This window comes from Acinetobacter calcoaceticus ANC 3811 (assembly GCF_000399665.1).
GTDB lineage: Bacteria > Pseudomonadota > Gammaproteobacteria > Pseudomonadales > Moraxellaceae > Acinetobacter > Acinetobacter calcoaceticus_B.
Genome location: NZ_KB976986.1, coordinates 3,032,733 through 3,090,403 on the forward strand (window position 1 = coordinate 3,032,733; position 57,671 = coordinate 3,090,403).

Below are 57,671 nucleotides of genomic sequence, written 5' to 3' on the forward strand. Positions count from 1 at the left end.
GAATCTTTGGAATCTTTGGAATCTTTGGAATCTTTGGAATCTTTGGAATCTTTGGAATCTTTGGAATCTTTGGAATCTTTGGAATCTTTGGAATCGAGAATGCTATATATGCCTATAACTTCTATAAGAAGACATCAAAAATCTAAGATGAACGTATTTTTCCAAAATAAAAATTAATAAAAGTAGTGAAAATGTCTAAAAAGAAGGCATATATATGACTTTTTTCATAAAATAGAAGAAAAAAGCGGCACTCGATAGAAAAAGGCAGAAATACCCCTTGCCAAGGGGTAATAATGCTCTATAATGCACATCCATCGGCGGTGATGCAGATAAGAACTTGTTGAAAAACAGTTACTTGGAATTGAGTTGATTACTTTAGGTAGTGAATTTGATAAGAAGTTGGTTTTGAGAATAAGTTTTAAAAATATCGAAATTACCTGTTGACTTTTAAGAGATTAAGAGTAACATAGCCGACCTAGCTTGCTGGTGACGAACCAGGAAGAAGATCATTAAGAGATTATGAAGAACAACTTGTGTGGATTTTTACTGATTGATTGATCGAAATATTATCATTGATTGATTGGTTTAAATTACTCGAAGTTTATTTGAGCGAAATTTAAGTCAGAAAATTGATGAGCCAGAATTGGCACCTTGTCTTTAATAAGGTGCAAAATGATTTTTAACTGAAGAGTTTGATCATGGCTCAGATTGAACGCTGGCGGCAGGCTTAACACATGCAAGTCGAGCGGAGTGATGGTGCTTGCACTATCACTTAGCGGCGGACGGGTGAGTAATGCTTAGGAATCTGCCTATTAGTGGGGGACAACATTTCGAAAGGAATGCTAATACCGCATACGTCCTACGGGAGAAAGCAGGGGATCTTCGGACCTTGCGCTAATAGATGAGCCTAAGTCGGATTAGCTAGTTGGTGGGGTAAAGGCCTACCAAGGCGACGATCTGTAGCGGGTCTGAGAGGATGATCCGCCACACTGGGACTGAGACACGGCCCAGACTCCTACGGGAGGCAGCAGTGGGGAATATTGGACAATGGGCGCAACCCTGATCCAGCCATGCCGCGTGTGTGAAGAAGGCCTTATGGTTGTAAAGCACTTTAAGCGAGGAGGAGGCTACTGAAGTTAATACCTTCAGATAGTGGACGTTACTCGCAGAATAAGCACCGGCTAACTCTGTGCCAGCAGCCGCGGTAATACAGAGGGTGCAAGCGTTAATCGGATTTACTGGGCGTAAAGCGCGCGTAGGCGGCTAATTAAGTCAAATGTGAAATCCCCGAGCTTAACTTGGGAATTGCATTCGATACTGGTTAGCTAGAGTGTGGGAGAGGATGGTAGAATTCCAGGTGTAGCGGTGAAATGCGTAGAGATCTGGAGGAATACCGATGGCGAAGGCAGCCATCTGGCCTAACACTGACGCTGAGGTGCGAAAGCATGGGGAGCAAACAGGATTAGATACCCTGGTAGTCCATGCCGTAAACGATGTCTACTAGCCGTTGGGGCCTTTGAGGCTTTAGTGGCGCAGCTAACGCGATAAGTAGACCGCCTGGGGAGTACGGTCGCAAGACTAAAACTCAAATGAATTGACGGGGGCCCGCACAAGCGGTGGAGCATGTGGTTTAATTCGATGCAACGCGAAGAACCTTACCTGGCCTTGACATAGTAAGAACTTTCCAGAGATGGATTGGTGCCTTCGGGAACTTACATACAGGTGCTGCATGGCTGTCGTCAGCTCGTGTCGTGAGATGTTGGGTTAAGTCCCGCAACGAGCGCAACCCTTTTCCTTATTTGCCAGCGAGTAATGTCGGGAACTTTAAGGATACTGCCAGTGACAAACTGGAGGAAGGCGGGGACGACGTCAAGTCATCATGGCCCTTACGGCCAGGGCTACACACGTGCTACAATGGTCGGTACAAAGGGTTGCTACCTAGCGATAGGATGCTAATCTCAAAAAGCCGATCGTAGTCCGGATTGGAGTCTGCAACTCGACTCCATGAAGTCGGAATCGCTAGTAATCGCGGATCAGAATGCCGCGGTGAATACGTTCCCGGGCCTTGTACACACCGCCCGTCACACCATGGGAGTTTGTTGCACCAGAAGTAGGTAGTCTAACCGCAAGGAGGACGCTTACCACGGTGTGGCCGATGACTGGGGTGAAGTCGTAACAAGGTAGCCGTAGGGGAACCTGCGGCTGGATCACCTCCTTAACGAAAGATTGACGATTAGTAAGAATCCACAACAAGTTGTTCTTCATAGATGTATCTGAGGGTCTGTAGCTCAGTTGGTTAGAGCACACGCTTGATAAGCGTGGGGTCACAAGTTCAAGTCTTGTCAGACCCACCATGACTTTGACTGGTTGAAGTTATAGAAAAGAAGATACAGAACTGATGATGTAAGCTGGGGACTTAGCTTAGTTGGTAGAGCGCCTGCTTTGCACGCAGGAGGTCAGGAGTTCGACTCTCCTAGTCTCCACCAGAACTTAAGAGAAGTTCAGATTACAGAAATTAGTAAATAGGGATTAGATCTTAGTTTATTAACTTCTGTGATTTAAGTATCACGGTATTAAGCATGACCTGACGAAGGCATGTTTATTCATTAACAGATTGGCAAAATTGAGTCTGAAATAAATTGTTCACTCAAGAGTTTAGATTAAGCAATTGATCTAAATGAATTGAGAACTAGCAAATTAACTGAATCAAGCGTTTTGGTATATGAATTAGATTGAAGCTGTACAGTGTTTAAATACACAGTACTTCAAACTGTAAGAGATTGATGAGAAATCATTGATCATGTCTTATTACTCCTTGTAGGTAATAACGACTGTTTGGGGTTGTATAGTCAAGTAATTAAGTGCATGTGGTGGATGCCTTGGCAGTCAGAGGCGATGAAAGACGTAATAGCCTGCGATAAGCTCCGGGGAGGCGGCAAATATCCTGTGATCCGGAGATTTCTGAATGGGGGAACCCACCTACTTTAAGGTAGGTATTGCAACATGAATACATAGTGTTGCAAGGCGAACGAGGGGAAGTGAAACATCTCAGTACCCTTAGGAAAAGAAATCAATTGAGATTCCCTTAGTAGCGGCGAGCGAACGGGGATCAGCCCATTAAGTTATGTGTGTTTTAGTGGAACGCTCTGGGAAGTGCGAACGTAGAGGGTGATATTCCCGTACACGAAAGGGCACACATAATGATGACGAGTAGGGCGAGGCACGTGAAACCTTGTCTGAATATGGGGGGACCATCCTCCAAGGCTAAATACTCCTGACTGACCGATAGTGAACCAGTACCGTGAGGGAAAGGCGAAAAGAACCCCTGTGAGGGGAGTGAAATAGATCCTGAAACCGCATGCATACAAGCAGTGGGAGCCGACTTGTTCGGTGACTGCGTACCTTTTGTATAATGGGTCAGCGACTTATATTCAGTAGCGAGGTTAACCGTATAGGGGAGCCGTAGAGAAATCGAGTCTTAATAGGGCGTTTAGTTGCTGGGTATAGACCCGAAACCAGGCGATCTATCCATGAGCAGGTTGAAGGTTGGGTAACACTAACTGGAGGACCGAACCCACTGTCGTTGAAAAGCCAGGGGATGACTTGTGGATAGGGGTGAAAGGCTAATCAAGCCTGGTGATAGCTGGTTCTCCCCGAAAGCTATTTAGGTAGCGCCTCGGACGAATACCATAGGGGGTAGAGCACTGTTTCGGCTAGGGGGTCATCCCGACTTACCAAACCGATGCAAACTCCGAATACCTATGAGTACTATCCGGGAGACAGACTGCGGGTGCTAACGTCCGTAGTCAAGAGGAAAACAATCCAGACCGCCAGCTAAGGCCCCAAAATCATAGTTAAGTGGGAAACGATGTGGGAAGGCATAGACAGCTAGGAGGTTGGCTTAGAAGCAGCCACCCTTTAAAGAAAGCGTAATAGCTCACTAGTCGAGTCGGCCTGCGCGGAAGATGTAACGGGGCTAAAACTATGTGCCGAAGCTGCGGATTTGACTTTTAAGTCAAGTGGTAGGGGAGCGTTCTGTAAGCCGATGAAGGTGTATTGAGAAGTATGCTGGAGGTATCAGAAGTGCGAATGCTGACGTGAGTAACGACAAAACGGGTGAAAAACCCGTTCGCCGAAAGACCAAGGGTTCCAGTCCAACGTTAATCGGGGCTGGGTGAGTCGACCCCTAAGGCGAGGCCGAAAGGCGTAGTCGATGGGAAATTGGTTAATATTCCAATACTTCTGTGTAATGCGATGAGAGGACGGAGAAGGTTAAGTCAGCCTGGCGTTGGTTGTCCAGGTGAAAGGAAGTAGGCATGCATCTTAGGCAAATCCGGGGTGCTCTATGCTGAGATCTGATAGCAAGCTGTACTTGTACAGCGAAGTGGCTGATACCATGCTTCCAGGAAAAGTCTCTAAGCTTCAGTTACACAGGAATCGTACCCTAAACCGACACAGGTGGTCAGGTCGAGTAGACCAAGGCGCTTGAGAGAACTCTGCTGAAGGAACTAGGCAAAATGGTACCGTAACTTCGGGAGAAGGTACGCTGTTGTTGGTGATGGAACTTGCTTCCTGAGCTGATGACAGCCACAGAAACCAGGCCGCTGCAACTGTTTATTAAAAACATAGCACTCTGCAAACACGAAAGTGGACGTATAGGGTGTGATGCCTGCCCGGTGCTGGAAGGTTAATTGATGGGGTTAGCGTAAGCGAAGCTCTTGATCGAAGCCCCAGTAAACGGCGGCCGTAACTATAACGGTCCTAAGGTAGCGAAATTCCTTGTCGGGTAAGTTCCGACCTGCACGAATGGCATAATGATGGCGGCGCTGTCTCCAGCAGAGGCTCAGTGAAATCGAAATCGCTGTGAAGATGCAGTGTACCCGCGGCTAGACGGAAAGACCCCGTGAACCTTTACTGCAGCTTGACATTGAACTTTGACCTTACTTGTGTAGGATAGGTGGGAGGCTTTGAAGTTGGAACGCTAGTTCCAATGGAGCCGTCCTTGAAATACCACCCTGGTAATGTTGAGGTTCTAACTCTGCCCCGTAATCCGGGGCGAGGACCATGTCTGGTGGGTAGTTTGACTGGGGCGGTCTCCTCCTAAAGAGTAACGGAGGAGTACGAAGGTGCGCTCAGCGTGGTCGGAAATCACGCGTAGAGTATAAAGGCAAAAGCGCGCTTAACTGCGAGACCCACAAGTCGAGCAGGTACGAAAGTAGGTCTTAGTGATCCGGTGGTTCTGTATGGAAGGGCCATCGCTCAACGGATAAAAGGTACTCTGGGGATAACAGGCTGATACCGCCCAAGAGTTCATATCGACGGCGGTGTTTGGCACCTCGATGTCGGCTCATCTCATCCTGGGGCTGAAGCAGGTCCCAAGGGTATGGCTGTTCGCCATTTAAAGAGGTACGCGAGCTGGGTTTAGAACGTCGTGAGACAGTTCGGTCCCTATCTACCGTGGGCGCTGGAAATTTGAGAGGATCTGCTCCTAGTACGAGAGGACCAGAGTGGACGAACCTCTGGTGTACCGGTTGTGACGCCAGTCGCATCGCCGGGTAGCTATGTTCGGAAGGGATAACCGCTGAAAGCATCTAAGCGGGAAGCCTACCTCAAGATAAGATTTCCCTAGGACTTTATGTCCTCTAAAGAGCCGTTCGAGACTAGGACGTTGATAGGTTGGATGTGGAAGCATAGTGATATGTGAAGCTGACCAATACTAATTGCTCGTGAGGCTTGACTATACAACACCCAAGCAGTTGTATATATAGCATCAATCGATTCATTAATGTACAAATCAACTTGATTTAGTTATACGCTTAGCTAAAATGAACAAAATATCAAGACTCAATCAGCCCATCTGTAAAGATTTGGAAAACGCATCGGCATATTAAGACCAATGCTAGTATCCATACCAGTTGTGCTGGCGACCATAGCAAGAGTGAACCACCTGATCCCTTCCCGAACTCAGAAGTGAAACCTCTTAGCGCTGATGGTAGTGTGGGGTTTCCCATGTGAGAGTAAGTCATCGCCAGCTCATTATTCTAAACACCCCCAACCTAAGTTGGGGGTGTTTTTTTATGCACGGAATTAAGAATTAATACAGCTGACATGGCACACAAAAGTTAAAGCTATAAAAAATAAAGCTATTCTAAAATTATTTACCTCTTTAGAAATTTACATACTTAAATATGAATAATAAGGGAAAAATATCTATGATAATTTATGGTGATGTAGATTCGGGCAATTGTTATAAGATCAAACTATTACTTTCCTTATTAAATATTAAACATAGATGGGTCCACATTGATGTTTTAAAAAAAGACACTCAAACAGCAGATTTTTTATTCTTAAATCCTAATGGAAAAATACCTGTATTGCTCCTAGATGATGGTCGTGTTTTAAGCGAATCTAATGCTATTTTAGGTTATCTGGCTGACGGAACAGAACTTATTGCTACAGATTCCTATACAAAAGCAAAAATGTATCAGTGGATGTTCTTTGAACAATATAGTCATGAACCATTTATTGCAGTTGCTCGTTTTATTAATAAATATTTAGGGTTACCACCAGAAAGAATAGAGGAATATCATAATTTACAACCGAAAGGCCATAAAGCACTATCTATTATGAATAAAGCTTTAGTAGAGCATGACTATCTTGTTGGAAATCAATTAACTATTGCTGATATTGCCCTATATGCCTATACCCATGTAGCTGATGAAGGTGGTTTTGATTTAGCTTTATATCCCAACATTCAGGCATGGTGCCAAAGAATTCAAAAATATTCAGGTTATGTAGGTATGGGTTAATTAAAAAGGACTCTATAAGAGTCCTTTTTTTATATATGAAGCAAATTTCGAGTGCGTTCCGATTTAAAAATGGGCTTCCAAGCCTACATAAGGACCCTTAAATTCAAACTTAAGATCATTATTATCGTAGTCATCTAAATCAATATTGAGTACGCGATATCCTGCTGTTAAACCAAGATCAATGAGTAGATTATCTGCAAACTTATATTTTACTTCTGCCAATGCGTCTGTGATTCGTGCATCATCAAAGTTTGTATAAGTTGCTTCACCTTTAGCACTTAAGCCTGTAAATGGAAGTTTTACTTCACCAGACAAATAAGCAATAGGATATGTTTTATCAATATCCACGCGCTTGCCTGTATACGCAGTGATATCACCATTTAGTACAGTTGCACCAAGTCCAGCATCTACACTCACAATATTGTCTAATAATTCATAATAGAGAATAAAATCGCTATGATCTAAATCAACTTTATAGTTAGCTTGACCTAGAGTTTCTGATTTAGTTTGGGTATCTAAATTTACATAACGAATTTTTGCATTTGGAATAAATGGGATTGGGTGTTCTATTGCCAATGAGAGCTGAGCACTACCTTTTTGATCTAGATCTTGATCGTCAGGGAGTTGAGAAGACATATTAGCTTTACCATCATAAAACCAGTAGCCTACATCTCCTTTTACTCCAACAAAGTCTGCTTGAGCAAATCCACTTAAGCCCATCCCGAGCGTTAATAAAGATATTTTTAATATTTTCACTTTGAACATCCGCATAAAAGAAATCTTTGAGCGCATGATATAGGCATCTTACTACAGATGCATTGATAAAAAACATGAGTCTGAAGCGTATATTGTTAATAATTTTTCTAAGTTAAATAAAATATTAATCATTTCAAATAATTAATATTTACCTCTTAGTTTGGGTGACATTAATCCTCTACAAATTTTAGTATAAATTTTTTCATCTAAATAAATGGGTGTTATCAAATTTTAATTGGAAATTGAAGAATAAATTAATGGATAAGTTGAGTAATTAAATAGCGCTTTTTATGAATTGGAAGAAAATGTCATTGAACAACATTGCCTGCCTATATGATTTAAATGTAAAGATTAGCTGAAAAATAACCAATTGTGAAAAAAACTTGGAAAATTCGTAAAATTTCTGATGGAAATTACAGTAAAAAGAAATAAAAACAGGTATTGTTCAGCTATATAGGGGCAAAAAATGGACAAAAATCTTTAAGGAAGAATTTTCTATATTTGCTTGTTTGAAATGAAAATAAAAATACTCACAAGGTGCCTTTTATTCTCAATCAAACACAAAAGTATTCTTTGGTTCTTTTTTTGCATGCGGAATAACAATCAACAATAGCAGTAAAAATAAGCAATCTTTTAACATTAGGTGTTTTATGACAGATTCTCGTGAAAACTGGACGTCACGATCTGGTTTTATTATTGCAGCCGTTGGTTCGGCTGTAGGCTTAGGTAATATTTGGCGCTTTCCATACGTTGCTTATGAAAATGGTGGTGGGGCGTTTCTTATTCCTTATCTATTAGCACTCATTACTGCTGGTTTACCGTTACTATTTTTAGATTATGCGGTTGGGCATCGTAGTACTGGTTCACCTCCAAAAGCATATCGAGCCTTATTTAAAGGCGGAGAAACACTAGGGTGGTGGCAGGTTTGTGTCTGTATCATCATCGGTTTGTATTATGCAAGTGTGTTGACATGGGCAGGTAGTTACGTTTACTTCTCTATTGGTCAAATGTGGGGAAGTGATCCGGAAGGCTTCTTCTTTAATACCTACTTACAAACCTCAAAAGCGACTGGGTTTGATTTACAGTTCGTAAGTCATTTATTCTGGCCGATTGTTGGAATTTGGGCACTTACTTTAATCATTCTTTATGGTGGGGTGAAAAAGGGTGTGGAATTATCCAATAAAATTTTCATGCCATTATTATTCGTTCTATTCACTATTTTGGTGATTCAGTCATTGCGTTTGCCGGGTGCTGCTCAAGGTTTGAATGCATTCTTTACGCCAAACTGGTCAGCAATGATGGACTATAAAGTATGGTTAGCAGCTTATGGTCATACTTTCTTTTCATTATCTGTTGGTTTCGGGATCATGGTTACCTATGCATCTTATTTAAAACCAAAAACGAATTTAACGGGTTCTGGCTTAATCGTTGGTTTTGCAAATGCATCAACTGAGATTTTGGCCGGCATTGGTATTTTTGCAGCGCTGGGCTTTATGGCACATGCGGCAGGTACTGAAGTTAAAGATGTCGTGAGTGGCGGAATTGGATTAGCATTTATTGCATTCCCGAAAATTATTTCAAGCTTAGGTACAGGGGCTGATTTATTTGGTCTTTTATTCTTCTCTTCACTTTTCGTCGCAGGTATTTCTTCGATGGTCAGTATTTTGGAAGTGCCTATTGCAGCAATGCAAGATAAGTTGAAATGGGGCCGTAAAAAAGCTGTAACGATTATTGGTGGTGGTAGTGCACTTGTATCAATTATTTTATTCTCAAGTGTAAATGCAATTAAGTTGGTTGATATTGTTGACCACTTTATCAACAATATCGGTATTATCGGTGGTGCATTAATATCAATTATTAGTATAGCTTGGTTTAAACGTTCGGCTCTTAAAGAGCTTAGTGACCATATAAATCGTATCTCAACTATTCAAGTTGGTAAGGGATGGGATTTCACTTTAACGGTTATTACATCTTTAATCTTGTTAACTACACTCTGTATGACTGTTTTTAATTTGATCAAAAATGGCTATGATACTTATAGTATGAGCTTACAAGGTGTATTCGGCTGGGGCAGTGTGATTTTCTGTGCGGTCGTTGCAATCGTGTTAAGTAAAATGAAAGATCGCTAGGAGGATAAAATAATGAATACTTCGGCAATCGTGATGATGGTAATTTCGATGGTGTTTTTATGGGGTGGATTGATTTTATCCATTCTACATTTATCGAAACATCCTGAAGAGTTAGATGATGTTTTAGAAGATGTAAAAGATCAGCATACGCTTTGATGCTGATCTAGTAAAAAGCAGGCTTAAAGCCTGCTTTTTTTATGCAATTTTTTGAATTTTACAATAATAAAATCCATCGCCAGATTGTGCTTGCGGTAATAATTGTCGACCATGAATTTGTTCAAGTCCCCAATTCGCTTCTATCTTAATTTCTTTTGCATCAGTATGTTGTGCAAAGAAATTTATCATCTGCTGTTCATTTTCAGCTTTTAAAACTGAACAGGTAATATAGAGCAGTGTGCCTCCAACATTGAGTTGTTGCCACATGTGTTCCAAAATCTGCTTTTGTAGTTCAATCGTTTGAGCTATGTCGCTAGATTGGCGCAATAAACGGATATCAGGATGACGACGAATAACGCCTGTCGCAGAACATGGTGCATCAAGCACAATACAATCTACTGGTTGTGCAGGTACCCATTGAGTTGCATCGGCTGCCAAAATTTCTGTTTGAATTTGATCAAGTGCTAAGCGGTTTAAATTCTCAGTTACACGGATTAAGCGGTTAGAATCTTGGTCAATAGCAATGAGCTGAGCTGGTTTAAACTTTTCGAGTAAATGAGCTGTTTTTCCACCAGGTGCTGCACAGGCATCAATCACTGTTTTATTATTTAAATCTGGCAATAATGTTGCACATAGCTGAGCGTGTTCATCTTGTACAGAAAACCATCCCTCTTCAAAACCGGGTAGCTGGGTAATTTGTACAGATTGTTCAAGAACAATACCTGCTTCAGACAGAGTACATGCACGTGCTTGAATATCTAGACTTTGTAGTTTTGCTAAATAAGCATCACGGTCAATATGACGCTGGTTAACTCGTAAGGTTAAAGGAGCGATTTGTTTTAATGATTGGCAAAGAGATTCCGTTTGTTCCCCCCAATCCTTTTTTAGCTTTTTAAAAAGCCAACTTGGTAAGCCATGTGCTTGTTGTAAACCTTGCTGAAAGTCATCAGTTTCTCGAGTAGCGCGGCGCAAAATAGCATTCACAATACCGCCGAGTGCAGGAAATCCAAGTTGTTTGGTGGCATCTACTGTTTCTGATATGGCAGCGTGTGCTGCAATACGCGTGCATAAAACTTGATAAAGTCCAACATACAAACAGGTTTCAACTGTTTCATTATTTAAAGGTTTGCTGAGCAAAGGTAAGCTAATTGATTTAAGAGCAAACCATTGGCGTAGCGTACCTAGAACAAGTTCATGAAATAGTGCGCGATCACGTTCTGCAACTTGATTCAGCTGTGTATTTAAAATACTAGCAAGTGATTGGCCTTGCTGAACTTTTAATAAGGTCTGGACGACTTGAGCACGTAAGTTAAATCGTGACGAATTTGATGAAACCTGACTCATGGTAGAATTTGTCCTACGTGAAGTTTTTGAGTTTGAGCAATTTGTTGATCATTCATTGCTTTACCGCCCGGCCATTGCACGCTGGTCAGACAAATAAAAGAGTTTTGACCACAAGCAACATGTACGCCTTGTTTATCAATTGCGATAATTTCACCAGCTTGGGCATTTACTCGGTTTTGAGTAGAAGTCGTTGAGTTCCAAACACGCAGAGCATTATTTTCATCTAACTGAATGAAGGCAACTGGCCAAGGGTTAAACGCACGAATATTTCGGTCAAGTTGAACAGCATCATTTGACCAGTCAATACGAGCTTCTGATTTCACTAGCTTGTGTGCATAGACAGTTAGGCTTTCATCTTGAACTTCACGTTCTGCCAAATATTTTTGTAGTGTTTCTTCTGACTCGAGTACGTCACAAATTGCTGTTGCACCTTGAACTGCGAGTTTGTCATGTAAAGTCGCTGATGTATCTTCGGCTGTGATTGTACAGTAGATTTTATACATCATATCGCCTGTGTCTAAACCGGCAGCCATCTGCATAATCGTGATTCCGGTTTCTTCATCACCTGTTGCAATCGCACGCTGAATTGGTGCTGCGCCACGCCAACGTGGTAATAATGAGCCGTGAATATTTAAACAGCCATATTTAGGAGTATCGAGCACAGCTTGTGGAAGAATCAAGCCATAGGCTGCAACGACCATCACATCGGCACCTAAAGCTGCAAGTTCTTGTTGGGCTGCGAGCCCTTCTTCTGTAGATGCTTTAAAGTGAAGTGGTTGGTAAACAGGGATACCATGTTCAAGCGCAAGCTGTTTTACAGGAGATGGTGTTAGTTTTTGTCCACGACCTGCTTTACGATCTGGCTGAGTGTAAACGGCGATAATTTCATGGGAAGTTTTTAATAATGCCGCCAATGCTGTTGCAGCAAATTCGGGGGTGCCAGCAAAAATAATTTTCACAAATGCAATCCAAAAAGAGTTTATGGGTAGTATACGTGAAAAACGTTTGAAGCCCTAAACTCATGGCTATTGAGAGATTTGGTTTTTAAATAGTGAACAAAAAATTATTCAAAAATTTTTATTGATAAAAAAAGGTTATGAAAAAATAAAAAATTATTCATGTAAGTTTTGCTAAATATTGACTGACTATTACTGTTCTTGGCTTTCCGAATATTATTTGCTTCTATAGAATGGAGAATGATCAAATTATGATGATGAGTCAATATTCCGACTGATCTAACGCTATATCAGTATCATTCAGCCAGAGTGGAAGAAATTCCGCTCAAGCACAACTTGTTGGAAACACTAATGCCTGACTATCGTTCAAAAACATCGACACACGGAAGAAATATGGCTGGCGCACGTGGCTTATGGCGTGCAACAGGAATGAAAGATGAGGATTTCGGCAAACCGATTATTGCGGTGGTCAACTCATTTACTCAATTTGTTCCGGGCCATGTACATCTTAAAGATTTAGGGCAACTAGTCGCAGCAGAAATTCAGGCATCAGGTGGTGTTGCTAAAGAGTTTAATACGATTGCAGTAGATGACGGGATCGCAATGGGGCATGACGGCATGCTTTATTCATTACCATCACGTGATTTGATTGCTGACTCAGTCGAATACATGGTGAATGCGCATTGTGCTGATGCCATGGTCTGCATTTCGAACTGTGACAAAATTACTCCGGGAATGCTCATGGCTGCAATGCGCTTGAACATTCCTGTAGTTTTTGTGTCAGGCGGACCAATGGAAGCGGGCAAGGTCAAGTTCCGTGGTAATGAAAAAGCGATTGACCTTGTTGATGCAATGGTTGTTGCGGCTGATGAAAGTTATACAGACGAAGAAGTTGAAGAATTTGAACGTTCAGCATGTCCAACATGTGGTTCATGTTCAGGTATGTTCACTGCAAACTCAATGAACTGTTTAACGGAAGCTTTAGGCTTATCTTTACCAGGTAATGGTTCAATTGTTGCGACACATGCTAATCGTGAAAAATTATTTTTAAGAGCAGGCCAACTTATTGTTGAATTGGCTAAGCGCTATTACGAACAAGAAGATGCAAGCATTTTACCTCGTTCAATTGCAACAAAGGCGGCGTTTAAAAATGCGATGACCCTTGATATTGCAATGGGTGGTTCAACCAATACGGTTCTGCATTTATTAGCTGCAGCAAGTGAAGCGGAAGTTGACTTTACAATGGACGATATTGACGAGTTGTCACGTCGAGTTCCTGTATTGTCTAAAGTAGCGCCTGCGAAACAAGATGTTCACATGGAAGATGTTCACCGTGCTGGCGGTATTATGGCCATTTTGGGTGAGCTTGATCGTGCGAATTTACTTGATGTATCACTACCAACAGTCCATGAGAAAACGTTAAAAGATGCGTTGGACAAGTGGGATATTATTCGTACTGAAGATGCAGACGTGTATGAGTTCTATCGTTCATCTCCAGGTGGTATTCCAACTCAAGTTGCGTTCTCTCAAAATCGCTACTATGCAACTTTAGATGGCGATCGTGAAAAAGGCGTTATTCGTAATGCAGAACATGCATTCTCGAAAGATGGTGGTTTAGCAGTTCTATACGGCAACATCGCGCTTGATGGCTGTATTGTAAAAACTGCAGGTGTAGATGAATCAATCTTGAAATTTACGGGCACAGCGCGTGTATTTGAGAGCCAAGATGCCGCTGTAGATGCAATTTTAGGTCATGATATTAAAGCTGGCGATGTGGTTGTGATTCGTTACGAAGGTCCACGTGGCGGTCCGGGTATGCAAGAAATGCTTTACCCAACCAGCTACCTTAAATCGAAAGGTTTAGGCAAAGACTGTGCATTGGTGACAGATGGTCGTTTCTCTGGTGGTTCATCAGGTCTTTCGATTGGACATGTTTCACCAGAAGCTGCTGAAGGCGGTGCAATTGGTTTGGTAGAAGATGGTGATACGATTGAAATCGATATTCCAAACCGTACCATTCACTTGAACGTTGATGATGCGACTATGGCGCACCGTCGTACAGTTCAAGAAGCGAAAGGCTGGCATCCGAAAGAAGAACGTAAACGTAAGGTATCAAAAGCGTTAAAAGTTTATGCAATGCATACAACGAGTGCAGCGAAAGGAGCTGTACGCGTTCTATAAAATATTCAATTTTATTAATTGAATAGAAACTATGCATCCATTTGCACGATGAATTATTATCATGCCGATGGGTGCATTTTTTACATCTGTTCGAAAAAATAGGCTTGTAGATGAGGGTGTTGCAAGTCATTCTATGGGTTTCTCATAAAATGATGATAAAATCTTCACCGATGCAGGAATACGTGCAATAACATGTTCTTTGTTCTGCGTAAGCAGAGCTCTTCAGCATTTTATATATGAAGTTTCTGCGGCACTTTGTACTGCGATCAAAGCAGTTTTTTGGTCTTGCTTAGGATTTATTTTTTAGAGGCTCTACTCTCATGTCACTGCTACGCCGTTGGTTTGACCCTATCCGATCGAGTTGGTTTTACCAAAAACCTTCTCGTCAAGCGGTGTTACCCACGGAAAATGGTTTAAGTATTTATTTACGACTTGATGATGTGTATAGCTATTTAGCTGTTCAGCAACTGTCTCAGCTCGATGAGATTTTAAGTGATGAGCTTAAACCTTTAAAAATTATTATTTCCCATACTGCTTCTGAACCTCCGAATGGTATGTCGCATGAAGAGTGGCAAAATTATTGTCTGAATGATGCCAAAATATTAGCCAAACAACACCGTTTTGCTTTTGATGAATTTCCAGAAATCCCAAGCCAAGAATCTTTAAAACAAGCCGCTGTCATATTAAAAAGAACCCCATTACAAGGTCAGAATTTCTTACATTTACTTGAAGATATTTTTCACATGCTTTGGCAGCAACAATATGGAAAGCTGCGTACTTTACATGCCATGGCAGTTAAACATCAGCTTCCTCAACATTTTTCAGAACGTATTTTTACGGATGAGCCTGTAACCGCGGCGTACTTTGAGTTTGGTGGACGTAAATATCATGCAGTAGATGATTTATTACGTTTAACCCGTCGTCTAAAACAGCAAAAGTTACTCACTGGTAATCCGATCTTTTTAATTAATCATATCGAATGGCGTGAGCATTTGATTAATGATGCTGAGGCACTTACCGAAATTCAGACACTTCATCCTGAACTCGATATATATATTGCCTTAGAAGATCCAATGAGTTGGCTGTTGCTTGCTTATATTAAGGAAGAACTAGCTGATTATTACGACATTCAATTAAAAGTTTACCCTTTAAGCTACCAAGGCCGAGATTGGTTTGATTGGAGTTTGGCGACCCGTGTTTCTAAACGAACAGATGTCGCTTTTACTCCTTTTTGCCGCCCTACCGAAGAAAGTGCGTTTGAAATGGCAAAGCTTTTCTATAGTGTGCAGGAAAATCAGCAAATCGATACGATTTTTACAATCTTGCAGGCCGTTTGGACAAAAGGCAAAGATTTATCTTTCCAAAAGCATTTCCAAGAATTACAGCAGCAGTTGGGAATTGAGCAGTTAACCGAGCAGGATGTGCCAGCTGTTCTGGCGCAAAATGATGCTTTTTGCAAAGATAAGCATCAGCCTGATTTGCCAGTTTTAGAGTTGCGTATTGATGGTCAAAGTTATGTATTTAATAGTTTGTACCGTGTTTGGATGATTGAAAGTATTTTTAGTAATGTTTTAGAAGAAAAATATAAAACGGCCTCAACTTCTAATTGAGGCCTACTCCTAAAAACAAGAATAGGGCAAAACCTGTTTTTTCCGTAGCATAACCATGTAGGGAATCGGAGATAAACAGTGACTTTTTTAGTAATTATTATGATGGTGTTTGCCTTTGCTGGCATGATTAAAGGCATGATCGGTCTGGGGTTGCCCGCAGTATCGATGGGTTTACTCACCATCGCAATGAGTCCTTTTCAAGCAGCTTCTTTACTCATTGTTCCCTCAATGGTCACCAATGTTTGGCAGCTTTTTGCTGAAGGACATGTCTGGGCTTTTATTCGCCGTTTCTGGACTTTGCTTGTAGGCATTGTGGTGGGTTCAATATGGAGTTTTCTACCGACTTTAAGTCAAAGTCATGGGCATAGTAGTGAAATTTTATTAGGCTGTATGTTGGCCTTATATGGACTTTATGGTCTATGCGTGAAGAAGCTTCCGCACTTAGGGAAGCATGAGCGTTGGCTATCACCCATCATTGGTTATATTGGTGGGGCGGTGACGGTAGCAACAGGTGTCATTATTATTCCTGTTGTACCGTATTTGCAGTCTTTACATTTAAAACGTGATGAGTTGGTACAAGCTCTAGGGCTGACTTTTACGGTGTCTACCATTTGTCTTGCAGTTTTTTTACACCACAACCCGATTTCAGGAATAACACTGGACTATCGTTTATCTTTTGCGGCTTTAGTTGCTGCACTCGTTGGGATGTGGTTAGGTAAAAAAATTCGCTATCGACTCAACGAGCAGTTATTCCGCCGTATCTTTTTTATAGGTTTGGTGTCATTAGGGCTTTACATGATTTTGCACTAAACCAAATTTCTAAGGGCGATGCTGCAATAAAAAGTCTGCAAATTGTTGGTAACTACTAGGCAATTGGCTGAAATCTTGTGCGGCTAAAAGTAGTTTACGATTTGCCCATGCACCTAGCAGTTGGATCGAATGGAAATCATAATCTGATTGCAATCGCTGTGCAGCGCGAGCTGGCATAATCGCAATTCCCACGCCTTTCGCAACGACCTCAGTAATTGCACTAAAGTTCGGTAAGCGCAAACGGTACTGTATGTTAAAGCCTAAGAGCTTAGCTTGAGTTTCAATGGACTGTTGCAAAGAGTGATGGGGTTTAAGACCAATAAAACCATAGCTTAGAGCCTCTACCAAATTCAGCTTTTGATATTGAGCTAACTCATGCGTAGCGGGACAAATCAAAACTAGAGGATCACTCGCAAATTCTTTAGTCTGCAAATGTCTGGTATCAAAAAAACTTGAGACTAGACCTAGACTCGCAACCCCTTGCGTTAATGCATCTACAATTTCTGAGCTTTCAGCTTCATGTAAATCGATATTCATTTCGGGATAAAGTACTAGATATTGAGGTAACAAAGTAGGTAAATATTCACTTTGAGCAGAAGAGTTACACCAAAGCGTTAATGCCTCTGTGGTAGGGTGCCTAAACCTCTGCATTTCTTGTTCGAGTTGATCTTTTTGTACTAAAAGCTGACGAGCATGCTCTACAAAAGCATGTCCAGCTGTGGTGAGTTCGACACCAGTGGTTTGGCGAATAAATAAGGGTGTTTCAAAGTACTGTTCGAGTTTTTTTATACGCTCGCTCGCTGCTTGAAGTGAAATAGCAGAGCGGTCTGCACCTTTAGTTAGACTACCTGTAGAGACAATATGAAGAACCAACTGTAAATCAAAAAAATCAAAACGCATGACAGGGAACGTATTGAAGGCTAAGAGGTCATCATACTAAAAAGTAATCAAGAAATGTGATGAAAGGTAATAATAAAAAGGCAGCTTACGCTGCCTTTTTGAATTTAAATTTTATCTTTTAAACTAAACAGCCAATTTAAAATAATAGCTGCAAAAGTTGCTGTACCAATGCCACCTAAATTGAAATTACCAAACATTAATTCAAAATTTCCCGCACCTAAAATAATTGTTACAGAAGCAACAATCAGGTTTTTATTGTTGGAAAAATCAACTTTGTTTTCAATCCAGATTTTTGCACCAGCAATGGTAATTAAACCAAATACAACAATAGATGCCCCTGTTAAAACTGCATTTGGAATAGTACTAATTACCGCGCCAAATTTTGGAGATAAGCCTAAAAAAATTGCGAAGATGCCTGCAATCACAAAAACAATGGTTGAGTAGACACGAGTGACTGCCATAACACCAATGTTTTCGCCATAAGTCGTCATACCAGGTGCACCAACGCTACCAGAAAGCGTTGTTGCCAAACCATCTGCAACAAATGCTTTACCTAACTGTGGAGTCAGGTTTTCACCCGTCATCGCACCAACAGCTTTAATATGGCCTAGGTTTTCTGCTACTAAAATGAGCGCAACGGGCGCAATAATTAGCATCGCTTTAGTATCAAAAGTAGGATGCGAAAAGCTTGGAATTCCGAACCATGCAGCTGCTGAGATCTGACTAAAATCGATGGGTTTACCAAAACCTAGCCCATTGGTGGTGATGGCGTAAATTACATAAGCCAAAATTAAACCGACTAACAGAAGCAAACGTTGCAATAATCCGCGAGTAAAGACTGCAATACTGCCCATACAAAGTACAGTAATTAAGGCCATCCACATTTCAAATGGTTGTCCTGCAACACCTTTAATCGTAACGGGTGCGAGGTTTAGACCAATAATCATCACAACCGCGCCAGTCACGACAGGTGGCATGAGTTTTTCAATCCAGCGTGTGCCTGTAAGCATCACAATAAAACCGATGAGTGCATAAAATATACCGCACGCAACGATTCCACCTAAAGCCATAGAGAGGTTTGGATTGGCGCCCGAACCCGTAATATGCCCAGTTGCTGCTGCAACCACACCAATAAATGCAAAACTTGAGCCTAAGTAACTCGGAACACGACCACCCGTAATTAAAAAGAACAGGATGGTACAGATACCAGACATTAAAATGGCAAGGTTAGGATTAAAGCCCATGAGTAATGGTGCTAAAACAGTTGCTCCAAACATGGCAAACGCATGTTGAATACCTAAAATAGCACTTTGAACTGGAGGAAGATATTCATTGGTAGAGACTGGCCGATGATCAATATCACCTTGGTAAGGCTGCCATTTTGGAAACCAATTGGACATAAAATAAGCTCATTATTCTTTAATTGGTGCCATGATACTCTTTCTTGAGAATGCATTTAATCTCTAGAGAGAAGTATGTTAGTGAAAAATAATTATTTTTTAACGATTGGTATAATTTTATGAATTCTAAATATAAGGAATTAGTTATTTTTTTCTCATAAAGACTCATTTTTTGATTTTAAAAAAATATTCTAAAAAATAGAAAATCGAGGAAAATTTAAGAAAAATAGAGAATTTTGCAAGTAAAAAGCAGCACATCAAGATGCACTGCTTTGTTAAACAATTGGTAAAATTAGCTTAGCCCGTATTACGTAAACCAGCAGCAATACCCGCAATACTTACCATGAGTGCATGGTCAACAGGAGTATGTTCTGCCTGACGCTCAGCGAGATAATCACGGCGGCGTTTCATGAGTTCAGCCTGTAAAAGATGCAAAGGAAGTAAGTATGGTTTACGAACCTGCATTGATTGATCAAGAACTTCGTTATTGCTAAGAAGCTTTGATTCATCTTTCAATTTAAGTAGTGTTTCAACAGCATCTTTTAAGCGCTGACGTAATTGATTACCGAGCACTTTTAAATCTTCATCTTCAGTCAAATGAGACTCGTAATAGAGTGCAATGTTGGCATCGGATTTAGACAATACCATTTCCAGCATATCAATCAGCGTCTGGAAATAAGGCCACTGCTGGAGCATTTCATCAAGCGTTGCTTTTTGCTGATCGGCAATCACTTCATTAATTGCAGCACCAGTGCCTAGCCATGCAGGTAACATCAAACGGATTTGAGTCCATGCAAATACCCATGGAATCGCACGTAAAGACTCAATACCACCACTCACTTTACGTTTTGCTGGACGTGAGCCTAAAGGCAACATTTGTAATTCAAGTTCCGGCGTAACGGTCCGTAAATACTTCACAAAATGTGGGTTTTCACGCACTGTCTGACGATAAACCTTCACAGAATGATCGGTCATACGGTTCATGATTTCACGCCACTCGGCTTTAGGCTCTGGTGGCGGTAATAAGGTCGCTTCGAGTGTTGCAGCGGTATAGATTTCAAGGTTTTGCATGGCAATTCCTTCTAGACCGAATTTGAAGCGAATCATTTCACCTTGTTCTGTGACTCGGATTGCACCAGAGATAGAACCCGGCGGCTGTGAAAATAGAGCCTGTTGTGTTGGAGCACCACCACGACTAATTGAACCACCACGGCCGTGGAACAGCGTCAACTGTACGCCGTGTTTTTGAGCAATTGCAGTGAGCTCTTCTTGAGCACGATATTGCGCCCAGTTAGCTGACATGAAACCAGCATCTTTTGCTGAGTCGGAGTAACCGATCATCACTTCGTGTTTACCCTGAATGTGCTGTTTATACCAATGCATATTGAACAGCGTATTCATGGTCGTTGCAGCGCCATCTAAGTCTTTTAAAGTTTCAAACAGAGGAACTACACGTAAAGGATGCTGAATACCTGCTTCTTTTTGCAATAACAACACAGCTAAAACATCACTTGGATATTCAGCCATCGAAATAATATAGGCCCCTAAAGATTCAGGCGGTTGGTCTGCCAAGGTACGCATGGTGGCAAATACTTCTTGGACATCTGGGTGCCCAATCAAACTGCCTTCAGGTTCGTTAATATATTTCGGTAAAAGCGGGCGTTTGCTTTGTAATTCCTGAATCAGGAAGTTTTGACGTGCTTGTTCAGTCCAAGACTCAAAATTACCTAAACCTAAATATTCAGTAATTGCTGAAATCGCTTGGCGGTGACGACCTGATTCTTGGCGAATGTCGAGTTTAAGTAGTTCAATACCAAAACAGTTCACACGGTAAATAAAGTCGAGAAGTTGACCATTCGCAATTTCAGGCAAGTTGCTGTCGATTAAAGAGCGATAGCACAGCAACAATGGTTGTAAAAGCTCATCTTTACTTTTAATGACATTGCTGTCGTCTGCTTCTAAGCCTTGTAAGCGTTGAGCTAACCAGTGGCGAGTCGCTTTTAAGCGTTCGCGTGTTGCACGTAAATATTCACGATAAGGTTCTGCATGTTGGTTACCAATAGCCTGAATCATTTCTTCAGAACAGGTTTGAATTGAAAGTTCCCAACGTAAGTTTTCAATATCTCTTAGGTAAAGGTCGGCAGCTTGCCAGCGTGATAACCACAGTACTTCTTGGGTAATTTGATGAGTAACATTTGGGTTGCCGTCACGGTCTCCACCCATCCAAGATGCGAAACGCACTGGTGCAATGCTAAGGGGTAGATCTTGTTGGCAATTTTCTTGGACCAACTCATTTAACTCACGAACAAATTTAGGTACAGCATTCCAGAGTGTTTGTTCAATTGTTGCAAAGCCCCATTTTGCTTCATCAACTGGAGTCGGGCGGTGCTGGCGAATTTCATCTGTTTGCCAAGCTGAACTGATTTGTTGCTTTAAGTTGGCAAGTGCACTTTGACGTTCACGTGGAGTGAGTTTTTGCTGATCAAGCTGAGACAAACATGCATTGATATCATCATATTTTTGAATGAGTGTACGACGGCTGACTTCGGTTGGGTGCGCTGTAAGTACTAACTCAATATTGAGATCGCAAATTTGCTGGAACAGTTTTTCTGTCGAAATACTTTTATCTTTAAATTTTTCAAATAGGTGAACAAGTGGATTTGGAGAATTAGCCTCCGAATCAAATTCTGCCTGTCTGCGGCTACGCACTACATGATATTGCTCGGCAATATTGGCAAAATTTAGGAAGTGAGAAAAAGCGCGGGTAAGAGGTAATAGCTCTTCATCGGGCAATTCTAAAAATAATTGTTCTAATTGCTTTTCGGCTTCAGCTTGACCATCACGTGCACCTTTAGCAAGCGCACGGATTTGCTCGATCTGATTAAACAGTTCTTGTCCTGCATGTTGTTTTAGGGTTTCACCTAACAAATTGCCAAGTAAACGGACATCCTCACGCAGTGGCGCATCGATTTGCTGAACCATGCTATTTTCTCCTGTTCTTATTCTTATCGAATATAGCGCGATTAACAAACATTCCAAGCTGTGAGCGTAAGAAAATGTGAATTTTTGCTTAAAAAATAACATTTAATTCGCTTATTGCGTCTTAAAAGTAGACATGCACTCAGTGCAACTTTTGGCAATCGGACTTTGGTTTAATTCCGATATTTGAGCAAGAATAAATTAATCGCATCTCTAATAATTTGTTCTAGCTCTTGTGCATTAGGCACAGCAATAATTCTAAGTAGAACCTTGTGGTGACGGACACCAAGCAACAAAGTTAAAAGAAGCTCTGTTTGATAAACTGGATCATCTGCTTGGATAAAACCTAATTCAGCTGCTTTTTGGAAGAATGCGGCTAACTGATTTTGAAGTCGCGTATGCGATGCAGTAAAAAATTGTTCAGCTAAAGGGCTTTGTTCTGCTGCGAGTTCAAATAAAACATGCTCGAGTTTAAGTGCTTCAGGTGAGTAAATAATCTGCAAGGCGCGTGCACACACAATAAATAGTGCTTGATAAAAGTCTGCCGATGCATCTAATTCAAATTGTTTAGTGCAAAGCGATTCTTCACAAGTTTCTGTAATCGCACAGATAAATAAGTTCGCTTTGTCTTGAAAGTGATTATAAACCGTGAGTTTAGTGACACCTGCTTCCTGTGCAATCTGGTTCATGCTGGTACCGTGATAGCCAGATTTTAAAAAAATAACTTTTGCGGCTTGTAGGATACGAGCACGTTTTTCCAGATCTTTGGGGCGACCACTTTGATTAATTGTTTGCACAAAATCCTCTGATAAAAATTTAAAAAGATAGCAATTTATAAGCTTTTCTTTAATTAGTGTACCCATGAGTATATTAATTAAAAAATAAACAATTTATGATGCAAACATATTGTGCCTTAAAAAACCAGTTTGAATAAGAGCGATAAAATATGAATCTGTTAAAACCTCTCATCATGAGTATGGTGATTGTTTGCACGGTCACATTAATGGGGTGTAGTAAAGAGGTACCCAAAACAGAAGAAATACCCTACGTGATGGTGACACAGCCTTCGACCACACTAAACGAATTAAAAAGTTATGCAGGAGATGTACAGGCTCGACAACAAACTGCTTTGGCATTTCGGGTGGGTGGACAGGTTACGGCACGTTACGTGGATGTAGGTGATCGAGTTAAAGTCGGACAAGTTTTAGCAAAGCTTGACGTGGCAGATGCTCAGCTACAATTAAATGCCGCTAAAGCCCAACTGGACAATGCACAGGCTTCAGCAAAAACAGCAGCAGATGAACTTAAACGTTTTCAGCAATTATTGCCGATTAATGCGGTGAGTCGTTCGCAATTCGATACGGTAAAAAACCAATATGATGCTGCGCAAGCGGCTCTACAGCAAGCTCATTCTAACTATGAAGTTTCTGCAAACCAAACTGGTTATAACCAACTCGTTTCTAATAAAAACGGAGTAATTACTGCACGAAACATTGAGATTGGACAAGTGGTTGCTGCGGGCCAAGAGGCTTATCAACTGGCCATTGATGGTGAGCGTGATGTGGTTATTGGTGTGCCAGAACAAGCAGTTGCCGAGATTAAAGTTGGTCAACGGGCTTGGATAACCTTGTGGTCTAAACCGAATGAAAAATTTGCTGGATATGTACGTGAAGTCTCTCCTGCGGCTGATCAGTCTCGTACCTTTACAGTGAAAGTTGCACTCAAAGAAGGCCAATCTGCTATTCAGCTTGGACAAAGTGCACGCGTATTTTTTAGCTCGATTCAAACTAATGTGATGAGTGTGCCACTTTCGAGTGTTTCAGCTACAGATAATCAAGCTTACGTATGGGTAGTCAATGCAAACCAGACTTTGCGTAAAGTAACTGTAACAGTTGGAGCATATGGTAGAGATAGTGTACCCGTGTTAACTGGTTTAACACCAAATGATTGGGTTGTGATTGGTGGGATTCATTTGCTACGCGATAAGCAGAAGATCCACCCGATTGACCGTGAAAATCGCGTGGTGAAAATTCAGGGGGCAACGAAGCCATGAAATTCAATCTCTCAGAATGGGCATTAAATAATAAAGGCATTATCCTTTATTTTATGCTGTTGCTTGGCATTATTGGTGCGATCTCTTACTCAAAATTATCACAAAGTGAAGACCCACCATTTACTTTTAAGATAATGGTGGTCAAGACCTACTGGCCTGGGGCAACTGCCAAAGAAGTTTCTACTTTAGTTACGGACCGTATCGAAAAGGAACTCATGACAACAGGACAGTATGACAAGATTACGGCATATTCCCGTTCAGGTGAATCGACAGTGACTTTTTTCGCAAACGGTTCATTGAAATCAGCACAGATTCCTGATGTTTGGTACAACGTTCGTAAAAAGGTAAATGATATACGCCATGAACTACCAAACGGTGTACAAGGTCCATTTTTCAATGATGAATTTGGAGAGACTTTTGGCAATATTTATGTACTGACAGGCAAAGATTTTGACTATGCACTTCTAAAAGAATATGCAGATCGTTTGCAATTACAGTTCCAACGGGTCAAGGATATCAGCAAGGTCGAATTGGTTGGATTGCAAGATCAAAAAATCTGGATTGAAATTTCTAATACCAAAGTAGTAAAGCTTGGTATTCCAGTTACAGTGATTCAAGATGCCTTACAAAAGCAAAATGGTATAGCCAGTGCGGGTTTTTTTGAAACAGGTACAGATCGCATTCAGATTCGTGTAAGTGGTCATTTACAGAACATTGATGAAATAAAAAAAATGCCTTTACTAGTCGGCAATAAAACTATTCAGCTTGGTGATGTCGCTGATGTCTACCGTGGTTTTAGTCAACCTGCTCAGCCACGCATGCGTTTCATGGGGGAAAATGGTATTGGTATTGCCGTATCGATGCGTAAGGACGGTGACATCATTGCCTTAGGTAAAAATCTAGAGACAGAATTTGCCCAACTGCAAAAAAAATTGCCTTTAGGTATGAAGCTCCAAAAAGTTTCTGACCAACCTGTAGCAGTGCAACGCAGTATTCATGAGTTTACACAGGTACTCGCTGAAGCAGTTATTATTGTCTTGTTAGTGAGTTTTTTCTCTTTAGGTTTCCGTACAGGATTGGTTGTCGCTTTTTCTATTCCTTTAGTTTTAGCAATGACTTTTGCGGGTATGAATCTATTCGATGTAGGCCTACATAAGATTTCACTGGGTGCCTTGATTCTGGCGCTGGGTCTGTTAGTCGATGACGCCATTATTGCCGTCGAGATGATGGCAATTAAGATGGAGCAGGGTTATAGCCGGATTAAAGCCGCTGGATTTGCATGGAAAACAACTGCATTTCCGATGCTTACCGGAACACTGATTACTGCGGCTGGTTTCTTACCGATCGCTACCGCTCAGTCTAATACAGGTGAATACACTCGTTCTATCTTTCAGGTGGTGACGATTGCCTTATTAGTCTCTTGGGTCGCGGCAGTTTTATTCGTACCTTATTTAGGTGAAAAACTATTACCCGATTTTACTAAAACAGGCCATCAGGCACCTTGGTATGTCCGTTTATGGGCGAGATTAACCAAAAAACCGCAAACTGTGGCCATTTCACAGGATCATCACTACGACCCTTACCAATCTAGCTTCTATCTACGTTTTAGAAAGATGGTCGAGTTTTGTGTGACTTACCGTAAAACCGTAATTGCGACAACGGTGGGTATTTTTGTGCTATCTGTGCTGATGTTTAAGATCGTTCCTCAGCAGTTTTTTCCACCTTCGAACCGTGCCGAGATTTTAGTCGATTTAAAACTTGAAGAAGGCGCTTCTTTAACAGCGACGGAACAAGCTGTGAAAAAGGTTGAAAAATTTCTGTCTAAACAAAAAGGTATTGATAACTATGTGGCATATGTCGGTACAGGCTCACCACGTTTTTATTTACCGTTAGACCAGCAATTACCGCAAGCCAGCTTTGCTCAGTTTGTTGTACTCGCATCATCGCTTGATGATCGTGATGAAATTCGACGCTCATTAGACACACAAATTAAGCAATTACTTCCGCAAGTTCGTACTCGCGTGTCATTACTAGAAAATGGCCCACCTGTTGGCTATCCATTGCAATATCGTGTGTCGGGCGAAGATCAAAATCTGGTCCGCCAAGAAGCACAGAAGGTCGCTAAACTGGTTAGCGAAAACCCGAATACTACCAATGTGCATTTAGATTGGGGTGAGCCGAGTAAGATTATTTCAATTCAAATTGACCAAGATCGTGCTCGACAAATGGGTGTCTCTAGTGTCGATTTAGCGAACTTCATTAATGCATCAATTACAGGGAGTGCGATTGAGCAATATCGTGAAAAGCGTGAACTCATCGAAATTCGTTTACGCGGTGATCAAAGCGAGCGAGTTGAAGTAGCTTCACTGGCAAGTTTGGCTGTACCAACGACCAATGGAACGACCGTGCCTTTAGCCCAGATTGCTAAAATTGAATATAAGTTTGAAGATGGTTTAATTTGGCATCGTAACCGCTTACCGACCATTACTGTTCGTGCAGATATTCGGACTCAATTACAACCAGCTACGGTGGTTGGAGAGTTAGCTGAATCAATGGATAAATTACGTGCTGAATTACCAAGTGGTTATCTTGTTGAAGTTGGTGGAACTGTAGAAGAGTCTGCACGTGGGCAAAACTCCGTTAATGCGGGTATGCCACTGTTCTTGGCTGTAGTCATGACATTACTGATGATTCAGCTCAAAAGCTTATCTCGAGCGACCATTGTGTTATTAACAGCTCCACTTGGTTTAATTGGTGTGGTTTTATTCTTACTCCTATTTAACAAACCATTTGGCTTTGTGGCGATGTTGGGCACAATTGCGCTCTCTGGGATGATCATGCGTAACTCGCTTATTTTGATTGATCAAATTGAACAAGACAGGCAAGCAGGGCATCCAACATGGGAAGCGATTATTGAAGCGACAGTGCGTCGATTCCGTCCGATTATTTTGACTGCTTTGGCAGCCGTGTTAGCGATGATTCCACTTTCACGAAGTATTTTCTTTGGTCCGATGGCAGTTGCGATCATGGGCGGATTGATTGTGGCCACCTTACTGACATTATTTTTCTTACCTGCGCTCTACGCAGCATGGTTTAAGGTGAAAAAAACCGCATAAAATACATAAATTTTTTGTGAATAAAGGTGCGAAATATTGAAAACTCCAATATAGTAGCACCTGTCTTTACACAAAAAATACAGGATTATTTCACTGCATAAAAAATAGGCTAAGTGCAGTGAATTGAGGTGAAATACAGATGGGGCAAGACCATATCGAACAGCATCGCCGTTATATAGTAATTTCTTATGCGTTCATGTTTCTTGCATTGTTTACGGTTATTTTTGCGGCCTTTGCTTATTTGGTCGCTCGTAAAGTGGCGGTTGTAGATAATGCAGAAGTTTGGATTCATGCGCATGCACTATGGATTATGCGAAACGGGATTCTATTTCTTTGTATGGCAATTTTTGCTGCGGTCTGGTTTATTCCGCTCTTCTTTTTTGCATGGGACAGTAACCTTTGGGTAACCGCCTCTACGGTTGCTGGTGTAGTATTTAGCGCTATTGCGTGGTTATTTCTATTAAATGCATGGTTAAAAGGCTTGTCTAAATATTTAAAAAATAAGGCAGTTTTTTAATATATCTATTTTTTAAACATTTTACCCTTGTAAATTCGGCTAAAGCCCCCCATTTAGTCGGCAATAGAGTATTGATAAAATTCCGTGAGGAGCACCGCCAAAAATGGCTAAACGTGATTATTATGAGGTTTTAGGCGTTTCAAAAACCGCAAGTGATGATGAGATCAAAAAAGCCTACCGTAAATTGGCGATGAAATATCATCCAGATAGAAACCCTGACAATGCCGAAGCTGAAGATAAATTTAAAGAAGCTGCTGAAGCTTATGAAGTTTTATCGGACAGCGAAAAGCGCAGCATGTACGATCGCATGGGTCATAATGCGTTCGAAGGCGGCTTTGGCGGCGGCGGTGGTGGCTTCGGCGGATTTAGTGCAGAAGACATTTTTAGCCAGTTCGGTGATATCTTCGGTGGTGCATTCGGTGGTGGTGGACGTCAACAGCGTCAACGTCGCGGATCAGATTTACGCTATGTAATGGAACTTACCCTTGAAGAAGCTGTAAAAGGGGTGAAAAAAACCATTACCTTTACTGCTCCAGCACCATGTGATGTATGTGATGGTAAAGGCTCTAAAAATCCAAAAGATGTTGAAACCTGTAAAACTTGTCATGGTTCAGGACAAGTTCGTATGCAGCAAGGTTTCTTCTCTGTACAACAAACATGTGGTACTTGTCGTGGCCAAGGTAAAATTATTAAAAACCCTTGTCAGGCATGTCATGGTTCAGGTGTAGCCGATCGCCAGCAAACGTTGGAAGTTACAATTCCAGCGGGTGTGGATAATGGTGACCGCGTTCGCTTGAGTGGCAAAGGCGAAGCAATTCGTGATGGCCAATCAGGTGACTTGTACGTTGAAGTGGTTGTTCGCGAACACGAAATTTTCCAACGTGATGGTGCCGATCTTTATATGGATGTACCAGTAAGCATTGCTGATGCTGCACTTGGTAAAGAGCTTGAAATTCCAACATTGGAAGGTCGCGTTAGCTTGAAGATTCCTGAGGGAACTCAAACAGGCAAATTATTCCGTTTACGTGGCAAAGGCGTTCGTCCAGTACGTAGCAGCATGGTAGGTGATTTACTCTGCCGTATTGTGATCGAAACACCGGTCAACTTAAATTCTCGTCAACGTGAATTACTTAAAGAGTTGCAAGCTTCTTTTGATGGCGAAGACAGTGCTTCTTCACCAAAGAAAAAATCATTCTTTGATCGTTTGTTCGATTAATACTTGATTAGATAAGAAATTAAAAAGAAGGCGGATATTGATAAAATATCCGCCTTTTTATTGCGCTGATTCATCTTATTATTTTTATTCTGCTTAAAAGTAAATTACCTCTGCTTACTCTGTAGGGTGAGCAACATCAATATCATCCACACTTACAGTCGGTTCGCTAGAAGCAAGAGTCGGAGCACTTTCGATAGCTGGTGTAGCTGCTGCTTCTGTCTGTACTGCTACTTTAGGTACTTCTGCTGTTGTTTCGCCAATAATCGGGTCAATATCTTCAACTTTAACGTCAGTATTGGCATCGGTTGCTACGCTCGTTTGAGCTGTAGGCGTTGCTGCTTGAGTATTTACGTTAGTTGTAATACGTGCTTTAGATAAGCTCTCTAATGTGTCTCCCGGCTGGATTGCAGGCTCTGCAAATGCCACTGAACTCATAATCCCCATCATCACTGTGAAGCCAATAATTCTCGAATGCATGCTGAACTCCTTATAGTCATCTTTTTTTCATTCGTGGCTGAGTAGTGTGCCGATCAATTCTTTAACTTTTGTGAAAACAGATTAAATTTCAGCTGATATTAAAAAATAATTTTTACTTTTTATCGTGAGCAAAGAGTTTTGATATAGTAGACAAATTACGTAAAACAGAAGATTGGAAAGGATTATGTCAGCAGCTCCACGCATTGGTGTTTTAGGTGCAGGCGGTCGTATGGGCCGTACGCTTATTCAAGCAGTTCAACAGGCAGGCTATCAATTGGCTGCTGCAGTAGAGCGTCCGGAAAGTAGTTTGGTCGGCACTGACGCAGGTGAGCTTGCTGGTATTGGTTCAGTGGGTGTGAAGGTTTCAGGAAGCTTGTCAGATGTTCTGAAAGACTGCGATGTAATTATTGATTTTACTGCGCCGGTTGCGACTGCTCAGCATTTGAAGCTTTGCCGTGAAGCTGGGGTTGCCATGGTTATTGGCACAACAGGTATGTCAGATGAGCAAAAAGCTGAGTTAGACGAAGTTGCCACTCATACACCTGTGGTTTACGCTGCGAACTATTCGGTAGGCGTAAATGTATCAATCAAGTTACTTGAGCTTGCAGCAAAAGTATTTGGCGATACAGTAGATATTGAAGTGATTGAAGCTCATCACCGTCATAAAGTAGATGCACCATCAGGTACAGCGTTAATGATGGGTGAAGCGATTGCAGATACTTTAGGCCGTAACCTAAAAGAAGTTGCTGTTTATGGACGTGAAGGGCACACAGGCCCACGTGACCGTCAAACGATTGGTTTTGAAACCATTCGTGGTGGTGATATCGTTGGTGAACACACTGTGATGTTCATTGGTGAAGGTGAACGCGTTGAAGTGACTCATAAAGCAACGAACCGTATGAACTTTGCTGCTGGTGCAGTGCGAGCTGCGGCATGGGTTGTCGGCCGTGAAGCGCGTAAATATGACATGAAAGATGTTTTAGGATTGAACGACGTACAGGTTTAAAACCCTGTCCGTATTCCATGTGTAGCGAGAAAAACAAGATAGAGCAGAACATGAATAAAAAACAAATTGCCTTGACCACTCTTCTTTGCTTAAGCAGCCTCTGGACGGGGGCTGCTTCTACGGAAAAAGCTAAGCTCAGCTTAGACCGTAATAATATTAAAGTCTGGACCTATCAAAAGACTGATAATCCAGTCTTTCAATATAAAGCTGAAACGACTTTTGATGTGCCACTTGAACGCGCTGTTGCTGTGATTTTAGATGTAAATCGTGCCGATCAGTGGGTCCCTTATATGGGCAAGGTTCAGATGTTGTCTCAAGATGAGAAAAAGGGTGAATTCACACTCTATATGCTGTTAGATTTTCCTTTTCCTTTAAAAGATCGCGATGTAGTCGTGAAAGGAAAAATGAGTAAAGCGGCTAATGGCCTCATTACCATTAAGAACACGGCGATTAATAGTAATTATCCGATACAACCTGATGTAGTGCGCTTAACACGCTATGAAGGGGATTGGACCTTCCAGAAATTAGCGAATAACAAAGTTAAAGTAACTACAAGTGGTTATGCTGACCCAGCTGGTGCGATTCCGCTGAGCTTCGTAAATATGTTTGTTCAACAGCAACCTTATCAGATGTTGTTGAAAATGAAGCGGGAAGTGACTAGTCCAATTTATGAACAACCGAAATTACCAGATATTTTAAAATAAATAACTTAAAAAAAGCGCCTGAGATCAGGCGCTTTTTTTATTAATCTGAACACTGCTGCAACGTTTGGGCTGGGCTGCTTTCGCGTTTGATTTGGAATAACACCAATAACAAACCTAACCCTGCTAGCAATGCACCAGCAAATGATACTGCGCTATAACCCCAACCTAAATTGAGCACTAAAGCACCTGCTGCTGCGCCTACTGCGTTACCTAAGTTAAAGGCACCGATATTTACTGAAGAGGCAAGGCCTGGAGCTTCGTGAGCGACTGACATTACACGCATTTGTAATGGTGGAACTAAAGCAAAGGTTGCGGCACCCCAGATTACTAATGCAATGGCTGCTCCAATCTGGCTTTGTGCAAGGATTGGGAAAGTCACCATCATCACAATTAACAGAACCAAGAAACCAATCAGAGTTTTGTTAATGGACAAATCTGCAAAGCGACCGCCTAAATGGTTACCCACTGAGAAACCGACACCAATCAACATCAGCATAAACGTAATGAAGGTCGGTGAAGCATGTGTAAACTCAGTCAAACTTGGCGCGATATAGGTATAGAGCGTAAACATTGCGCCTGAACCGAGTACTGTAGTGAGTAGCGCAAGGATTACAGGAGTGCGCGTTAATACCTTTAATTCAGCTTTTACATTTGGTTTTTGGGCAACCATACCTGATGGCAGAGCTTTCCATAAAGCAAGCATGGTAATCACACCAAGCAAGGAAATCGCAAGGAAAGACATACGCCAGCCAATGTTTTGTCCAACCCATGTTGCCAACGGTACACCACCAATATTGGCAATGGTTAAGCCCATAAACATGGTTGCTACAGCACTGGCCTGTTTATGTGCGGGCACAATGCTTGCTGCTACAACTGAACCGATCCCGAAGAAAGCGCCATGGTTAAGGCTTGTGATGAGACGCGCACCTAATAAGCTCATATAGCTTGGTGAAAATGCCGCTATCAGGTTACCTACCGTAAAGATGGCCATCAGAAAGATAAGCGCATTACGTCGTGCAAAACCACCAAACCATAGGGTCATGAACGGAGCACCTAGCATGACGCCAAGTGCATAGCCCGTAATTAACATTCCAGCCGTTGGAATTGAAATCCCTAAATCATTAGCGATATTCGGCAACAATCCCATTGGTGAGAATTCCGTAGTGCCAATGGCAAAGGCACCAATTGCCAATGCCAGTAACGAGAATGCCGTATTTGATTGAGTGTTCATGAGTTTAGTCCCAAACTGGTGCCCATGGCTCTGGGCTAACTTCACGACTGTTACGATCAAGTTCGGCAATCATTTGCATTTCAGCTGAAGTTAACTCGATATCCTGTGCTTTTAAGTTGCTCATCAGGTTTTCACGTTTAGTCGAAGATGGAATAACTGCAAAACCACGTTGCAATGCCCACGCAAGTGCAATTTGCGCTGTCGTTGCTTGATGAGCTGCTGCAATTTCAGTTAAAACAGGATCTTGAAGCACTTTACCGTACGCAAGCGTCATATATGAAGTGACATCAATATTCTTCTCTTGTAAGAAATTTACAAGTTTATGGTTTTGAAGATAAGGGCTTAACTCAATCTGGTTGGTTGCAATATTTTCAGCACCAATTGTGTCAATTGCTTGTTGGGTAAGCTCAATATTGAAGTTTGAAATACCAATTTGTTTGGTAAGGCCTTGTTGTTTCGCTTCAAGTAAAAGCTTCATGATTTCAGGAATCGAAATGCCTAAATCTGGTGCTGGCCAATGAATCAAAGTTAAATCGACATGGTCAGTACGAAGCTTTTCTAAGCTCTCTTTTAAGCTTGGAATAAATTTATCTTGAGCAAAATTATCTACCCAGATTTTTGTGGTTAGAAATAAGTCCTGACGTGATACACCGCTTTCGGCAATCGCTTGGCCAATCGCTGCTTCATTGTCATAAATTTGAGCAGTATCAATTACACGGTAACCTACGTCTAAAGCAGTTTTCACAGAATCAATGACTGCTTGTTCTTTAAGACGGAAAGTACCTAGACCAAAACGTGGAATATTCATGTGTTTACCTAAATTTGAATAATCATTTAACTTGATGTGCATTTTGCTTTTTTTATTGTTGCGAAAAAATAGATGAATAAGCAAAATATCTTTGATCATTAGTCAATAATGGAATAAGACATGAAATCAACAATTGAAGAACTCGTCGCGTTTATCGCAATCGTTGATACGGGTTCTTTTGTTGCGGCAGCAGAGCATTTAAAACAAACACCTTCGGGAGTTAGCCGATCTTTAACACGCTTGGAAGCTAAGTTAGATGTGACTTTGTTAGAGCGAACGACGCGTAAGTTGAAACTCACTCAAGAAGGGCAACAGTTTCTGGTAAAGGCCCGTAAAATCTTAAATGAACTAAATGCGGCTGAAGAAGAACTACAAAAATCTGATCAGGGTACTGCGGGACTCATTCGTATTGATTCAGCAACGCCGTTTGTTTTACACGTGATTGCCCCATTAATGCATAAGTTTCGTGAGTGCTATCCAAATATTGAGATTGAGTTAAATAGTAATGATCAGGTGATTGATCTATTGCAGCAAAAAACCGATGTGGCATTTCGGTTTGGGGAACTTAATGATTCGAGTCTTCATGCCAAACTGGTGTGTAAAAGTCGTTTATTTATTGTTGCGAGCCCAGAATATCTAGCGATTAAAGGCACACCAACACAACCTGAACAACTCGAACAGCATGATCTGATTGGTTTTACCAGACCTGCCTATATTAATAGCTGGCCGATTAAAGTCGGCGATGAATATTTTTTCGCACAAGCAAATATTAAAGCTTCTAGTGGTGAGACGGTACGCCAACTCACGATTAGAGGCCATGGTATCGCACGACTATCTGAATTTGAAATTTGGAAAGATATTCAAGAAGGCCGATTGATTGCATTATTTGAAGACCAAATTGAACATCAATATCAAAGCATCCATGCTGTGTATTATCAACAAGAGCATCTACCAAAACGAATCCGTTTATTCATTGAGTTTTTGGTAGAACAGTTAAAAGATGGTTTTAAAAGCGCTCTCTAAAAGTAGCATACCCATCAGTTGGAAAATCAACTTCTAAAATTGGAGTGGTTTGTCCCTCTGATAAATGCTGTGCCAGAAAATAGCTTTTTTGCTGTTGTCGGCAAGTAAAATATAATTTGGAAGAGGCCGAGTTCACCATGACAACTTCATTTGAGCTATTACGCTGATATTGATAATGAGAAATCGTACTAGACTCATCATCAGTGCGTTGCTCCATTTTATAGTCTTGTTGATTGGTTATTTTTAAATAACCTTCAATCAGGCTTTGGCAAACGGTATGTCTGTACTGCTCATTTTGTGGCTCAGTCTGGCAACCTGCTAAAACAACAGTAAATAACAATATAGCTTTTAATTTCATGTTCTTGCTACTCTTGGAGTTGATTTATATAGCGTAAAGGTGTTCTATAAACCAGTACAGATACAGAAATTTTTAAAAAAGCAGCACAGAATGACTTTTCAATATCAGGTTCTTGCGAATCAATTAGCACATCGAATTTATCAAGATGAGCTCAAGCCTCATCAAAAGCTGATTTCGTTACGAGATTTTTCTCGTCAGCACAGTATTAGCTTAAGCACGGCAAAAAGTTGCTATGAATTGCTTGAGGCGAGGGGGCTTATTTATGTGAAGCCAAAGTCGGGTTATTTTGTGGTTGCTCGTACTCAATCTAGTCCTATTCCGGATAGCCCAGACTTTTTGTCTTTACCTCGGCAAGTCTCAAATCTAGAGTTGCATAACCAAATTCAAGAAGCAGCCTTACAAAGTCATCTTGTACCGTTGGGGTCGATCCAGTTGACGCCGCATTTTATTCCGATAGAGGGTTTACGTCGTTCTATTCAACGGGCTTTAAAAAATTGTCAGCCACAAGACTTTCTCTATTGTAATAAACAAGGGCATGAGCAATTAAGAAAAGCGCTTTCTGATCATTGGCGTGAAGATGGAATCTTCATTGCAACGGAAGATATTTTCATTACCAATGGTTGTATCCCTGCTTTGTCTTTAGTGATTCAGCACCTAACAGAAGTAGGTGATAGTATTTTGATTCCGACACCTACTTTTAATGGGCAGCTACAGCTTTTAGCCAGTTTAAAACGGCAGATTATTGAAATTCCAGCGCATCATCGAGGCATTGATCTTGAACGTTTAGAGTCATTGATGCAGCAGGGTTTGGCGAAAGTTTGCCTGATGACAGCCAACTATCAAAATCCTTTAGGATATTGTTTAAGTAATGCAGAAAAACAAAAGATTGCTGAATTAGCTGCAAAGTATCAGTGCTTTATTATTGAAGACGATATTTTTGGTGAATGCGGTTACAGCAATGAACGCCCGCTACCGATTCGCTATTGGGACCGCGAAGGCTATGTCATTTGGTGTGGGTCAGTTTCTAAGTCACTGTCGAGTGCATATCGGGTAGGGTGGTTCTGTTTAAGTTCAAAGCTACAACATTTAAGACTGGAGTTACTGGCAAGTAATATTGGCGTAAATACACCGCTACAATTAGGCCTAGCCGATTTTATTTATAGCCGTGGTTATCGAGAGCATTTAGAGCAGCTACGACCCAATCTAATGCGACAGGTCGAGCAATATCGCAGTTGTATTTTAAGAGCCTTTGAGGGCCTTCCGATTGCGTTAAGTCAGCCAGAAGGCGGCTATGCACTTTGGATACAGTTACCAAAGGAAGTAGATACCTTAGCGTTGTATTACACTGCCAAAGCTCAAGGAATTACCGTGGTACCGGGCCATGTTTTTGGTGAGGATGAACGATATCGACATTTCATTCGTTTAAATGCGGGGCATGAATTAACAGCAGATGTCCACCAAGCAATTAGTGACTTGGCGGACTGGTCACGACGACAGATGAAAACGGTGAGTTAGTTTTATTCTGCAAAGTCTGCTTTCAGCACAATGCGATAGCGTGCCTGACCTGAGTGTAAACGTTCAATTGCCTCATTAAGTTCTGACATTGGAAATAGCTCAATTTGAGGCGCAATTTTTTTGCGTGCCGCAAACTTTAAAAGTTGACGCAGGGCAGCTGGTGAACCCGTAGGTGAGCCTGTCACTGACTTAGCACCACTAATAAGTGAACCTACTGAAACAGGGACAGGTTCAAGAGTAAGCCCCAAGAAGTGCAACGAACCGTTTGGTGCTAGCGTAGAAATGAAAGCACGCCAGTTTAGGGTTACGTTTACTGTGCTGAGCAATAAATCAAATTTCCCTTTTTGTGCTGTTACCGCGTCTGTATCGCGGCTATTCACGACATGATCGGCTCCCATTGCTTTAAGTTCCTCTGTTTTATCAGGGTTGGAACTAAATGCAGTGATCTCACAGCCCCAAGCTTTAAGTAGCTTAATGGCTATATGACCTAAGCCACCAATGCCAATCACACCGACATGATGTGTTGCTTGAATCTTATGTTTAAGTAATGGGTCAAAAACGGTAATTCCGCCACAAAGTAAAGGACCAGCACTTTCAGCGTCTAAATCTTCAGGGAGGGGAATAATCCACTGCCAACCTGCACGTACTTTATCGGCAAAACCACCAGCATGCCCGACGATGGTTGCAACATTTTCGCCGGTACAAAGGACTTGCTGACCACCAATACATTCATCACATGCTTGGCAGCTCTCTGCTGTCCAGCCAATGCCTACACGTTGTCCAATTTGTAAACCTTTGGCTTCTGAGCCTAAAGCAACAATTCGTCCAATAATTTCATGGCCTGCAACGACAGGGTACACAGTTGAACGCCATTCATTGTTCAAAACAGAAATATCAGAATGGCATAAACCACAGTATTCAACTTTTACTTCAACCTGATGCGGTTGTAACTCACCTGCATCAAATTGGTAAGGAACCAGTTTTTCACCTGCCTGCATAGCAGCATAAGCTTGAATTGTATTATTGCTCATCGGAAACTCCTTAAGCGGGTTTGATCCGTTATGGTGGGTTATGAAGCTTTAAATTGACAACTGTTTTCATGATCATTGACCATGCCTACTGCTTGCATAAAAGCATAACAGGTGGTTGGGCCGACGAATTTGAAGCCATTCTTTTTAAGAGTTTTGGAAAGTTTTACGCTGAGTTCGGTTTGTGCTGGCGCCTGACGATAATCTACAACATCGTTTTGTTGTGGGGCCGCATCTACAAATTGCCAAAGCCATGTAGTGACATCACCGACTTGTGCTTTGAGTGCTTGCCAAGCAATTGCATTATCACGAATTGCTTTAAGTTTGCCTAAGTGGCGAATTAAACCCGCATCGGATAATTTTAGTTCTAAAAAGTCATCTGTGAATGTAGCAATGTCTGCAATAGAGTGATTAAAAAAGTGCTCTCGGTAGCTTTCTCTTTTTTTCAGTACAGTAATCCAAGATAAGCCTGCTTGCTGGCCTTCAAGACAAAGCATTTCAAATAAACGTGCTTCATTGTGTTCTGGTTTGCCCCATTCTTCATCATGGTAAGCAATATAGAGAGGATCGTTGGAACACCATCCGCAGCGTTGAGTTTTCATGTGATGATGCTCCTTATATTTATCTTAGAATTTTAAAGTTTAAACAGCACCCATTCATTTGGGCGCGTATCCCAATAATACAGTTCAGCTTGAGTTAAGTCTTCAAACTTTAGCCAAAAGTCTTTACCAACTTTATCTGAAAAACCGGTACTGATTAGCAGGGCATCATCACTGATTTCCATGATCCAGCCTTGATAGCTATTGCCATTTAAAATGATCTTTTGCTGATTGCCTGACTCGGCAAACTCTACTAAGCGATTGATCAGCGCTTCCGACATAAAGTGTTCCTAGCGTAAATAAGAATAAGGGTTAACAGCACCACGTCCTTTACCATCTAGATAAAGTCCGTAATGAAGATGTGGTGAAGTATAACGTGCATTGCCCGTATTGCCGACATAACCGATTAGATCACCTTTTTTGATGTAGTCACCTACATTTAAGCCACGTCTGTGACCATCAAGATGAGCATAATAATGCCATGTTCCCGCTGGGCCTAAAATCCAGATGACTTTGCCACCTAAGTTGTTATTACGAAGATCTGCAACGAGTCCTTCGGTTGCACTGTACACTTTGGTTCCACGTGGAGCCAAAATATCAATTCCTTCGTGACTACGACCCTGACTGCGAGCTGCTCCCCATGTGTCTTTTAATTCGTCTCGATCGACACCTTTCACTGGTACAGGCAGTCGATTTGGAAGCTGCATACTTTTGAGCTTGATGACTTGAGCGGGTGGAAGAGGGGCAGGTTTTTTGGGTGCACTGGCACAGGCAGCCAATAGAATAATGAGAAAACCAAGTGAGAAATGAGAAACAAAACGTCGCACAAAATACTCCCTGTCACAGCCATATCAAAATTATTTTACCCACTATGTCACGAACGACTCGTCGAGATCAATTTTTTCATAGCTGTTGGAACACCTTTAGCAATAGCTTGTTCTGGGCTTAGCCATTGGCCTTCAAGTTCAATTGCTAGATGTTCTTTTTGGTCAGGTTCCACGTGGAACGTGTGAGCATTAAGTAGCCATGTAAAGTGAGTGAAGCTATGACTGATCTGGAAGGTCTGCGGTTGAGGTTGCAGTTTAAATTGCTGACTTAAGCTCAGTCGCTCATGTTCCTTTTCTAAAATAGGTAAACAAAATAAACCGCCCCATAGACCATGGGCTTGGCGTTGTTGCCAAAACCATTCGTCTTCGCACTGAATAATGAGAACATCTGCGGTTCTAACAGGTGGTGTTTTTTTCGGTTTCTTAAAAGGTAATTCTTGTTCTAAACCTTGCTGATAAGCCTGACAATGAGCCTGCATTGGACAATATAAACACAGCGGTTTTTTGGGCGTACAGATAGTTGCACCCAAGTCCATAATGGCCTGAGTATAGTCATGGTTACGATGTGTCGGGCAAAGCTCTTCAGCCAGTTTCCACATTTCACGTTCGTGTAGAGGTTTGCTTAAATCATCTTCAATAGCAAAGAAACGAGCTAAGACGCGTTTCACGTTGCCATCCATAATGACACCGTACTGACGTAAACCCAAAGACATGAGCGCACCTGCGGTAGAGGGACCAATGCCCGGTAGTGCAATCCATTCTTCTAGCGTTTCAGGAAATTTGCCCTGCTGAGTAACAAGACTGGCAGCTTTATGCAAATTGCGCGCACGGGCGTAATAGCCAAGCCCTGCCCAGTAAGGCGCTACTTCATCCCAAGTTGCATGACCTAACGTCTCTACAGTGGGGAAGCGCTCCATAAAGCGGTCAAAATATTGCAGAACCGTTTTCACCTGAGTCTGTTGTAGCATAATCTCAGAAACCCAAACTTTGTACGGATCATCTGCAACTTGCCAAGGCAAATCATGACGACCATGTTGATCGAACCAGTTTAAAAGGGCATCAGAAAAAGAAAATTCAGGCATGAACAGCTATTGAAGAGAAGTAAGGGCTAAATTATAGCTGAAATTTTGTTTAAAGCGGGCGAATAGCGAGAGTATGTTAAAACAGAGATTACCTGATAATGAGCAATCTCTGTTTCATGTATAAAAAGGATTAATCCTTTTGTACACCCCAACGTTGGTCAAGTTTCAACGGTTGGTTTTTGTAGTACGGAATGACATGAATGTGGAAATGATCTGAATTTTGTCCGAACACTTCACCATCATTGAAACCAATATGGAAACCGTCTGGTTGATGGCGAAGTTGTGTTTCGTGGCGCGCAATTTCAAGAAGTGTAAGTAAGCCTTGATGTTCTTTAGAAGTGATATCAAAAAAAGAACGAACATGGCGCAGTGGCGTTACCACACAGTGGCCTTTAGATAGCGGATTAGAATCAGGCAAAATTACAGCAAATTCATTCTTATCAATGATGTCATATTCATCAAATTCGCAATACGGACATTTCTTGTCAGTCATTGTTGTATCCTCTCATGTTATTCCATTAAACCCCGAGTGCGGGAAATAAGACTAGGCTTTGCTCTAGCTCAACGGGAGTATAGTTATTGAAGTATGGTTTAAAAAATACAGTAAAAATATTGCAAAGTCATAAACATTTAAGGGAGCAAATGCGAAAAAACATTTGCTCCAAATTGGCTTCTTTTATTTTAAAGTACGATCTAACAAAGCGTACATTTTAGCAAGGCCTTGTTTTTCAGCTTCGCTATTGTAGCCAAGGTCTACACCGTTTGCTTTCGCTTTTTCATCTGCAAGCGGGTTACTAAAGCCATGTTTAGCACCTTCTAAAACCACTACTTCGTGTTTAACCTCAGCAGCTTGCATCTCTTTTTCAAAATTAGCAACATCTTCTAAGGTGACCATGCTATCTAGTTCACCATGTAGTACTAAAACTTCACCTTGAATGCTGCCTTTTTGAGCAGGTGCTTTCGGAGCTAATGTAGCATGGAACGTTATAATTGATTTAAGTGGCGCACCTGAACGAGCAAGGTCTAACACGACTTTACCACCATAGCAAAAGCCAATTGCAGCAAGTTTTTCACTATTTACTTCTGGTTGGGCCGCTAGAGTTTGAAGCGCTGCATTGGCACGATCAGTAACCGTGTCTAAATTTTCAAATGTCTGCATCATCCATTCATAGGCTTGAGCGGCAGTCGAGGTTACTTTTTTATCGCCATACATATCAATTGCAAGCGCAGCATAGCCATGTTCAGCAAGCTCACGTGCACGTTGTTCAGTATATTCGTTACGACCCCACCACTCAGGACCAACAATCACACCCGCAACAGGTGTTTCACTATCTGGAGCCGCAAAGTAACCAATTAAATGGCTGCCATCTGGTGCAGTATATTGAATTTCACGGGTTTTAATTGCTGTACTCATGACCTTAATCCTGAAATTTAAAGAGATTTAAACACGCTTGATTAAAGCATAAAAAGATAAAAGTAATATCAATAACTATGTAAGAATCTACATCAAAACAAAAGATAGAAAGCTTCACGCAATAAAAAAGAAGGAAACTAGTTCCTTCTTTTTAGGTGATCATGATTAGGTTACGTTCTGCCTCGCGAAATGAATCCAATTACGGCGAGAATTACAGCCACAACTAATAAAATCACGGCAAAGTCTTTAGATAACCCTGCAACACCACCAAACCCTAATAGACTGGCAATGAGTGCAATCACTGCAAAAATGATAGCCCAACGGAACATATGCTGTTCTCCTTATTTTTTCATTGTCGTTTTACTATATAGCGTGTTTTTTGCACCGAATGTGTCGTTTATGTGGTTGAAATGTATATTAAACAATCATTTTGTGATGTTAGGAATACAGCTTCTTTTTTCGTACAGATCACTTCAATGCTATACTTACACACTGTTTTATCTCATCAGCTGCTAAAAAATTATGTCTACCGAGACCTCACTTCGTCCACTCTTCTGGAAAAACTATCCACTAGAGCAACTTACTCAAATTGAGTGGGAAGCTTTATGCGATGGCTGTGGTTTGTGCTGTCTGGTTAAGCTTGAAGATGAAGATACTCATGAGGTGGCTTATACCAAAGTGGCGTGCAAGTTACTTGATTGTGGTACAGGGCGTTGTTCGGACTATTCAAATCGTCAGCAGCAAGTACCTGACTGCCTGCAATTAACGGTTGAATCTTTAAAAACAATTCACTGGTTACCATCGAGCTGTGCTTATAAACGCTTGAATGAAGGTAAAAACCTACCTTCTTGGCACTATTTAAATACAGGCTCTAGACAAAGCGTAGTTAACGCGAAAAAGTCAGTTGCGGGACGTTGTATTTCTGAAGTCGATGTTCATGAAGATGATCTTGAAGATTACGTTGTAAGATGGGTGCGCTAATATGCTCGTGATGGGCATTTTTAATTACAACGTATTATAAAGTAACATTTTATCGTAAATTTTTTGCTCATCTCCGTTATATAACAATAAAAACAAAAGGAGATAAAAATGATGAGACGATTAGCAACCCCCTTATTATGTAGTAGCTTTTTTTTGTTGATGGCTTGTGGGTCTAATAATACAAATTCAAAAAATCTTGAACAAAATACGTCTGCAAAAACAGAGCAGACCGCCTTAATCAAACAATCTTATCAAACTGAAATATTTGCCCAATTCAATGAACCTTGGGCTTTGACCAGCTTGCCTGATCAGCGTTTATTAGTAACTGAACGGCAAGGTAAATTAAAAATTTTTAATCCTAAAAATAAAAAAATGCTGGATGTTCAAGGGATTCCAGCGGTGAACTATGGGGGACAGGGTGGTTTAGGAGATGTCATTTTGCATCCTGACTTTGTTAAGAATCACTGGATTTATCTCAGCTACGCTACAAAAGGACAAGGCGGATCTGGCGCTGTTATTTCACGTGCTAAATTAGATTTATCTAATGCCAATCAGCCAAAACTTACAGATGTGAAGCAGATTTGGCAGCAAGTACCCAAAGTTTCAGGACAAGGCCATTATGGACATCGTATGCTTTTTGGTGCTGATGGTAAGCTGTGGGTCAGTTCAGGTGAACGACAAAAGTTTGACACTGCTCAAAATATGAAAAGTAACTTGGGTAAAATCTTGCGTTTAAATGAGGATGGTTCAGCGGTTGTAGATAACCCTTTTTATAAGCAGGGTGGGGTCACTGCTGAAATATGGTCGCTTGGACACCGTAATCCCTTAGGTATGGCTTTTGATCGCCAAGGACAGCTCTGGGTAGTTGAAATGGGGCCTAAAGGTGGTGATGAGCTTAATATCATCGTAAAAGGTGAAAATTATGGTTATCCAATCGTTTCAAATGGAGATCATTATTCAGGCCAACCTATTCCAGATCATCACACTCGCCCAGAATTTAAAGCACCTGAAATTGACTGGACTCCCGTAATCTCTCCATCGAGCCTAATCATTTATCGCGGACAACAATTTCCTGCATGGAATAATAAGGCGTTAATTGGTGGGTTATCTTCAGAAGCAATTATTGTGGTGGATTTAGAGCAGAAACCCGTGAAAGAAGTGCAAAGACTAGATATGAAAAAACGCATTCGCGGGTTACATGAAGCACAAGATGGCTCGATTTGGGTCATTGAAGACGGCTCAAATGCACGATTACTGAAGCTGAGTAAGAAACCATCTTAATGAGAACCAGCCTGTAAATAACGGACGTGTCTCATAGATTCAAATTGTAGATTTCTGTGAGACACAATAGACTATAGTGAAAAGACGATAAAGCCATTTGAGATGTCAGACACCCATATTCCACTTCCTGAACGCCTGCGCCCGAGAGACTTGTCTGAAATTATTGGGCAAGATCATTTGTTAGGTGAACATGCGCCACTGCGTCAAATGATTGATCAGGGCCATTTGCCTTCTATTATTTTTTGGGGGCCACCAGGCGTTGGTAAAACAACAATTGCTTTGCTTTTGGCACAGGCGATAGATCGCCCATTTGTGAGCTTATCTGCGCTGAATACGGGTGTAAAAGAATTACGTGAAATCATCGCAGAAAGTGGTGATTTACTGACACCTGTGGTTTTTATTGATGAAATTCATCGATTTAATAAATCACAGCAAGATGCTTTATTGGGTGCAGTTGAAAAAGGCAAAATTACTTTAATTGGTGCGACCACTGAAAACCCATCTTTTGAGGTGAACAGTGCGCTTTTATCTCGCTGTCAGGTCTATACCTTAAATAGTTTAGACAGTGAGGCAATTCAAACACTCCTTAATAATGCACTTCAAGCCGATAAATTCTTAAAAGAGCGTTATATTCATGTTGAAGAATATGATGCCCTGATTCAATTCGCAGCAGGCGATGCTCGTAAAGCGCTTAATTTACTGGATTTAATTGCGAGTACCTTTGAACCAGAAATTGAAAACACCATTACCAATGCAGTTGTGGTGAAAGTTGCGCAGCAAAATATTGCACGATATGACAAATCGGGTGAACAGCATTACGACTTAGTTTCAGCCTTTATTAAATCAATTCGGGGTAGTGATCCAGATGCAACCCTGTATTGGATGGCGCGTATGCTCAAAGGCGGAGAAGATCCGGTTTTTATTGCCAGACGTATGCTGATTGCAGCCTCAGAAGATATCGGAAACTCTAACCCTAATGCGCTATTGCTAGCAGGTGAGTGTTTCCGCTCTGTACAAGCGGTGGGTATGCCTGAGGCTCGAATTATTCTGGGCCAAACTGCGGTTTATTTAGCAACGAGTGCAAAAAGTAATAGTACTTATTTAGCGATTAATAAGGCTCTGGAACTTGCTGAAAAAACGGCAAATTTACCTGTGCCTTTGCATTTGAGAAATGCGCCGACCAAGCTTATGAAACAACAAGGCTATGGAATTAACTATCTCTATCCGCATGATTACCCTGAGCACTTTGTACTACAAGACTATTTGCCACCTGAGTTAAAGGGAAGCAAACTCTATGAGTCTGCAAGAAACAAGCGTGAAGTTGAAGGTGAGCGCTTACAGCAACGTAGATGGCAACAGGAACAATAGTTCTCGCTATTCCAGTTCTTCCGTCACCTGACCATAAATCAGTAGTGTAAACACGCCTGTACCGCCAATAATATTGCCAATGGTGGTCGGGACAAGGAAAGTAAACAGATAGTCATTAATGGAAGCCTCTCCTTGCCAGACCAGATAGGACATTTCTGTAGAACCCACCACTACATGGGTAAAGTCACCCAGTCCTATCAAATATGTCATGAAAAAGATGAGCAGGAATTTATTAGTAACTGAAGGCAACATCCAGACCAAAGCTGCAATTAACAGCCCTGACATAATACCTTTGAGCATATTTTGAGTTGCAGAAAAGGAACCGACATGATGAGCAAGTTCATCCAGTGCCTTGTCAATATCTGGAGTAAACAGGTGAGTAGTTAGGAAAAATAAACTCGCCAAAGCTGTTCCAATGATATTGCATAGGATCACAATTCCCCATAAGCGGCCCACTGCTCGTAATTTATCGAAGGTAAAGGGTTTGAATAAAGGTACAACAGTGGTGATGGTATTCTCTGTAAAGAGTTGCATGTGACCCAAAATAGCGATCAGGAACCCAATGGTATAACCGATATTGGTGATTAAATCGGTCCAAACAGCATCAGTGGGGAGATAGGAAGCAATAATCGCTTTAAATACAAATGAAAAACTGATGACTAAACCCGCAGCAATCCCTGAAAAGATGAGTGCAGCTGTTGGACGATCCAGTTCTTCAGCACCATCACGGCGGATAATTTCATAGACCAAACGGGGTGACAGTTTTTCATGTTCTTCAACTGCCATTTTTTCACGCCAGCTTAAGGTTTTCTCGACCTTTTTTTGCTCTATTTCATGATCCATCAGGTTTACTCCTCACTGAATAAATAATTTATATTTCTTATTTTTATTCATTGATAAGGCAGTGCTCGGGATAAATCCAGTCGATTCCTAACAGCTTTATGTGTCTTTTTATAAATTGCATGAGGTGACAGTAAAGAAGTCAAAAATAATGTATGAATATGGGCAGTCAGAAAGATAGGAATGCTAAATATAAGGGAAGGTTGAGCATTCGTTTTGCAAGACGATTTTTCGCTTGAGCTAAAGAAAGCCCAATACTATGAACTTACTAAAAATAAGCATGAGGTTAAAAGCAGATGCTTACAGCAAGCTAGAGATGGCAGTAGGAACAGAAAATTTAAAAAAATGTATAAGCTCTTAAAGTGCGGATAAGAGCCATATAGTCGCCTTGAGAGGCTTTAGCAATAACAGATTCAACTTCTGCCTGACTCCAGCCTTGTTTTAAGGCAGAACTGCTAAAGTTGGTTAATAAGACCAAAGGATTTTCACCAAAATGGACTGGATGATTCATTAATCTCTTTTCAAGCTTAGACATTTCCATAGCTTTACCCTAGTTTTGAATTTAATTATTGTGAAGTGCTTAATGTTTTTTTAGATTTTAGTGTTTAAAATTGAGTTTGTGCAAGTGCTAATTCATTTTAATAGACAAATCTGTCTATTATTATTTATTTTCTAAAGTACCTCATATAAAAAACCGGGCTAATGCCCGGTTTTTCATGAAGTTTGAACGATTAGATAGCAGATAAATCTACGCCTAAACGAGCAGCAACTTCTTCATAAGCTTCAACAACACCGCCTAAACCTTGACGGAAACGGTCTTTGTCGAGTTTTTTCTTAGAGTCTTTATCCCATAGACGGCAGCCGTCTGGAGAGAATTCGTCACCAAGCACAATGCGGTCATGGAAAACACCGAATTCAAGCTTGAAGTCCACCAAGATCATGTTGCCTTCAGCAAATAATGCTTTTAATACATCGTTTACTTGGTAAGTTAACACTTTCATTTGCTCTAATTGTTCAGCAGTCGCCCAATCTAAAGCAATCGCTTGAGATTCGTTAACCATTGGGTCACCTAGACCGTCATCTTTATAGAACAATTCAAATGTAGGAGGAGTTAACTCTTTACCTTCTTCTACACCTAAACGACGGCATAGAGAACCAGCTGCGTAGTTACGAATTACACATTCAACTGGAATCATTTGAAGTTTTTTAACAAGCACTTCAGTTGGAGAAAGCAATTTTTCAAAATGCGTTTCAATACCCGCAGCAGCAAGTTTTTCCATAATGAAGGCGTTAAAAAGGTTGTTCACCTTGCCTTTACGATCTAGTTGTTCGATTTTTTCGCCGTTGAACGCAGAGGCATCATCACGAAAGACTAAAATCAGATGGTCGGCATTGTCTGTTTCATATACAGATTTTGCTTTACCAGTATAGAGCAAGGTTTGTTTTAACATGAGGGAACCTTTTAAAAAAAATGCCTAGTAAACGACTAGGCTGGCCAATTTTGGTAAATCTGGTTTAACACTTCAGCAGCCACATCTGGGCTTGCAAAAGTGTTGTCTACATTAAATAGAGCAAGAGTATGACTTGAACCCACACCAGTGAGTTTAAGCACATAAGTATTGTCATTTACTTTAATCGTCGCCTGATTACTGCCTTGAGCGATGATGTTGTAATTTAAAGTACTTAATGTCGCTTTGGTGTATTGCCAGATCTCGGTCGTATTCCCATCAACTTTCAATAATGGGTTTTTATTACCGTCGGTCACAAGCTGAGGACGTCCAAGCGCAGTTGTCGTTTGAGCAGATGCATCTGCTGTTGCATTGTTACCCTGAGTTTGTTCAGGGCGTGGCAATGCAAAACGGTTACCACGCTGGTTTTCAAACTTCGGCGCGTGCTCAATCGCGAGCTGGTCAACAGTTGGTGCAGGGTACAAAGGCGTCACTGGTCGTACAGTTGCGTCGGCAGGATACTCAAGCGGGGCAAGTTGCTTGGCATTTTTATAATCTAAAGAGTGATTATTAATTGCGAAGCGACCACAACCAGCTAAACTCAAGGCTGAAACTGCAAGGACTAAACCAAGACGTAATTGCATCATAAATTGCTCTTATTAAATAATTCCCGCATCTTTTAGGGCATTGCGGAGAGGTTCGCGATATTGCTCAGCGAGAGGAGTGAGTGGTAAACGAATACCAGTATCAATCAGTCCCATCTCATGTAGTGCCCATTTCACAGGAATTGGGTTTGATTCGCAAAATAGAATATTGTGTAAATTTGCAATCTTATTGTTAATCGTCTTCGCTTCTTGTTCATCTTTGGCAATTGCAAGAGCACATACTTCGCTCATTGCTTTAGGCGCAACGTTTGCTGTCACAGAGATATTACCGTCTGCACCAAGAAGCATAAGTTCCCATGCAGTATCATCATCACCTGAATATACAGCCATCTTGCCGTTTAAAGCCTCGATTAAAGCTTTACCACGAGGTACATCACCTGTCGCATCTTTAATACCAACAATATTTGGGATCTCTGCTAAACGTACAGCTGTATCATTTGCAAGATCTACACCCGTACGGCCAGGTACGTTATAAAGAATAAGTGGTAATTCTACGGCTTCAGCAATCGCTTTATAGTGTTGGTAGAGGCCTTCTTGAGTTGGCTTATTATAATATGGTGTAACAAGTAGGGCTGCATCTGCGCCAAGATCTTTAGCCGCTTTAGTTAGTTCGATTGCTTCACGGGTTGAGTTTGCACCAGTACCGGCAATAATTGGAATACATTTATTGGCTACACGAATAATTTCTTTAATAACCTGTGTGTGCTCTTCCATGCTCAATGTTGAGGCTTCGCCGGTTGTACCAACGGCTACAATACTGTTTGTACCTTGTTCTATGTGCCACTCAACCAGCTTCTCAAGACCCTTCCAATCTACACCGCCGTCTTTCAACATAGGTGTGACGATTGCGACGATTGAGCCTTGAATGGTCTGTGCTTGCTGAGTCATTTTTAAAAATATCCTATTTATCCATCCGAATCTGAGGTAAGAAAAACAAAATGTGGGATGGTTGCAGTATTTTGATTGTCCAGTTCTAACAATAACAGATTGTTGAATGACAATTATGCAAATTATGACTGATCAGACGCATAAGAACAATACGCCTAACGGATAATCGCGACGTAAACTTGAGGAAAAGATAGGATGTCTTGGTATTGCAGGGGTGAGAAGGGTCAGTAAATATAACAATACAGCTTGATTCGACTGAGCCTTACTTAATATGGGCTTTTTTTATGGCAAGATAGAATGCAATTTCCCGATTGGGATTGAAGATGACATGAAAATGAATAAACAACCAAAAAATGCGGTTTTAATTGTAGTTGATGTACAAAATGGTTTTACACCGGGTGGAAATTTAGCAGTTGCCGATGCTGACACAATTGTTCCAACGATTAACCAACTTTCTGATTGTTTTGAAAATATTGTTCTGACGCAAGATTGGCATCCCGATAATCATATTTCTTTTGCACAAAACCATTCGGGTAAGCAGCCATTTGAAACTATTGAACTCGACTATGGACCGCAGGTACTTTGGCCTAAACATTGTGTACAAGGCACCAAAGATGCCGAGTTCCACCCGAATTTAAATATTCCGAAAGCTCAACTGATTATTCGAAAGGGCTTTCATGCTCATATTGATAGCTATTCGGCTTTTATGGAAGCAGATCACGCCACAATGACGGGGTTAAAGGGTTACTTAAAAGAGCGTGGCATTGATACGGTTTATGTAGTCGGAATTGCGACGGACTTTTGCGTGGCATGGACTGCTTTGGATGCAGTTAAGCAAGGTTTTAAAACTTTAGTGGTTGAAGATGCTTGTAAAGCTATTGATCTGAATGGTTCGTTAGAACAAGCATGGCAAACCATGCAGCAACTAGGAATTGTTCGTATTCAATCAACTGATCTGTTGGGTGACCGCTAAGTCTATTGGTCTAGTATTTTAATTTTTAGGGATAGAAAGTATGTCTGCATTACTGCGCTTTACCCAATTTATTCAAAAAACGTTTGCCTTATGGGTGATTGTTTTTGCAGCACTAGCGCTATGGCAACCTGAATTTTTTGTTTGGCTCAAAGCATACATTCCATGGATTTTGGGCATTATTATGCTCGGTATGGGAATGACCATGACTGTAGATGATTTTAAAGGAGTATTGCAAAGCCCTAAAGCTGTGTTGATTGGGGTAGTTGCCCAGTTTGTGGTGATGCCCGGTTTAGCATATGTTCTATGTAAATTATTTAATTTACCGCCTGAAATTGCGGTGGGTGTGATTTTAGTGGGTTGTTGCCCAGGTGGAACGGCTTCAAACGTGATTACCTACATGGCCAAAGGCAATGTGGCTTTATCGGTAGCCTGTACATCGGTATCTACGCTTTTAGCGCCCGTATTAACACCAGCGATTTTTTATTTACTTGCTAGTCAATGGTTAAAGATTGATGCAGGCTCTATGTTTATTTCTATTCTGCAAGTGGTGCTACTTCCTATTGTGGTTGGTCTAATTTTAAGAACATGGCTCAAGCGTCAAGTCGAATCCTATATTCAAGTCATGCCGTTAGTTTCCGTTATTGCAATTGTAGCGATTGTGGCCGCCATTATTGGTGGGAGCAAAGCAGCTATTCTACAGTCGGGCTTGCTCATTTTGGCTGTAGTGATCTTGCATAATGGATTTGGGTATTTGTTAGGTTTTGCAGCAGCACGTTTCTTTAAATTGCCTTATGCAGACAGTAAAGCCATTGCCGTTGAGGTAGGGATGCAAAACTCAGGCTTAGGTGTTGCGCTTGCAGCAGTACATTTTGCGGCTTCCCCGATTACCGCAGTACCAAGCGCGATTTTCAGCCTTTGGCACAATATTTCTGGGCCCGCACTTGCGACTTATTGGGCAAGTCGTACAGAGGTAGACAAATCCATTCAAGTAAAAGCTGACTAATTCACTAAAGAGGATTGATAGCTAACCAATTTTCAATTTCATTTTCAGAAATTACTTCAAAACCATGGTGCTGCAATAGTGCCGTGGTGATTCCCGTTCCTGTAATTTTTTCGCCTTGAAAAGTCCCGTTATAAATTTTTTGACTACCACAAGAAGGGCTATTTTCCTTTAAGACCACACAGCTTGCTTTTATTTGCTGTGCAATTTCGAGAGTACGGTAGGCACCTTTTAAATATAAATCTGTCACATCTAAACCAGATGAATCGGTAATTATGGCTTTGCCATTAAGCACATCTTGACCTGTTCCTCCCACAATTTCTGCGGGTAAGCGCAGAGTGCTAAAACCACCTAATAATTCTGGACAAAGCGCATGAGCTTTTTTATTAATTACCAGTTGTTTAAGTAAAATATTTAGGCAAGATTTACCATCGTAACGGACGGGTTCACCAATTAAACATGCACTGACTAAAAGCATAGTTTTCCAAAATCAAAACAATTGAGACTTATTGAATATAAAGAATCATAAACAGAATATGAAAGATGACAATTCATTTTAAAAATAGACAAATTAAAAGATTACCAAAATTATGTAATTCATAATTAAGTTATGTATTGCATAATTTAATTGTTTTTAGTAGCATCTAATTCAAGGTAAATGGCCATTGGAGATCCAACAAGGATGTTGGTCTCCATAAATCTATAAATGATTTTTAGGAAAAGACGATTTTTAAGGGTTTATTGAAAAATCTCAATCGTACTTTTAGATAAGAAAGGACAGTGTGTATGGAAAACAAACACCACATGGAACGGAAATTAATCATCAAAGGCTCTACGCTCATCATATCTTCGTTTTAAGGATTCGTTTTTTTCTCATAGGATGCGTGGGTTAAGGCATTTTGACGGTTCAAATACTCACCCAATGATTACGTATTCTATAGAGAAAGGAGCTGAGTTCATCAGCAATAGAGATAAACGGAACAGGTAATCACCAGAGGGAAACTAGATGGATATTTTAGAGAACCCATTAGAATTATGCGGTTTTGCATTTATTGAGTTTGTTTCAAAGGAAAATGAATTAGATCCAGTTTTTGAAACAATTGGCTTTTCAAAAGTAGCCAAGCATAAATCGAAAGAAGCGTACTTATGGCGTCAAGGAAATATCAATATTATCCTGAATTATCAGCCAGAATCTTATGCTTCATTCTTCTTTAAAGAACATGGTCCATCTGCATGTGCGATGGGTTTTAAAACACGTGATGCAGCAAAAGCTTTCCAAAAAGCAGTAGAGCTTGGCGCTGAACCAATGTATTCAAAAGTTGGGCCAATGGAGCTTAACATTCCGGCAATTAAAGGTATTGGTGGCATGCCAATCTTTTTAGTTGATCGTGATATCTATGAAAATGACTTTGTCTTCTTTGATGATGCGAAAAGACATCCAGTAGGCGCAGGTTTAAACGAGATTGACCACTTAACTCATAACGTCTACAAAGGCCGTATGGAGTATTGGGCAAACTTCTATGAAAAAATCTTTAACTTCCAAGAAATTCGCTACTTTGATATTAAGGGCGAATATACAGGCTTAACGTCTAAAGCATTAACAGCGCCAGACGGCATGATCCGTATTCCATTAAACGAAGATTCGGACAAAGGAAACGGCCAAATTGCAGAGTTCCTATCTGACTTTAATGGCGAAGGGATTCAACATATCGCGTTTATTTGTGATGACTTAATTTCGACTTGGGATAAGTTAAAAGGCCTCGGTCTGAAATTTATGACACCACCGCCAAATACGTATTATGAAATGCTACCAGAGCGTTTACCTGAGCATGGTGAGCCGACAGACGAGTTAAAACAGCGTGGTATTTTGCTAGACGGCAATACTAAAGATGGTCAGAAGAAACTGTTATTGCAAATTTTCTCTGAAAACATGATTGGTCCAGTCTTCTTCGAATTTATTCAACGTAAAGATGATGATGGCTTTGGTGAAGGTAACTTCAAGGCATTATTTGAGTCAATTGAACGTGACCAGATTCGCCGTGGTGTTCTAGAAACTAAATAAGCTGAGCTTTGTTTCTGATCTAAAAAAACCAAGAGTTTGATCTCTTGGTTTTTTTATCGCTATTGATTAGCGACTTTTAATATATTGATTAATGAGCTTCACTTCACTTTTTAAGATTTCAATCGTTTTACTGTGAGGGTCGACTGGTAAAAACATTTCGCTATCCAGTGCGACAATACAAAACTCGATGCTTTGATTTGAATTAAACACAGGTAAACCAACAGCATTAATTCCTGTTAGTAAATCACCTTTCGCTGCCGACATTTCTTGCTGGCGAATCGTTTCTTTAAGCTCTGTAAACGCTTGCCAGTTTTGTGGTGCGATGTTTAGACCAAGTTCTTGATACTTTTGCCACTCTGCTTCCATTAATGGACGAACAAAATGCTCTGGAAGATAAGAAGCAAATAAACGTCCAGCGGCAGAATTGACTAAAGGCATAATTGAGCCGACTTTGGTGACAATCGAAATAGGGTGGTTTGATTCAATCGATTGAACAACTACAGGGCCTTTAGGCGACCATTTACTAATTTGTATGCCGCAACCAATTTTGTTTTGTAGGTCGTAAATTAAATGCTGTACCAGTTGTAGGGTGTCGCTATGCTGAACACAGTTTAGACCTAAGCGCCATGCTTGATCGCCCAAAGCGTATTGGCCATCATCAAGTTGTTTTGCATATTCCATGCGAATAAGACTAACGAGATAGCGGTGTACCTTCGCAGGATGCATTTCTAGCTTACTGGACAGATCTTTGAGAATAATAGGTTGATTGTGCTCTAAAAGGGCATTTAGTACAGATAAACCGACTTCAAGTGATTGAACCCCCCCAGATACTTTTTCTTCAATCATTTAAATACCCTTAATAAAGTTACTTCAGTTGTTAAACAGTGATGTTCAAAACATAAATTGAAATTGCTGCGTTTTACATCATGCCTGAGCCTAGTGAGAAATAGAAATCACCTTTTTCTATTAGCGAAATTGGCATGTTTAATAATCAACAATTTTCTAAAATCACCATACTCTCATTTGTAGCGCAAATTTCTAGAAATTTAGCAGCTTTAAATAATATAAATCGGCATTGATACAGAACAGTTCATTCAAACAATTCTAATCAATGCCGACTTTTTAGATCGATCTTTTAAAATTAGGTTCCTAACTCTTCTTCATGCAAGAAATGTGTGTGGTGAGGAGCACGTTTAGTTTTGCTCCATTCCTCAAGCATTTCTGCTTTCATTTCTTCAGTAATTTTTGCAATTTTTTCTTCAGCGCGCACATCGTTATAGGTAAGTTCTAAACGGTGGCCATTTGGGTCAAAGAAATAAATTGAGTGGAAAATACCATGATTAGTTACGCCCAAAACTTTCACACCATTTTCTTCTAAATGTTGCTTCGCAGCCATCAGCGCATTTACATCTTCAACTTCAAAAGCAATATGCTGTACCCATTGAGGCGTATTTTCGTCTCGGCCCATTTCTGGTTGAGTCGGCAATTCAAAAAATGCCAAAACGTTGCCTTGACCTGCATCTAAGAATAAATGCATATATGGGTCAAAAGCTTTAGTTGATGGGACATGGTCTTCAGCAAAAGCTAAAATGAAGTCCATGTTGAGCATTTTTTTATACCACTCAACAGTTTCTTTTGCATCCTTACAACGATATGCAACGTGATGTATTTTTTTAATGGCAAATGTCATATTAAAACTCCTTTTTACTATTCCCAATCTGGTTGTTGTTCTGGCGCTGCGTTATAAAAGGCTGGGATAGACAAACAATGGTGATAAATCGATTCAATTTTTGGAAACGCAGATAAATCAATCTTGAAGCGTTTCGCGTTGTAAACCTGTGGAATCAGACAGCAATCGGCAATTGTTGCTTCGTGTCCAAAGCAAAATTGGCCATTCGAATTTTGTAGTTGCTGTTCCAGATTTTGAAAACCTTCAAGAATCCAGTGTTGATACCAGTAATTTTTTTGCTCATCTGAAACATTTAACTCATTTTTTAAATATTTCAGAATGCGCAGGTTATTTAATGGGTGCATATCACAGGCAATAGCTTGTGCAAAAGCACGGACTTTGGCACGTTCTTGCACATCTCTTGGGAGTAATTTGGTTTCTGGATATTGCTCATCCAGATATTCCAAAATACTTAACGATTGAGACAAGGTTAAATCGCCGTCAATTAAAGTCGGAACGAGAGCACTGCGGTTTAACTTTAAATAGTCTTCGCTTTGCTGTTCATTTTTTACTAGATGAACTGGAACAGTCTCATAAGCTAAACCTTTAATGTTTAGACCAATCCGTACTCTGTAGGCTGCAGAGCTACGAAAGTAACTATACAGCTTCATAGTCTGGCTCCGAAGTTTCTGCAAAGTCGAACGTTAATGCAGGAAGAACCGTGTTTCGAACTTCACCAAAGCCAATGCGAATACCATTTTTTTCACAGTGGCCTTTCATAATGAGCGTATCGCCATCTTGCAAGAAACCACGAGTTTCGCCGTTAGCCAGTGTCAGAGGTTTAGTGGTGTTCCATGTAAGCTCAAGCAAACTGCCATAAGAGTCAGGTGTAGAACCTGAAATCGTGCCTGAACCCATTAAGTCACCTACTTGAACGTTACAGCCGCCAATGGTGTGATGAGTGAGCTGCTGAGACATAGACCAATACATATATTTAAAATTGGTTTTGCAGATCACGTCGCTTTGCGCCGATTTCGGGCTTTGAATTTCAACACTCAAGTTAATGTCATAACTGTTGGCGATATTTTCTTGTAAATAAGCTAAAGGTTTAGGTTCTTGTTTTGGGCCTTCGACTTTAAATGGCTCAAGTGCTTCAAGTGTTACTACCCAAGGTGAGATGGCACTGGCAAATGATTTTGAATTGAATGGACCTAAAGGCACATATTCCCATTGCTGGATATCGCGTGCTGACCAGTCATTGAGTAATACCATTCCAAAAATATGGTCCCAAGCTTTTTCAATCGAGATAGGTTGGCCAAGCCCCGTCGGCTTACCAATAACAAATGCTGTTTCAAGTTCAAAATCGAGTTTACGCGATGCAGAAAAAACTGGGCGCTCTTCATTTGGAAGTTTAATTTGTCCAGATGGACGCACGACTTGAGTGCCACTGACTACAACAGAGCTAGCACGGCCGTTATAACCAACAGGTAATTCAGTCCAGTTTGGCAGTAAGGCATTTTTTGGATCACGGAACATACAGCCCACATTGGTTGCATGTTCTTTAGAGGAATAGAAATCGGTATAACCAGGTACTTGAAGAGGTAAATGCAAAGTAACGCTGTCTTGTTTAACTAAAACTTCTTGGCGTAATGCTTCATTTTCTTGAAGTGTTAAATTTTCAACTGAAAGAAGAGACTGTAGTGTCTTACGAACTTTTGACCAGTTCGCTTTGCCAGACTCAATAAATTTATTCAGTGTCGGCTGGTTAAAGTATGTGTCTTGTTCTGAGAGTTTTAAAAGACCGTGCTTTTCAAGAGCAGCGAGATCAAGTACCCAATCACCAATAGCCACACCAACCTGACGCTCGCCATCAGCTGTTTTACTAAAGATACCATAAGGCAAATTATGAATAGTGAAATCTGATTGAGGTGAAACTTCAATAAAAGAGTTTAGTTTTTGTTCCATTTTCGCGTCCTTGTCTTTATCTCGGGTCTTATACAAATAAAAGTTCGGTCTAGGACTGAGCTACTCAATAAGTTTTTAACCTTTGCTTAGATCATCTTTTGTCTTATGAGTTTGATATAGACCGAGCACAACCAATTGCTTCATGTCCCTATAATACTGAATTCATAAAATTACGCAATACATAATTTAATTACACATTTCATAATAATTGTCATTTCTTGTATTTTCTGTTTTCATTCGCGGTCATGAGAAAAGTCACGCAATTATTTTTTCATGAATCTCTATGAAAGTTTGATTAATTTATGATATACGTAATTTATTGGAAGAAAATTACGTGACAAGGATGAGAATAATCATATGTCAGCACAAGAGCAAGGAAACCTGAAACATGGTTTGAGTAATCGGCACATCCAACTTATTGCATTGGGTGGGGCGATTGGTACAGGGCTTTTTCTTGGTATATCACAATCGATTAAATTAGCAGGTCCATCGGTCATCCTTGGCTATGCAATTGCAGGATTTATTGCTTTTTTAATGATGCGTCAGCTTGGTGAAATGGTGGTTGAAGAGCCTGTAAGCGGGTCTTTTAGTCATTTTGCCTACAAATATTGGGGACCATTTGCAGGGTTCATGTCGGGATGGAACTATTGGGTACTCAATGTCCTCGTCTGCATGGCAGAATTAAGCGCAGTTGGTCTTTATATTCAATATTGGTGGCCACAAATTCCAACTTGGGCATCTGCTTTAACCTTCTTTGTCTTAATTAATGGCATTAATCTGCTACACGTTAAGTTTTTTGGCGAAATGGAATTTTGGTTCTCTATTGTCAAAATCTTGGCAATTGTGGGAATGATTGGTTTTGGTTCATATTTACTTGCAACTGGGACAGCAGGCCCACAAGCAAGCATTTCTAATCTTTGGGCACTCGGTGGTTTTTTCCCATTTGGTGTTGAAGGCTTAGTCATGGCAATGGCGGTCATTATTTTTGCTTTTGGTGGTATTGAGCTTTTCGGTATTACTGCGGCTGAAGCACGTGACCCTGATAAAACTTTACCTAAAGCTGTGAATCAAATTATTTACCGTATTTTGATTTTCTATATTGCGACACTTTTTGTTTTATTCTCGCTATTCCCTTGGAACCAGATGGCAGAAGGTGGCAGTCCGTTTGTAATGGTATTTGCTTCTTTAGATAGCCAAGGAATTGCAACGTTATTGAACTTTGTGATTTTGACTGCTGCGGTTTCAGTTTATAACGGTACGAGTTATTGCAGTAGCCGTATGCTATTGGGCCTTGCACAACAAGGAAATGCACCAAAAGCATTTGCACACATTAATAAACGCGGTATTCCAACCAATGCAGTGATTCTTTCTGCTGCTGTGACTATTTTATGTGTATTGTTAAATTATATTTTCCCTGAAAAAGCTTTCGGTTTACTCATGATGCTCGTGGTTGCAGCCATTGTGATTAACTGGGTGGTAATTTCGTGGACACATTTAAAATTCCGCAAATATATGCAAAGCCAAGGT

50 protein-coding genes, 2 tRNA genes and 3 rRNA genes (1 of these 55 only partly in view) are annotated in these 57,671 nt (G+C 40.9%); 26 read left to right on the plus strand and 29 right to left on the minus strand.

What is annotated here, in order from left to right:
* The first annotated feature begins 680 nt into the window (after nucleotides 1-680).
* From F935_RS15485 to F935_RS15510, 6 genes are all read left to right on the plus strand, one after another.
* A 16S ribosomal RNA gene (locus F935_RS15485) occupies nucleotides 681-2,218 on the plus strand.
* Nucleotides 2,219-2,277: 59 nt separating this feature from the next.
* Nucleotides 2,278-2,354: transfer RNA gene (locus F935_RS15490), tRNA-Ile, on the plus strand.
* 56 nt (nucleotides 2,355-2,410) lie between these two features.
* Nucleotides 2,411-2,486: transfer RNA gene (locus tag F935_RS15495), tRNA-Ala, on the plus strand.
* A 361-nt stretch (nucleotides 2,487-2,847) separates the two neighbouring features.
* Nucleotides 2,848-5,741, plus strand: a 23S ribosomal RNA gene (locus tag F935_RS15500).
* 178 nt (nucleotides 5,742-5,919) lie between these two features.
* Nucleotides 5,920-6,034: ribosomal RNA gene (gene rrf, locus F935_RS15505) — 5S ribosomal RNA — on the plus strand.
* Together the 16S, 23S and 5S rRNA genes with 2 tRNA genes alongside form the textbook arrangement of a ribosomal RNA operon.
* A 178-nt stretch (nucleotides 6,035-6,212) precedes the next feature.
* Nucleotides 6,213-6,809, plus strand: coding sequence for a glutathione S-transferase family protein (locus tag F935_RS15510; protein ID WP_016139746.1), 597 nt, complete (start codon nucleotides 6,213-6,215; stop codon nucleotides 6,807-6,809).
* Nucleotides 6,810-6,872: 63 nt separating this feature from the next.
* Here the strand turns inward: F935_RS15510 and F935_RS15515 are convergent, their stop codons facing one another.
* Nucleotides 6,873-7,574 carry a TIGR04219 family outer membrane beta-barrel protein gene (locus tag F935_RS15515; protein ID WP_080645795.1) on the minus strand — a complete coding sequence of 234 codons (702 nt, stop codon included), beginning with the start codon at nucleotides 7,572-7,574 and terminating at the stop codon, nucleotides 6,873-6,875.
* Nucleotides 7,575-8,215: 641 nt separating this feature from the next.
* Here F935_RS15515 and F935_RS15520 point away from each other — a divergent pair.
* The gene (locus tag F935_RS15520) at nucleotides 8,216-9,694 is read left to right on the plus strand and encodes a sodium-dependent transporter (RefSeq protein ID WP_016139748.1); all 1,479 of its coding nucleotides are present in this window, start codon (nucleotides 8,216-8,218) and stop codon (nucleotides 9,692-9,694) included.
* Nucleotides 9,695-9,706: 12 nt separating this feature from the next.
* Nucleotides 9,707-9,850, plus strand: coding sequence for a methionine/alanine import family NSS transporter small subunit (locus F935_RS18630; RefSeq protein ID WP_004640212.1), 144 nt, complete (start codon nucleotides 9,707-9,709; stop codon nucleotides 9,848-9,850).
* Nucleotides 9,851-9,889: 39 nt separating this feature from the next.
* On the opposite strand, the gene rsmB is transcribed toward F935_RS18630, so the two are convergent.
* Both rsmB and fmt read right to left on the minus strand, forming a co-directional pair.
* Nucleotides 9,890-11,194 (minus strand): 16S rRNA (cytosine(967)-C(5))-methyltransferase RsmB, encoded by a 1,305-nt coding sequence (rsmB, locus tag F935_RS15525; RefSeq protein WP_016139749.1) that lies wholly within the window; start codon nucleotides 11,192-11,194, stop codon nucleotides 9,890-9,892.
* The gene (fmt, locus tag F935_RS15530; RefSeq protein WP_016139750.1) at nucleotides 11,191-12,153 is read right to left on the minus strand and encodes a methionyl-tRNA formyltransferase; all 963 of its coding nucleotides are present in this window, start codon (nucleotides 12,151-12,153) and stop codon (nucleotides 11,191-11,193) included. The genes rsmB and fmt overlap by 4 nt, the downstream gene beginning before the upstream one ends.
* Nucleotides 12,154-12,501: 348 nt before the next feature.
* Between fmt and ilvD the strand changes: the two genes are divergently transcribed.
* The 3 genes from ilvD (at nucleotide 12,502) to F935_RS15545 (ending at nucleotide 16,751) form a co-directional block, all read left to right on the plus strand.
* Nucleotides 12,502-14,331 (plus strand): dihydroxy-acid dehydratase, encoded by a 1,830-nt coding sequence (ilvD, locus tag F935_RS15535; protein WP_035366348.1) that lies wholly within the window; start codon nucleotides 12,502-12,504, stop codon nucleotides 14,329-14,331.
* A 320-nt stretch (nucleotides 14,332-14,651) separates the two neighbouring features.
* Nucleotides 14,652-15,941, plus strand: a complete 1,290-nt coding sequence (locus tag F935_RS15540; protein WP_016139752.1) for a hypothetical protein — start codon at nucleotides 14,652-14,654, stop codon at nucleotides 15,939-15,941.
* A gap of 78 nt (nucleotides 15,942-16,019) precedes the next feature.
* On the plus strand, nucleotides 16,020-16,751 hold the full coding sequence (locus F935_RS15545) for a sulfite exporter TauE/SafE family protein (RefSeq protein ID WP_016139753.1): 732 nt from the start codon (nucleotides 16,020-16,022) through the stop codon (nucleotides 16,749-16,751).
* A gap of 9 nt (nucleotides 16,752-16,760) precedes the next feature.
* Here F935_RS15545 and F935_RS15550 read toward each other — a convergent pair whose 3' ends face one another.
* The 4 genes from F935_RS15550 to F935_RS15565 form a co-directional block, all read right to left on the minus strand.
* Nucleotides 16,761-17,651: a LysR family transcriptional regulator gene (locus F935_RS15550; RefSeq protein ID WP_016139754.1), complete on the minus strand. Its 891-nt coding sequence runs from the start codon at nucleotides 17,649-17,651 to the stop codon at nucleotides 16,761-16,763.
* Between the two features lie 104 nt (nucleotides 17,652-17,755).
* A complete protein-coding gene (locus F935_RS15555) occupies nucleotides 17,756-19,051 on the minus strand; it encodes a solute carrier family 23 protein (RefSeq protein WP_016139755.1) in 1,296 nt (431 codons plus the stop codon).
* 297 nt (nucleotides 19,052-19,348) lie between these two features.
* On the minus strand, nucleotides 19,349-22,033 hold the full coding sequence (gene ppc, locus F935_RS15560; protein ID WP_016139756.1) for a phosphoenolpyruvate carboxylase: 2,685 nt from the start codon (nucleotides 22,031-22,033) through the stop codon (nucleotides 19,349-19,351).
* 170 nt (nucleotides 22,034-22,203) lie between these two features.
* The gene (locus tag F935_RS15565; protein ID WP_016139757.1) at nucleotides 22,204-22,827 is read right to left on the minus strand and encodes a TetR/AcrR family transcriptional regulator; all 624 of its coding nucleotides are present in this window, start codon (nucleotides 22,825-22,827) and stop codon (nucleotides 22,204-22,206) included.
* 149 nt (nucleotides 22,828-22,976) lie between these two features.
* Between F935_RS15565 and F935_RS15570 the strand changes: the two genes are divergently transcribed.
* The 4 genes from F935_RS15570 (at nucleotide 22,977) to dnaJ (ending at nucleotide 28,932) form a co-directional block, all read left to right on the plus strand.
* A complete protein-coding gene (locus F935_RS15570; protein ID WP_016139758.1) occupies nucleotides 22,977-24,083 on the plus strand; it encodes an efflux RND transporter periplasmic adaptor subunit in 1,107 nt (368 codons plus the stop codon).
* Nucleotides 24,080-27,199, plus strand: coding sequence for an efflux RND transporter permease subunit (locus F935_RS15575; protein WP_016139759.1), 3,120 nt, complete (start codon nucleotides 24,080-24,082; stop codon nucleotides 27,197-27,199). Before F935_RS15570 ends, F935_RS15575 begins: the two co-directional genes overlap by 4 nt.
* A gap of 139 nt (nucleotides 27,200-27,338) precedes the next feature.
* Nucleotides 27,339-27,716 carry a hypothetical protein gene (locus tag F935_RS15580; protein ID WP_016139760.1) on the plus strand — a complete coding sequence of 126 codons (378 nt, stop codon included), beginning with the start codon at nucleotides 27,339-27,341 and terminating at the stop codon, nucleotides 27,714-27,716.
* Nucleotides 27,717-27,819: 103 nt separating this feature from the next.
* Nucleotides 27,820-28,932 carry a molecular chaperone DnaJ gene (gene dnaJ, locus F935_RS15585; RefSeq protein WP_016139761.1) on the plus strand — a complete coding sequence of 371 codons (1,113 nt, stop codon included), beginning with the start codon at nucleotides 27,820-27,822 and terminating at the stop codon, nucleotides 28,930-28,932.
* A 114-nt stretch (nucleotides 28,933-29,046) separates the two neighbouring features.
* Here the strand turns inward: dnaJ and F935_RS15590 are convergent, their stop codons facing one another.
* Nucleotides 29,047-29,409: a hypothetical protein gene (locus F935_RS15590; protein ID WP_016139762.1), complete on the minus strand. Its 363-nt coding sequence runs from the start codon at nucleotides 29,407-29,409 to the stop codon at nucleotides 29,047-29,049.
* Between the two features lie 184 nt (nucleotides 29,410-29,593).
* On the opposite strand from F935_RS15590, the gene dapB reads away from it, so the two are divergent.
* Together dapB and F935_RS15600 are read left to right on the plus strand one after the other, a co-directional pair.
* Complete coding sequence (dapB, locus tag F935_RS15595; RefSeq protein WP_016139763.1) at nucleotides 29,594-30,415, plus strand: 4-hydroxy-tetrahydrodipicolinate reductase; 822 nt, start codon at nucleotides 29,594-29,596, stop codon at nucleotides 30,413-30,415.
* 50 nt (nucleotides 30,416-30,465) lie between these two features.
* On the plus strand, nucleotides 30,466-31,119 hold the full coding sequence (locus F935_RS15600; protein WP_004790231.1) for an START domain-containing protein: 654 nt from the start codon (nucleotides 30,466-30,468) through the stop codon (nucleotides 31,117-31,119).
* A gap of 40 nt (nucleotides 31,120-31,159) precedes the next feature.
* On the opposite strand, the gene F935_RS15605 is transcribed toward F935_RS15600, so the two are convergent.
* Both F935_RS15605 and dkgB read right to left on the minus strand, forming a co-directional pair.
* Complete coding sequence (locus F935_RS15605) at nucleotides 31,160-32,350, minus strand: MFS transporter (protein WP_016139764.1); 1,191 nt, start codon at nucleotides 32,348-32,350, stop codon at nucleotides 31,160-31,162.
* Nucleotides 32,351-32,354: 4 nt separating this feature from the next.
* A complete protein-coding gene (gene dkgB / locus F935_RS15610; RefSeq protein WP_016139765.1) occupies nucleotides 32,355-33,158 on the minus strand; it encodes a 2,5-didehydrogluconate reductase DkgB in 804 nt (267 codons plus the stop codon).
* Nucleotides 33,159-33,278: 120 nt separating this feature from the next.
* Between dkgB and F935_RS15615 the strand changes: the two genes are divergently transcribed.
* Complete coding sequence (locus tag F935_RS15615; RefSeq protein WP_016139766.1) at nucleotides 33,279-34,181, plus strand: LysR family transcriptional regulator; 903 nt, start codon at nucleotides 33,279-33,281, stop codon at nucleotides 34,179-34,181.
* On the opposite strand, the gene F935_RS15620 is transcribed toward F935_RS15615, so the two are convergent.
* On the minus strand, nucleotides 34,165-34,539 hold the full coding sequence (locus F935_RS15620) for a hypothetical protein (protein WP_016139767.1): 375 nt from the start codon (nucleotides 34,537-34,539) through the stop codon (nucleotides 34,165-34,167). The two genes, F935_RS15615 and F935_RS15620, sit on opposite strands and share 17 nt — an antisense overlap.
* A gap of 90 nt (nucleotides 34,540-34,629) precedes the next feature.
* Here F935_RS15620 and F935_RS15625 point away from each other — a divergent pair, with 90 nt between their 5' ends.
* Nucleotides 34,630-36,054: an aminotransferase-like domain-containing protein gene (locus tag F935_RS15625; RefSeq protein WP_016139768.1), complete on the plus strand. Its 1,425-nt coding sequence runs from the start codon at nucleotides 34,630-34,632 to the stop codon at nucleotides 36,052-36,054.
* A 2-nt stretch (nucleotides 36,055-36,056) separates the two neighbouring features.
* On the opposite strand, the gene ahr is transcribed toward F935_RS15625, so the two are convergent.
* The 8 genes from ahr to F935_RS18640 all read right to left on the minus strand — a co-directional run bounded on the left by ahr (nucleotide 36,057) and on the right by F935_RS18640 (nucleotide 41,333).
* Entirely contained in the window at nucleotides 36,057-37,085 is a 1,029-nt protein-coding gene (gene ahr, locus F935_RS15630; protein ID WP_016139769.1) for an NADPH-dependent aldehyde reductase Ahr, read from the minus strand.
* Nucleotides 37,086-37,123: 38 nt separating this feature from the next.
* On the minus strand, nucleotides 37,124-37,684 hold the full coding sequence (locus F935_RS15635) for a DNA-3-methyladenine glycosylase I (protein WP_016139770.1): 561 nt from the start codon (nucleotides 37,682-37,684) through the stop codon (nucleotides 37,124-37,126).
* Nucleotides 37,685-37,716: 32 nt separating this feature from the next.
* Entirely contained in the window at nucleotides 37,717-37,962 is a 246-nt protein-coding gene (locus tag F935_RS15640; RefSeq protein WP_001287364.1) for a hypothetical protein, read from the minus strand.
* Nucleotides 37,963-37,971: 9 nt separating this feature from the next.
* On the minus strand, nucleotides 37,972-38,508 hold the full coding sequence (locus F935_RS15645) for a M23 family metallopeptidase (protein ID WP_016139771.1): 537 nt from the start codon (nucleotides 38,506-38,508) through the stop codon (nucleotides 37,972-37,974).
* Between the two features lie 47 nt (nucleotides 38,509-38,555).
* Nucleotides 38,556-39,590: an A/G-specific adenine glycosylase gene (mutY, locus tag F935_RS15650; protein ID WP_016139772.1), complete on the minus strand. Its 1,035-nt coding sequence runs from the start codon at nucleotides 39,588-39,590 to the stop codon at nucleotides 38,556-38,558.
* A gap of 130 nt (nucleotides 39,591-39,720) precedes the next feature.
* Nucleotides 39,721-40,083: an HIT family protein gene (locus tag F935_RS15655; RefSeq protein ID WP_005300389.1), complete on the minus strand. Its 363-nt coding sequence runs from the start codon at nucleotides 40,081-40,083 to the stop codon at nucleotides 39,721-39,723.
* A 183-nt stretch (nucleotides 40,084-40,266) separates the two neighbouring features.
* Nucleotides 40,267-41,004, minus strand: coding sequence for a dienelactone hydrolase family protein (locus F935_RS15660; RefSeq protein ID WP_004790213.1), 738 nt, complete (start codon nucleotides 41,002-41,004; stop codon nucleotides 40,267-40,269).
* Between the two features lie 170 nt (nucleotides 41,005-41,174).
* Complete coding sequence (locus F935_RS18640) at nucleotides 41,175-41,333, minus strand: DUF1328 domain-containing protein (protein WP_002053759.1); 159 nt, start codon at nucleotides 41,331-41,333, stop codon at nucleotides 41,175-41,177.
* A 193-nt stretch (nucleotides 41,334-41,526) separates the two neighbouring features.
* On the opposite strand from F935_RS18640, the gene F935_RS15670 reads away from it, so the two are divergent.
* From F935_RS15670 to F935_RS15680, 3 genes are all read left to right on the plus strand, one after another.
* A complete protein-coding gene (locus tag F935_RS15670; protein WP_016139773.1) occupies nucleotides 41,527-41,985 on the plus strand; it encodes a YcgN family cysteine cluster protein in 459 nt (152 codons plus the stop codon).
* Nucleotides 41,986-42,093: 108 nt separating this feature from the next.
* On the plus strand, nucleotides 42,094-43,266 hold the full coding sequence (locus F935_RS15675; RefSeq protein WP_035366353.1) for a PQQ-dependent sugar dehydrogenase: 1,173 nt from the start codon (nucleotides 42,094-42,096) through the stop codon (nucleotides 43,264-43,266).
* 102 nt (nucleotides 43,267-43,368) lie between these two features.
* A complete protein-coding gene (locus F935_RS15680) occupies nucleotides 43,369-44,634 on the plus strand; it encodes a replication-associated recombination protein A (RefSeq protein WP_016139775.1) in 1,266 nt (421 codons plus the stop codon).
* Nucleotides 44,635-44,640: 6 nt separating this feature from the next.
* On the opposite strand, the gene F935_RS15685 is transcribed toward F935_RS15680, so the two are convergent.
* The 5 genes from F935_RS15685 to dapA all read right to left on the minus strand — a co-directional run bounded on the left by F935_RS15685 (nucleotide 44,641) and on the right by dapA (nucleotide 48,475).
* Nucleotides 44,641-45,477: a formate/nitrite transporter family protein gene (locus F935_RS15685; RefSeq protein WP_016139776.1), complete on the minus strand. Its 837-nt coding sequence runs from the start codon at nucleotides 45,475-45,477 to the stop codon at nucleotides 44,641-44,643.
* A gap of 334 nt (nucleotides 45,478-45,811) precedes the next feature.
* The gene (locus F935_RS15690) at nucleotides 45,812-46,015 is read right to left on the minus strand and encodes a hypothetical protein (RefSeq protein WP_016139777.1); all 204 of its coding nucleotides are present in this window, start codon (nucleotides 46,013-46,015) and stop codon (nucleotides 45,812-45,814) included.
* Between the two features lie 190 nt (nucleotides 46,016-46,205).
* Complete coding sequence (gene purC, locus F935_RS15695) at nucleotides 46,206-46,925, minus strand: phosphoribosylaminoimidazolesuccinocarboxamide synthase (protein WP_016139778.1); 720 nt, start codon at nucleotides 46,923-46,925, stop codon at nucleotides 46,206-46,208.
* 35 nt (nucleotides 46,926-46,960) lie between these two features.
* The gene (locus tag F935_RS15700) at nucleotides 46,961-47,566 is read right to left on the minus strand and encodes a lipoprotein-34 precursor (NlpB) (protein ID WP_080645798.1); all 606 of its coding nucleotides are present in this window, start codon (nucleotides 47,564-47,566) and stop codon (nucleotides 46,961-46,963) included.
* A 15-nt stretch (nucleotides 47,567-47,581) separates the two neighbouring features.
* Complete coding sequence (dapA, locus tag F935_RS15705; RefSeq protein ID WP_016139779.1) at nucleotides 47,582-48,475, minus strand: 4-hydroxy-tetrahydrodipicolinate synthase; 894 nt, start codon at nucleotides 48,473-48,475, stop codon at nucleotides 47,582-47,584.
* Nucleotides 48,476-48,803: 328 nt separating this feature from the next.
* Here dapA and pncA point away from each other — a divergent pair, with 328 nt between their 5' ends.
* Together pncA and F935_RS15715 are read left to right on the plus strand one after the other, a co-directional pair.
* Entirely contained in the window at nucleotides 48,804-49,448 is a 645-nt protein-coding gene (gene pncA / locus F935_RS15710; protein ID WP_035366354.1) for a bifunctional nicotinamidase/pyrazinamidase, read from the plus strand.
* Between the two features lie 40 nt (nucleotides 49,449-49,488).
* On the plus strand, nucleotides 49,489-50,451 hold the full coding sequence (locus tag F935_RS15715; RefSeq protein ID WP_016139781.1) for a bile acid:sodium symporter family protein: 963 nt from the start codon (nucleotides 49,489-49,491) through the stop codon (nucleotides 50,449-50,451).
* Between the two features lie 4 nt (nucleotides 50,452-50,455).
* Here F935_RS15715 and F935_RS15720 read toward each other — a convergent pair whose 3' ends face one another.
* Nucleotides 50,456-50,926 carry a 2-thiouracil desulfurase family protein gene (locus F935_RS15720; RefSeq protein ID WP_016139782.1) on the minus strand — a complete coding sequence of 157 codons (471 nt, stop codon included), beginning with the start codon at nucleotides 50,924-50,926 and terminating at the stop codon, nucleotides 50,456-50,458.
* Nucleotides 50,927-51,454: 528 nt separating this feature from the next.
* On the opposite strand from F935_RS15720, the gene hppD reads away from it, so the two are divergent.
* Complete coding sequence (hppD, locus tag F935_RS15725) at nucleotides 51,455-52,510, plus strand: 4-hydroxyphenylpyruvate dioxygenase (RefSeq protein ID WP_016139783.1); 1,056 nt, start codon at nucleotides 51,455-51,457, stop codon at nucleotides 52,508-52,510.
* 66 nt (nucleotides 52,511-52,576) lie between these two features.
* On the opposite strand, the gene F935_RS15730 is transcribed toward hppD, so the two are convergent.
* The 4 genes from F935_RS15730 to fahA form a co-directional block, all read right to left on the minus strand.
* The gene (locus tag F935_RS15730) at nucleotides 52,577-53,356 is read right to left on the minus strand and encodes an IclR family transcriptional regulator (RefSeq protein ID WP_016139784.1); all 780 of its coding nucleotides are present in this window, start codon (nucleotides 53,354-53,356) and stop codon (nucleotides 52,577-52,579) included.
* Between the two features lie 295 nt (nucleotides 53,357-53,651).
* Nucleotides 53,652-54,200 (minus strand): VOC family protein, encoded by a 549-nt coding sequence (locus tag F935_RS15735; RefSeq protein WP_016139785.1) that lies wholly within the window; start codon nucleotides 54,198-54,200, stop codon nucleotides 53,652-53,654.
* A 17-nt stretch (nucleotides 54,201-54,217) separates the two neighbouring features.
* Nucleotides 54,218-54,850 (minus strand): maleylacetoacetate isomerase, encoded by a 633-nt coding sequence (gene maiA / locus F935_RS15740; protein WP_016139786.1) that lies wholly within the window; start codon nucleotides 54,848-54,850, stop codon nucleotides 54,218-54,220.
* Nucleotides 54,837-56,144, minus strand: a complete 1,308-nt coding sequence (gene fahA / locus F935_RS15745; RefSeq protein ID WP_016139787.1) for a fumarylacetoacetase — start codon at nucleotides 56,142-56,144, stop codon at nucleotides 54,837-54,839. The genes maiA and fahA overlap by 14 nt, the downstream gene beginning before the upstream one ends.
* Before the next feature lie 357 nt (nucleotides 56,145-56,501).
* On the opposite strand from fahA, the gene F935_RS15750 reads away from it, so the two are divergent.
* On the plus strand, nucleotides 56,502-57,671 hold the 5' portion of the coding sequence (locus F935_RS15750; protein WP_016139788.1) for an amino acid permease. 219 nt of this gene lie beyond the right edge of the window; only the first 1,170 of its 1,389 coding nucleotides appear in the window; it begins with the start codon at nucleotides 56,502-56,504; the stop codon falls past the right edge of the window.

Coding starts and splice junctions, on each gene's coding strand:
- F935_RS15690 (WP_016139777.1), bottom strand. CDS start 46,015: ATGGAAATGTCTAAGCTTGAAAAGAGATTAATGAATCATCCAGTCCAT.
- dkgB (WP_016139765.1), bottom strand. CDS start 33,158: ATGAATATTCCACGTTTTGGTCTAGGTACTTTCCGTCTTAAAGAACAA.
- F935_RS15700 (WP_080645798.1), bottom strand. CDS start 47,566: ATGCAATTACGTCTTGGTTTAGTCCTTGCAGTTTCAGCCTTGAGTTTA.
- F935_RS15555 (WP_016139755.1), bottom strand. CDS start 19,051: ATGTCCAATTGGTTTCCAAAATGGCAGCCTTACCAAGGTGATATTGAT.
- maiA (WP_016139786.1), bottom strand. CDS start 54,850: ATGAAGCTGTATAGTTACTTTCGTAGCTCTGCAGCCTACAGAGTACGG.
- F935_RS15625 (WP_016139768.1), top strand. CDS start 34,630: ATGACTTTTCAATATCAGGTTCTTGCGAATCAATTAGCACATCGAATT.
- F935_RS15715 (WP_016139781.1), top strand. CDS start 49,489: ATGTCTGCATTACTGCGCTTTACCCAATTTATTCAAAAAACGTTTGCC.
- mutY (WP_016139772.1), bottom strand. CDS start 39,590: ATGCCTGAATTTTCTTTTTCTGATGCCCTTTTAAACTGGTTCGATCAA.
- F935_RS15605 (WP_016139764.1), bottom strand. CDS start 32,350: ATGAACACTCAATCAAATACGGCATTCTCGTTACTGGCATTGGCAATT.
- F935_RS15580 (WP_016139760.1), top strand. CDS start 27,339: ATGGGGCAAGACCATATCGAACAGCATCGCCGTTATATAGTAATTTCT.
- F935_RS15590 (WP_016139762.1), bottom strand. CDS start 29,409: ATGCATTCGAGAATTATTGGCTTCACAGTGATGATGGGGATTATGAGT.
- F935_RS15640 (WP_001287364.1), bottom strand. CDS start 37,962: ATGTCGGAAGCGCTGATCAATCGCTTAGTAGAGTTTGCCGAGTCAGGC.
- hppD (WP_016139783.1), top strand. CDS start 51,455: ATGGATATTTTAGAGAACCCATTAGAATTATGCGGTTTTGCATTTATT.
- F935_RS15550 (WP_016139754.1), bottom strand. CDS start 17,651: ATGCGTTTTGATTTTTTTGATTTACAGTTGGTTCTTCATATTGTCTCT.
- F935_RS15660 (WP_004790213.1), bottom strand. CDS start 41,004: ATGAGTACAGCAATTAAAACCCGTGAAATTCAATATACTGCACCAGAT.
- F935_RS15735 (WP_016139785.1), bottom strand. CDS start 54,200: ATGACATTTGCCATTAAAAAAATACATCACGTTGCATATCGTTGTAAG.
- pncA (WP_035366354.1), top strand. CDS start 48,804: ATGAAAATGAATAAACAACCAAAAAATGCGGTTTTAATTGTAGTTGAT.
- dnaJ (WP_016139761.1), top strand. CDS start 27,820: ATGGCTAAACGTGATTATTATGAGGTTTTAGGCGTTTCAAAAACCGCA.
- F935_RS18630 (WP_004640212.1), top strand. CDS start 9,707: ATGAATACTTCGGCAATCGTGATGATGGTAATTTCGATGGTGTTTTTA.
- F935_RS15600 (WP_004790231.1), top strand. CDS start 30,466: ATGAATAAAAAACAAATTGCCTTGACCACTCTTCTTTGCTTAAGCAGC.
- F935_RS15675 (WP_035366353.1), top strand. CDS start 42,094: ATGATGAGACGATTAGCAACCCCCTTATTATGTAGTAGCTTTTTTTTG.
- rsmB (WP_016139749.1), bottom strand. CDS start 11,194: ATGAGTCAGGTTTCATCAAATTCGTCACGATTTAACTTACGTGCTCAA.
- F935_RS15570 (WP_016139758.1), top strand. CDS start 22,977: ATGAATCTGTTAAAACCTCTCATCATGAGTATGGTGATTGTTTGCACG.
- F935_RS15685 (WP_016139776.1), bottom strand. CDS start 45,477: ATGGATCATGAAATAGAGCAAAAAAAGGTCGAGAAAACCTTAAGCTGG.
- F935_RS15615 (WP_016139766.1), top strand. CDS start 33,279: ATGAAATCAACAATTGAAGAACTCGTCGCGTTTATCGCAATCGTTGAT.
- F935_RS15520 (WP_016139748.1), top strand. CDS start 8,216: ATGACAGATTCTCGTGAAAACTGGACGTCACGATCTGGTTTTATTATT.
- F935_RS15540 (WP_016139752.1), top strand. CDS start 14,652: ATGTCACTGCTACGCCGTTGGTTTGACCCTATCCGATCGAGTTGGTTT.
- F935_RS15655 (WP_005300389.1), bottom strand. CDS start 40,083: ATGACTGACAAGAAATGTCCGTATTGCGAATTTGATGAATATGACATC.
- ilvD (WP_035366348.1), top strand. CDS start 12,502: ATGCCTGACTATCGTTCAAAAACATCGACACACGGAAGAAATATGGCT.
- F935_RS15730 (WP_016139784.1), bottom strand. CDS start 53,356: ATGATTGAAGAAAAAGTATCTGGGGGGGTTCAATCACTTGAAGTCGGT.
- F935_RS18640 (WP_002053759.1), bottom strand. CDS start 41,333: ATGTTCCGTTGGGCTATCATTTTTGCAGTGATTGCACTCATTGCCAGT.
- F935_RS15720 (WP_016139782.1), bottom strand. CDS start 50,926: ATGCTTTTAGTCAGTGCATGTTTAATTGGTGAACCCGTCCGTTACGAT.
- F935_RS15575 (WP_016139759.1), top strand. CDS start 24,080: ATGAAATTCAATCTCTCAGAATGGGCATTAAATAATAAAGGCATTATC.
- F935_RS15515 (WP_080645795.1), bottom strand. CDS start 7,574: ATGTTCAAAGTGAAAATATTAAAAATATCTTTATTAACGCTCGGGATG.
- purC (WP_016139778.1), bottom strand. CDS start 46,925: ATGTTAAAACAAACCTTGCTCTATACTGGTAAAGCAAAATCTGTATAT.
- F935_RS15635 (WP_016139770.1), bottom strand. CDS start 37,684: ATGAAAACTCAACGCTGCGGATGGTGTTCCAACGATCCTCTCTATATT.
- F935_RS15680 (WP_016139775.1), top strand. CDS start 43,369: ATGTCAGACACCCATATTCCACTTCCTGAACGCCTGCGCCCGAGAGAC.
- ppc (WP_016139756.1), bottom strand. CDS start 22,033: ATGGTTCAGCAAATCGATGCGCCACTGCGTGAGGATGTCCGTTTACTT.
- fahA (WP_016139787.1), bottom strand. CDS start 56,144: ATGGAACAAAAACTAAACTCTTTTATTGAAGTTTCACCTCAATCAGAT.
- F935_RS15670 (WP_016139773.1), top strand. CDS start 41,527: ATGTCTACCGAGACCTCACTTCGTCCACTCTTCTGGAAAAACTATCCA.
- dapB (WP_016139763.1), top strand. CDS start 29,594: ATGTCAGCAGCTCCACGCATTGGTGTTTTAGGTGCAGGCGGTCGTATG.
- F935_RS15620 (WP_016139767.1), bottom strand. CDS start 34,539: ATGAAATTAAAAGCTATATTGTTATTTACTGTTGTTTTAGCAGGTTGC.
- dapA (WP_016139779.1), bottom strand. CDS start 48,475: ATGACTCAGCAAGCACAGACCATTCAAGGCTCAATCGTCGCAATCGTC.
- ahr (WP_016139769.1), bottom strand. CDS start 37,085: ATGAGCAATAATACAATTCAAGCTTATGCTGCTATGCAGGCAGGTGAA.
- F935_RS15510 (WP_016139746.1), top strand. CDS start 6,213: ATGATAATTTATGGTGATGTAGATTCGGGCAATTGTTATAAGATCAAA.